The organism is Bacillus sp. JJ1122, from assembly GCF_036964885.1.
GTDB lineage: Bacteria > Bacillota > Bacilli > Bacillales > Cytobacillaceae > Mesobacillus.
The window spans coordinates 67,300-124,970 of record NZ_JBALQL010000023.1; the positions used below are offsets into that span (position 1 = coordinate 67,300).

The 57,671-nt window shown below is 44.1% G+C and carries 53 protein-coding genes and 1 pseudogene (1 of these 54 running past the window's edge); 45 read left to right on the top strand and 9 right to left on the bottom strand.

The features are described from left to right. Nucleotides 1–316 precede the first annotated feature (316 nt). The 3 genes from V7201_RS13475 (at nt 317) to V7201_RS13485 (ending at nt 2,868) form a co-directional block, all read left to right on the top strand. Nucleotides 317–1,633 (top strand): HD domain-containing protein, encoded by a 1,317-nt coding sequence (locus tag V7201_RS13475; RefSeq protein ID WP_335377261.1) that lies wholly within the window; start codon nt 317–319, stop codon nt 1,631–1,633. An 18-nt stretch (nt 1,634–1,651) separates the two neighbouring features. Continuing rightward, nucleotides 1,652–2,164, top strand: a complete 513-nt coding sequence (locus V7201_RS13480) for a YwgA family protein (protein WP_335377262.1) — start codon at nt 1,652–1,654, stop codon at nt 2,162–2,164. A gap of 221 nt (nt 2,165–2,385) precedes the next feature. After that, nucleotides 2,386–2,868, top strand: a complete 483-nt coding sequence (locus V7201_RS13485) for an NUDIX hydrolase (RefSeq protein ID WP_335377263.1) — start codon at nt 2,386–2,388, stop codon at nt 2,866–2,868. Nucleotides 2,869–2,916: 48 nt separating this feature from the next. Here the strand turns inward: V7201_RS13485 and V7201_RS13490 are convergent, their stop codons facing one another. Further along, nucleotides 2,917–3,102 (bottom strand): 2-hydroxymuconate tautomerase, encoded by a 186-nt coding sequence (locus V7201_RS13490; protein ID WP_335377264.1) that lies wholly within the window; start codon nt 3,100–3,102, stop codon nt 2,917–2,919. A gap of 154 nt (nt 3,103–3,256) precedes the next feature. Here V7201_RS13490 and V7201_RS13495 point away from each other — a divergent pair, with 154 nt between their 5' ends. Beyond that, nucleotides 3,257–3,895: a site-2 protease family protein gene (locus V7201_RS13495; protein WP_335377265.1), complete on the top strand. Its 639-nt coding sequence runs from the start codon at nt 3,257–3,259 to the stop codon at nt 3,893–3,895. A gap of 136 nt (nt 3,896–4,031) precedes the next feature. Beyond that, the gene (locus V7201_RS13500; RefSeq protein WP_335377266.1) at nt 4,032–4,544 is read left to right on the top strand and encodes a YwhD family protein; all 513 of its coding nucleotides are present in this window, start codon (nt 4,032–4,034) and stop codon (nt 4,542–4,544) included. Nucleotides 4,545–4,802: 258 nt separating this feature from the next. Here the strand turns inward: V7201_RS13500 and V7201_RS13505 are convergent, their stop codons facing one another. After that, nucleotides 4,803–6,866, bottom strand: coding sequence for a transglycosylase domain-containing protein (locus tag V7201_RS13505; protein WP_335377267.1), 2,064 nt, complete (start codon nt 6,864–6,866; stop codon nt 4,803–4,805). A 294-nt stretch (nt 6,867–7,160) separates the two neighbouring features. On the opposite strand from V7201_RS13505, the gene speE reads away from it, so the two are divergent. From speE to V7201_RS13520, 3 genes are all read left to right on the top strand, one after another. After that, entirely contained in the window at nt 7,161–7,988 is an 828-nt protein-coding gene (speE, locus tag V7201_RS13510; protein WP_335377268.1) for a spermidine synthase, read from the top strand. A 121-nt stretch (nt 7,989–8,109) separates the two neighbouring features. Beyond that, a complete protein-coding gene (gene speB, locus V7201_RS13515) occupies nt 8,110–8,982 on the top strand; it encodes an agmatinase (RefSeq protein WP_335377269.1) in 873 nt (290 codons plus the stop codon). A 266-nt stretch (nt 8,983–9,248) separates the two neighbouring features. Then, entirely contained in the window at nt 9,249–10,568 is a 1,320-nt protein-coding gene (locus V7201_RS13520; protein WP_335377270.1) for a short-chain fatty acid transporter, read from the top strand. A gap of 441 nt (nt 10,569–11,009) precedes the next feature. Here the strand turns inward: V7201_RS13520 and V7201_RS13525 are convergent, their stop codons facing one another. Continuing rightward, nucleotides 11,010–11,162, bottom strand: a complete 153-nt coding sequence (locus V7201_RS13525) for a DUF1540 domain-containing protein (protein WP_335377271.1) — start codon at nt 11,160–11,162, stop codon at nt 11,010–11,012. Nucleotides 11,163–11,357: 195 nt separating this feature from the next. On the opposite strand from V7201_RS13525, the gene V7201_RS13530 reads away from it, so the two are divergent. Beyond that, a complete protein-coding gene (locus tag V7201_RS13530; RefSeq protein ID WP_335377272.1) occupies nt 11,358–11,801 on the top strand; it encodes a DUF1934 domain-containing protein in 444 nt (147 codons plus the stop codon). Beyond that, entirely contained in the window at nt 11,798–13,468 is a 1,671-nt protein-coding gene (argS, locus tag V7201_RS13535) for an arginine--tRNA ligase (RefSeq protein WP_335377273.1), read from the top strand. The genes V7201_RS13530 and argS overlap by 4 nt, the downstream gene beginning before the upstream one ends. A 100-nt stretch (nt 13,469–13,568) precedes the next feature. Here the strand turns inward: argS and V7201_RS13540 are convergent, their stop codons facing one another. The 3 genes from V7201_RS13540 to cls form a co-directional block, all read right to left on the bottom strand. Beyond that, complete coding sequence (locus V7201_RS13540) at nt 13,569–14,345, bottom strand: CPBP family intramembrane glutamic endopeptidase (protein ID WP_335377274.1); 777 nt, start codon at nt 14,343–14,345, stop codon at nt 13,569–13,571. Between the two features lie 255 nt (nt 14,346–14,600). Continuing rightward, nucleotides 14,601–15,557, bottom strand: a complete 957-nt coding sequence (gene uvsE, locus V7201_RS13545) for a UV DNA damage repair endonuclease UvsE (RefSeq protein WP_335377275.1) — start codon at nt 15,555–15,557, stop codon at nt 14,601–14,603. 115 nt (nt 15,558–15,672) lie between these two features. Continuing rightward, nucleotides 15,673–16,872: a cardiolipin synthase gene (gene cls / locus V7201_RS13550; protein ID WP_335377276.1), complete on the bottom strand. Its 1,200-nt coding sequence runs from the start codon at nt 16,870–16,872 to the stop codon at nt 15,673–15,675. A gap of 225 nt (nt 16,873–17,097) precedes the next feature. Here cls and V7201_RS13555 point away from each other — a divergent pair, with 225 nt between their 5' ends. The 10 genes from V7201_RS13555 to V7201_RS13600 all read left to right on the top strand — a co-directional run bounded on the left by V7201_RS13555 (nt 17,098) and on the right by V7201_RS13600 (nt 31,256). After that, nucleotides 17,098–19,209, top strand: coding sequence for a (Fe-S)-binding protein (locus V7201_RS13555; protein ID WP_335377277.1), 2,112 nt, complete (start codon nt 17,098–17,100; stop codon nt 19,207–19,209). 311 nt (nt 19,210–19,520) lie between these two features. Next, on the top strand, nt 19,521–20,708 hold the full coding sequence (locus V7201_RS13560) for an acetyl-CoA C-acetyltransferase (RefSeq protein ID WP_335377278.1): 1,188 nt from the start codon (nt 19,521–19,523) through the stop codon (nt 20,706–20,708). 99 nt (nt 20,709–20,807) lie between these two features. Further along, entirely contained in the window at nt 20,808–21,659 is an 852-nt protein-coding gene (locus tag V7201_RS13565; RefSeq protein ID WP_335377279.1) for a 3-hydroxybutyryl-CoA dehydrogenase, read from the top strand. 109 nt (nt 21,660–21,768) lie between these two features. Next, nucleotides 21,769–22,899, top strand: a complete 1,131-nt coding sequence (locus tag V7201_RS13570) for an acyl-CoA dehydrogenase (protein ID WP_335377280.1) — start codon at nt 21,769–21,771, stop codon at nt 22,897–22,899. 214 nt (nt 22,900–23,113) lie between these two features. Then, nucleotides 23,114–24,253, top strand: a complete 1,140-nt coding sequence (locus V7201_RS13575; protein ID WP_335377281.1) for an acyl-CoA dehydrogenase — start codon at nt 23,114–23,116, stop codon at nt 24,251–24,253. Between the two features lie 39 nt (nt 24,254–24,292). Continuing rightward, a complete protein-coding gene (locus tag V7201_RS13580) occupies nt 24,293–24,946 on the top strand; it encodes a TetR/AcrR family transcriptional regulator (RefSeq protein ID WP_335377392.1) in 654 nt (217 codons plus the stop codon). Between the two features lie 2 nt (nt 24,947–24,948). After that, complete coding sequence (gene icmF, locus V7201_RS13585; RefSeq protein ID WP_335377393.1) at nt 24,949–28,209, top strand: fused isobutyryl-CoA mutase/GTPase IcmF; 3,261 nt, start codon at nt 24,949–24,951, stop codon at nt 28,207–28,209. Nucleotides 28,210–28,500: 291 nt separating this feature from the next. Then, nucleotides 28,501–28,722 (top strand): hypothetical protein, encoded by a 222-nt coding sequence (locus V7201_RS13590; protein WP_335377282.1) that lies wholly within the window; start codon nt 28,501–28,503, stop codon nt 28,720–28,722. Nucleotides 28,723–28,833: 111 nt separating this feature from the next. Next, nucleotides 28,834–29,400 carry a DNA-directed RNA polymerase subunit delta gene (gene rpoE / locus V7201_RS13595; protein ID WP_335377283.1) on the top strand — a complete coding sequence of 189 codons (567 nt, stop codon included), beginning with the start codon at nt 28,834–28,836 and terminating at the stop codon, nt 29,398–29,400. Nucleotides 29,401–29,654: 254 nt separating this feature from the next. Beyond that, nucleotides 29,655–31,256 (top strand): CTP synthase, encoded by a 1,602-nt coding sequence (locus V7201_RS13600; protein WP_335377284.1) that lies wholly within the window; start codon nt 29,655–29,657, stop codon nt 31,254–31,256. A 278-nt stretch (nt 31,257–31,534) separates the two neighbouring features. Here the strand turns inward: V7201_RS13600 and V7201_RS13605 are convergent, their stop codons facing one another. Beyond that, entirely contained in the window at nt 31,535–32,056 is a 522-nt protein-coding gene (locus V7201_RS13605) for a DUF2529 domain-containing protein (RefSeq protein ID WP_335377285.1), read from the bottom strand. Between the two features lie 257 nt (nt 32,057–32,313). On the opposite strand from V7201_RS13605, the gene V7201_RS13610 reads away from it, so the two are divergent. The 12 genes from V7201_RS13610 (at nt 32,314) to spoIIR (ending at nt 44,239) form a co-directional block, all read left to right on the top strand. After that, complete coding sequence (locus V7201_RS13610; protein ID WP_207501374.1) at nt 32,314–32,682, top strand: response regulator; 369 nt, start codon at nt 32,314–32,316, stop codon at nt 32,680–32,682. 427 nt (nt 32,683–33,109) lie between these two features. After that, on the top strand, nt 33,110–33,967 hold the full coding sequence (locus V7201_RS13615; protein ID WP_335377286.1) for a class II fructose-bisphosphate aldolase: 858 nt from the start codon (nt 33,110–33,112) through the stop codon (nt 33,965–33,967). 99 nt (nt 33,968–34,066) lie between these two features. Then, entirely contained in the window at nt 34,067–34,711 is a 645-nt protein-coding gene (gene fsa, locus V7201_RS13620) for a fructose-6-phosphate aldolase (protein WP_335377287.1), read from the top strand. A 312-nt stretch (nt 34,712–35,023) separates the two neighbouring features. Continuing rightward, the gene (locus V7201_RS13625; protein ID WP_335377288.1) at nt 35,024–36,310 is read left to right on the top strand and encodes a UDP-N-acetylglucosamine 1-carboxyvinyltransferase; all 1,287 of its coding nucleotides are present in this window, start codon (nt 35,024–35,026) and stop codon (nt 36,308–36,310) included. Between the two features lie 262 nt (nt 36,311–36,572). Next, nucleotides 36,573–37,535, top strand: coding sequence for a class II fructose-bisphosphatase (gene glpX / locus V7201_RS13630; RefSeq protein ID WP_335377289.1), 963 nt, complete (start codon nt 36,573–36,575; stop codon nt 37,533–37,535). 363 nt (nt 37,536–37,898) lie between these two features. Next, nucleotides 37,899–39,173 (top strand): transcription termination factor Rho, encoded by a 1,275-nt coding sequence (gene rho, locus V7201_RS13635; protein WP_335377394.1) that lies wholly within the window; start codon nt 37,899–37,901, stop codon nt 39,171–39,173. A 232-nt stretch (nt 39,174–39,405) separates the two neighbouring features. Then, a complete protein-coding gene (rpmE, locus tag V7201_RS13640) occupies nt 39,406–39,621 on the top strand; it encodes a 50S ribosomal protein L31 (RefSeq protein ID WP_335377290.1) in 216 nt (71 codons plus the stop codon). A gap of 253 nt (nt 39,622–39,874) precedes the next feature. Beyond that, nucleotides 39,875–40,495 carry a thymidine kinase gene (locus V7201_RS13645; RefSeq protein ID WP_335377291.1) on the top strand — a complete coding sequence of 207 codons (621 nt, stop codon included), beginning with the start codon at nt 39,875–39,877 and terminating at the stop codon, nt 40,493–40,495. 170 nt (nt 40,496–40,665) lie between these two features. Continuing rightward, nucleotides 40,666–41,115, top strand: coding sequence for a hypothetical protein (locus tag V7201_RS13650; RefSeq protein ID WP_335377292.1), 450 nt, complete (start codon nt 40,666–40,668; stop codon nt 41,113–41,115). A gap of 337 nt (nt 41,116–41,452) precedes the next feature. Next, entirely contained in the window at nt 41,453–42,526 is a 1,074-nt protein-coding gene (prfA, locus tag V7201_RS13655; RefSeq protein WP_335377293.1) for a peptide chain release factor 1, read from the top strand. Continuing rightward, the gene (gene prmC / locus V7201_RS13660) at nt 42,519–43,385 is read left to right on the top strand and encodes a peptide chain release factor N(5)-glutamine methyltransferase (RefSeq protein WP_335377294.1); all 867 of its coding nucleotides are present in this window, start codon (nt 42,519–42,521) and stop codon (nt 43,383–43,385) included. The genes prfA and prmC overlap by 8 nt, the downstream gene beginning before the upstream one ends. A gap of 110 nt (nt 43,386–43,495) precedes the next feature. Further along, on the top strand, nt 43,496–44,239 hold the full coding sequence (spoIIR, locus tag V7201_RS13665; protein WP_335377295.1) for a stage II sporulation protein R: 744 nt from the start codon (nt 43,496–43,498) through the stop codon (nt 44,237–44,239). An 85-nt stretch (nt 44,240–44,324) separates the two neighbouring features. Here the strand turns inward: spoIIR and V7201_RS13670 are convergent, their stop codons facing one another. Then, nucleotides 44,325–44,666: a cupin domain-containing protein gene (locus V7201_RS13670; RefSeq protein WP_335377296.1), complete on the bottom strand. Its 342-nt coding sequence runs from the start codon at nt 44,664–44,666 to the stop codon at nt 44,325–44,327. Between the two features lie 62 nt (nt 44,667–44,728). After that, the gene (locus V7201_RS13675; RefSeq protein ID WP_335377297.1) at nt 44,729–45,106 is read right to left on the bottom strand and encodes a globin; all 378 of its coding nucleotides are present in this window, start codon (nt 45,104–45,106) and stop codon (nt 44,729–44,731) included. A gap of 318 nt (nt 45,107–45,424) precedes the next feature. On the opposite strand from V7201_RS13675, the gene V7201_RS13680 reads away from it, so the two are divergent. From V7201_RS13680 to V7201_RS13735, 13 genes and pseudogenes are all read left to right on the top strand, one after another. Further along, nucleotides 45,425–45,823, top strand: coding sequence for a KGG domain-containing protein (locus V7201_RS13680; RefSeq protein ID WP_335377298.1), 399 nt, complete (start codon nt 45,425–45,427; stop codon nt 45,821–45,823). A gap of 269 nt (nt 45,824–46,092) precedes the next feature. Beyond that, nucleotides 46,093–46,536, top strand: coding sequence for a GNAT family N-acetyltransferase (locus V7201_RS13685; protein WP_335377299.1), 444 nt, complete (start codon nt 46,093–46,095; stop codon nt 46,534–46,536). Nucleotides 46,537–46,713: 177 nt separating this feature from the next. Continuing rightward, nucleotides 46,714–47,757 carry an L-threonylcarbamoyladenylate synthase gene (locus V7201_RS13690; protein WP_335377300.1) on the top strand — a complete coding sequence of 348 codons (1,044 nt, stop codon included), beginning with the start codon at nt 46,714–46,716 and terminating at the stop codon, nt 47,755–47,757. 159 nt (nt 47,758–47,916) lie between these two features. Next, entirely contained in the window at nt 47,917–48,471 is a 555-nt protein-coding gene (locus V7201_RS13695) for a manganese efflux pump MntP (RefSeq protein ID WP_335377301.1), read from the top strand. A 158-nt stretch (nt 48,472–48,629) separates the two neighbouring features. Next, nucleotides 48,630–49,067 (top strand): low molecular weight protein arginine phosphatase, encoded by a 438-nt coding sequence (locus V7201_RS13700; RefSeq protein ID WP_335377302.1) that lies wholly within the window; start codon nt 48,630–48,632, stop codon nt 49,065–49,067. Nucleotides 49,068–49,304: 237 nt separating this feature from the next. Continuing rightward, nucleotides 49,305–49,466, top strand: a pseudogene (locus tag V7201_RS23225) (HAMP domain-containing protein); the annotation flags it as partial. Nucleotides 49,467–49,478: 12 nt separating this feature from the next. After that, on the top strand, nt 49,479–50,405 hold the full coding sequence (locus tag V7201_RS13705; RefSeq protein ID WP_438825052.1) for a methyl-accepting chemotaxis protein: 927 nt from the start codon (nt 49,479–49,481) through the stop codon (nt 50,403–50,405). A gap of 172 nt (nt 50,406–50,577) precedes the next feature. Further along, complete coding sequence (gene rpiB, locus V7201_RS13710) at nt 50,578–51,027, top strand: ribose 5-phosphate isomerase B (RefSeq protein ID WP_335377304.1); 450 nt, start codon at nt 50,578–50,580, stop codon at nt 51,025–51,027. Between the two features lie 74 nt (nt 51,028–51,101). Next, the gene (locus V7201_RS13715) at nt 51,102–51,674 is read left to right on the top strand and encodes a TIGR01440 family protein (RefSeq protein ID WP_335377305.1); all 573 of its coding nucleotides are present in this window, start codon (nt 51,102–51,104) and stop codon (nt 51,672–51,674) included. Between the two features lie 134 nt (nt 51,675–51,808). Beyond that, on the top strand, nt 51,809–53,050 hold the full coding sequence (gene glyA / locus V7201_RS13720; RefSeq protein ID WP_335377306.1) for a serine hydroxymethyltransferase: 1,242 nt from the start codon (nt 51,809–51,811) through the stop codon (nt 53,048–53,050). Between the two features lie 269 nt (nt 53,051–53,319). Next, nucleotides 53,320–53,949, top strand: a complete 630-nt coding sequence (gene upp / locus V7201_RS13725) for a uracil phosphoribosyltransferase (RefSeq protein ID WP_335377307.1) — start codon at nt 53,320–53,322, stop codon at nt 53,947–53,949. 33 nt (nt 53,950–53,982) lie between these two features. Next, nucleotides 53,983–55,104: a non-hydrolyzing UDP-N-acetylglucosamine 2-epimerase gene (wecB, locus tag V7201_RS13730; protein WP_423410823.1), complete on the top strand. Its 1,122-nt coding sequence runs from the start codon at nt 53,983–53,985 to the stop codon at nt 55,102–55,104. A 297-nt stretch (nt 55,105–55,401) separates the two neighbouring features. Beyond that, nucleotides 55,402–57,671 carry the 5' portion of a S8 family serine peptidase gene (locus V7201_RS13735; RefSeq protein WP_438825053.1) on the top strand. 40 nt of this gene lie beyond the right edge of the window, so the window shows 2,270 of its 2,310 coding nt (coding positions 1–2,270); it begins with the start codon at nt 55,402–55,404; the stop codon falls past the right edge of the window.

Sequence of the window (57,671 nt, forward strand, 5' to 3'; positions counted from 1 at the left end):
GAAGAAGACACAAGCGAATGGTCATAATAGAGGTTCTAACGACCACTCATGAGATAGAAAAACTAACGGATGGTCATTATATTTAACAAACCTTTTTCTTTTAAAAAGGAACTTGTTTACGGAATGCCGAAGAATGGAAAGAAGATAGTATGGTAAATTTTTTTATAGATTTTACTAAATCACCATGAACCCTGAAGAACTCTCATTTTGTTTAAATGAGGATGCAAAATTTGTAAAAATTTGCAGAAAATCGAGGTGATTTGGCGAATGAAACAAGCTATAATAATTAACAAGATGAACAGGAAGAAGGGGAACGATGGGATATTCGGAAGAAAAGCTATTTGAAGAAAAAGTTTTCAAAGATCCAGTACACCGGTATGTCCATGTCCGTGACCGGGTGATCTGGGATTTGATAGGAACGAAGGAGTTCCAGCGCCTTAGAAGGATCAAGCAGCTCGGCACGACGTACTTAACCTTCCACGGAGCTGAACACAGCAGGTTTAACCATTCGCTGGGCGTTTATGAAATTGTGCGCCGGATTGTCGACGATGCCTTTGCTTCCCGCCCTGAATGGGATCAGGGAGAGCGTCTCCTGTCGATGTGTGCTGCACTGCTTCATGATCTTGGCCATGGTCCGTTCTCACATTCGTTCGAGAAGGTATTCGACCTGGATCATGAGGAGTTTACAAGGGAAATCATCCTTGGGGATACCGAGGTAAATGAAGTGCTCACAAGAGTGGCGCCTGATTTTCCAAAGAAGGTCGCTGAAGTGATTGAAAAAACGTATGAAAATAAGCTTGTCATCAGCTTGATTTCAAGCCAAATTGATGCCGATCGGATGGACTATCTGCAAAGGGATGCCTATTTTACAGGAGTCAGCTACGGACACTTTGATATGGAACGGATTTTGCGCGTCATGCGCCCGAAGGAAGACCAGGTTGTCATCAAGCAAAGCGGGATGCATGCTGTCGAGGACTACATAATGAGCCGCTATCAGATGTACTGGCAGGTTTATTTCCATCCAGTCACACGAAGTGCCGAGGTCATTTTAACGAAAATCCTGCACCGTGCTAAACATCTTCATGAGCAAAATTACACCTTCAAACATAAACCGCTACATTTTTACTCAATTTTTGAGGACCGCTTGACGCTGCACGACTATTTAAAATTGGATGAAGCTGTGTTTCTCTACTATTTTCAAATTTGGGAAGAGGAAGAGGACGCGATCCTGAGTGATCTGTGCATTCGTTTCAATAACCGCAATCTATTTAAATATGTCGAGTTCGACCCTGCCAAAGAATACAAAAAGCTGGCGAAGCTTTCTGTATTGTTCGAACAAGCAGGACTTGACCCTGAATATTACCTGGTCGTCGACTCATCTTCAGATTTGCCATACGATTTTTACCGTCCGGGCGAAGAGGAAGAACGCCTTCCAATCCACCTGCTGAAGAAAAACGGGGAAATCCGCGAGCTTTCAAGAGAATCTGAGATTGTGGATGCCATATCGGGTAAAAGGCGGACAGACCATAAACTTTATTATCCTGCTGATTTTCTGGAAAAAGAAAAAGGACGTCCTGAAATTGAGCAGATCGTACAGATTCTTGAGCTGAACTTAGACAATGGGACCAATTGATACAGGAGTTGACGCGTTTTGTTAAAAGACCACGCTAAAATCATACATGCCATTTCAGTTTCTGGAGAGGTCATCGGCAGGAAGAAGCTTCAGAAAATGATTTATATCGCGAAGAAAATGGAGTTTCCGTTCCAGGAAAGGTTCCAGTTCCATTTCTATGGCCCTTATTCAGAAGAACTTACCTTAAGGGTTGAAGAGCTATGCAACATGGGCTTCTTGAATGAAGTGAAGGAAAAGAAGGGCGGCTACTACCAGTACCGCTATACATTGACAGAAGCCGGTCAGGAGTTTCTTGGTGAGAACAGCATCGAGATGCCTTACCTGGGCGACTGCCTGACTGACATCAACGACCAGAATGCGAGATTCCTTGAACTCGTATCCACTGTTTTGTATTTTGATAACTTGCCAGAGGACGAGGTTAAGGAAAAAGTGCAGACGGTGAAGAAGAGCCAGAAGTTTACTGATGAAGAGATTGCGGAAGCATATGCGTATATTGCAAGCTTGAAGCAAAAATCCAGACAGTTGATATAAGATAAATCGAGTATGAAGCCTTTATTGGTTTTATACTCTTTTTTTTGTTTTTGAAGACAAGTTAGAAGCCATTGGTGCCTAGTTGAAAGTATATCGGATGAGGGACCGCAAAAAGAGAGCTCAAGATCAATGCATCAAAAAAATTTGAATTGGAAGGAAAATACAGATGGGTGTGGCGAATGAATAGATAGCAGCAAAATGATTTTATGGGAGTGGGTTACATGCAGATGCCAACACATATCGTTGCGGTTGGTGGGATTGTCGAGAATGAAGAAGGAAAGATCCTTCTTGTTAAAACTCAGCATGGGGGTTGGGTTTTTCCAGGTGGGCAGGTAGAGGTTGGAGAAAATCTTCTGGATGCTCTCCGCAGGGAAGTGAAAGAGGAAAGTGGTATTGATATAGAGATTAATAACTTAATTGGAGTATATTCTAATACGGCAATACATAAGTGGTATGACGGGATCACCGATGTACCGACAAAATTGATGCTGGATTATGCTTGTAAGAATATTGGTGGGGAATTAAGTACTTCTGAGGAGACGACGGATTGTCGCTGGATCCATAGAGGGAAAGTGCTCGAATTAATTACTGGACCAGCTTACCGAACAAGATTCGAGGCTTATTTGAATTTTAACGGCTCTGTCACTTACATGGAATATGTAACCCACCCTCAGTTTGAACAAAAGCTAAGCACGCACATTTAAATTTAAAAAAGCTCAGAACTCGCTGTTCTGAGCTTTTAAAATATCTTTCTATTCGTCACTCAAACGCTTGCCGGCAACAGCATAATGATTCTTCGTCATTTCCTCGATGAACACAACGACTTTTTCTTTTGGTGCGCCAGTTGTTTCGCTGACTGCATCGGTTACTTTTTCAGCTAGAGCTTTCTTCTGCTCTTCAGAGCGGCCTTCAAGCATTTTTACAGTTACGTATGGCATGTGTTTTGCCTCCTTGAATGTGTGGATATGTAAATCTATTTTCAGTTTTTCATAATTCGCCAAAATGTGCAAGCAGGGCGGAAAGATTCACGTTTTCACATTCATTCAATAATAAGTTATACTTTAGAGAAAAGACAAAAAAGGGGAATGGCATGTGTTTTTACCCTATTCGTTAACTGAAATTCCTTATGTTGCTGTCGCGCTGATGATAGCCTTTACGGTGCATGAATTCGCGCATGCCTGGGTAGCGTATAAGTTTGGCGACACGACTGCGCAAAAGCAGGGAAGGCTGACGCTGAATCCAATTCAGCATTTGGATCCACTTGGAACGATTCTGATTTTCATTGCTGGTTTTGGCTGGGCGAGACCTGTCCCCGTGAATCGATTTATGTTCAAAAATCCTCGGCTTGCGGGAGTACTCGTTTCTGTTGCCGGTCCAATCAGCAACCTGCTACTAGTATTCCTTGCTTTCGCGATATGGTACATATACAGCGCCCTTGGATTGGCTGCTGGAGTACCACAATTTTTCCTTGATTTTCTCAATATATTCATAGGGCTTAACGCAATGCTGTTCGTCTTTAACCTCTTGCCGTTCCCACCGCTTGATGGCTACCGCATCATCGAGGACCTGGCACCGGCGAATATCAGGGCGAAGCTTACCCAGTACGAATCGTACGGATCGGTTATTTTCTTGATCCTGGTCATCACCCCACTTGACCAATATACAATCCAGCCGATTTTCCATTATGCGATACCAGCATTGCTGGATGGTATTCAGGGTTTGTTTAGTTAGGCTATTGAAACATTGGAAAAGCGAAAATTGCGAGTAGAGTGTTCCAATAAGGTCTATTGGAACATTGCGTAAGAGAAAATCGTGATTAGAATGTTCTAATAAAGTTCGAAAAGCGTTTTAAGGAGGTAATTTTCACATGGAAGAGAAAAAAGGCAAAAATATTGGTTTCAATATTATTAAAAATGATCCGATGGATGGACATAAGGGCTTCGGAAAGGGCGTTCTTACTTTAGATAATGTTTCTCCGGTCATCGTTGATGTTGATGCGGGTGAGGCTACAGTTGATGTGGGAGCGATGCACGCGAGGAGTGTTGTCGAAAAGGGCATCAAGTTTCTCCCGGACCGCAATGAAGTTCCAGATGCGAAGCTGTATTGGGTTGTTTGGGTGACGATTGACAGGAAGGAAGAGGGTCCGTACTATGCTGGGGTTACAGCGTGCGAAATGACCGTCAACCGAGAAATTCGCCGCGGCTATAAATTGCTGCCTGAGCATGTGAACCGTCTTGATAAGTCAATCAAGCGTCATATCATCGTTGAACATATGGATGACAAATCCAAAAAAATCCTTGCCGATTATTTGAAAAACCACGATCCGGGAATGTGGGAGAGATCCGAGGAGAAATTGAAGGCAGGTTTATCCGCAGAGTAAAAGGCTTCTTTTAACCAAATTATATAAGTTTCACTGTTTGGATAAATATCCCTTAAATTTGTCGAAATTGTGACATTTTTTCTAGTTAACAATATCTGGCTTGCTCACTTTGAATAAAAAAAGTAAACTTATAACAGCGTAAAAACACATTTTATGCTAGGACGAGAAAAACCCCGGGAGCATGCTTCCGGGGTTTTTCTTTGATTTAGGGCCTTTTTTGGCGATTTTTGTCGTTGACAAGGTATGTTAACCAGATGTTTAGTTTCCGAATAGCCGTTTATACCAAGGTTTCTTTTCTTTTTTCTTTTCTGTTTTTTCTTCTTTAGGCTTTATGTCATCGAGATGGTCTGTGCAATATTCTGTTGGCTCGGTGCCGGCCTGGAAGTAAGTGAGTCGTTTAACTGGGCAGCCATCGGCAGCGAGCTTTCCGTTGGCAGGGTCGACATACACAGCGACTGTGCCTTTTGCGGCTTTGAATTTCTTCGCAGGCTCATTGTCGAGTGATTTTTCCATGAAATCAAGCCAAATATTCTTTGCGTATGATTTTTCTGCTGGCAGCTCGATTGGCTTGCCTTTGTCGTACCCCGTCCATACTGCAGAGACGAGCTGGGGAGTGTAGCCAATCATCCAGCTGTCTGTTTCGGTCGTTCCTGATTTTGCCGCATATGGGCGTGTCATTTTCTTGATCAGCGTACTGCCAGTAACGGAAGCGTATCCGTTCAGCTTTTTATCAAAAATTCCAGTCAGCATCTGGGTCATGACCGATGCTACTGCAGGCTTCAATACCTCGGCATCTTCAGGCTGGTATTCATAGATAATATCCCCTCTATGGTTCTCAACCCTTGTGATCAAAACGGGCTCCACTTTTTTGCCGCCATTGGCCAGCATACTGTAGGCATTGGCCATTTCAATTACCCTCACCCCTGATGTACCAAGAGCAAGTGATGGAACTTTTGCCATTTTCGTTGTGAGGCCAAATCGTTTGGCAGTTTCAATTAAGGTTTCCTCACCAAGGAATAGATGTGTTTTCACTGCATAGACGTTATCAGATAGTGCTAAAGCCTGGGCCATCGTGATATCAGCGTTTGCATATTTGTTGTTAAAATTGTGCGGTGTATATTCAGAGCGATCGTCATCAAACTTGAATGTAGTCAGCTGGCTCTTCATGGTCGTTGATGGTGTGAAGCCATTTTCCAGGGCGGCATAATAGAGCAGCGGCTTCATTGTAGAGCCTGGCTGTCTGACGGCCTGGACGGCCCGGTTAAATGGACTTTCCTCGTAATTTCTTCCGCCAACAAGTGCCTTGACATACCCGTTTTTGGGGTTCATGGCGACAAGCCCGGCCTGGATATCTGAGTCAGATGAAATCATGTTGCTGATTGTTTTTTCTGCGATCTCCTGCTGATCCAGATTAAGAGTCGTATATACCTTCAAACCACCCAGGGAAATCGTGCGGTCATCGAAATTCAATGAATTTTTCAGCGCATTCCTGACTGCATCCTGGAAATACGGTGCCGATCCAAGTTGGTCATTCTGATGTTTGCCGACAAGCTGCAGTTTCTCTATTTTGGCTTTTTCTGCCGTCAGCTCATCTATGAACCCATTTGCCTTCATGGTGTAAAGAACCGTCTGCTGACGCTGCTTTGCTTTTTCCATGGAAGCAAAAGGGGAATAAATGTTAGGGCCTTTCGGGATTCCTGCCAGCATGGAAGCTTCCGCCAGGGATAAATCCTTCGCGTCCTTGCCAAAATAATAACGGCTTGCAGCCTGGACACCATATGCACCATTGCCATAGTAAATGGTATTTAAATAACCTTCGAGGATCTCATCCTTCGAATAATTCATTTCAAGCCTTAATGTATAAAACGCTTCAACCGCTTTTCGCTTCCATGTTTTTTCATGGGCCAGGTAAAGATTCCTTGCGTATTGCTGGGTAATCGTGCTGGCTCCCTGAACCTTTGACATCGCCTTTACGTCAGCGAGTGCAGCCCCGGCAATCCGTTTATAATCAAAGCCGTTATGAGCAAAAAAGCTTTTATCTTCTATAGATACCGTGGCATCAATCAGATGCGGTGAGATATCTTTTAACGAAACCCAATAACGCTTCTGTCCAGAATTGCTCTCGCCGATGACAGTGCCATCGTCAGAAAAATATAAGGTCGATTGGGGCACCGCGAGTGGCGGAGGTCCCTGCAGTTTGGCGTAACCAATCAGAGAAAAGTAAAGGACGGTGGCTAAGGCCAAGCCTGCAAGCCCAAAAAAGATGAGTGCCCGCAAATATTTAATTGTTTTGCGAAACCGCTGGTCGGTCATCAGCTCCATGCTGCTTTCCCCCTCAAAAAGATAGATACTATCAGTATGAAAGAAAATCGCAAGTTTTAAACATTTAAGAAGCTGAGAATGAAATTTTACTTGCAATTTTGCTAGATTCAACTATACTTTTTCTGATGTTTGTATTTGTGATGTTGGGGAAGTATAAAACTAAATGTGCAAGCGATTCATTTTGAAAATAGATAATACGGGGCGTAAGGTCTTGCAGTGTTTCAGGCTTTGTCCATGCATGTAAAATTTCGCCGCATCATAACGGAAATTTTTTTGCCGAAAGGAAGGATATTAATGGGTCTTTGGTTTACAGAAAAGCAGACAGAAAACTTTGGTATCACAATGAAAGTGAACAAGACGTTACATACAGAGCAAACGGAATTCCAGAAGCTTGATATGGTGGAAACAGAAGAGTGGGGCAATATGCTATTGCTCGACGACATGGTTATGACATCTGTAAAGGATGAGTTCGTCTACCACGAAATGGTTGCGCATATTCCATTGTTCACACACCCTAACCCTGAACAAGTTTTGGTTGTAGGCGGCGGTGACGGCGGCGTAATCCGTGAAGTCCTTAAGCACCCTAGCGTGAAAAAAGCAACTTTGGTTGATATCGATGGAAAAGTAATCGAGTATTCTAAAAAGTACCTGCCTGAAATCGCTGGAAAGCTTGATGATCCACGTGTTGATGTTCAGGTTGGTGACGGCTTCATGCATATTGCAGAAAGCGAAAACCAGTATGATGTCATCATGGTTGATTCTACTGAACCCGTTGGACCAGCAGTGAACCTGTTCACAAAAGGCTTTTACGCTGGAATTTCCAAGGCGTTGAAGGAAGACGGCATCTTTGTTGCACAGTCTGATAACCCTTGGTTCAAGGCTGACCTGATCCGCAATGTTCAAAAGGACGTGAAGGAAATCTTCCCGATCACTCGCCTGTATGTTGCGAACATCCCAACATACCCAAGCGGAATGTGGGCATTCACTCTAGGTTCAAAGAAGCATGATCCGCTTGAAGTAAGCGAAGACCGCTTCCACGAAATCGAAACAAAATACTACACGAAAGAGCTTCACAAAGCAGCTTTCGTCTTGCCTAAATTTGTTGGCGATCTTTTAAAATAAGATTTGAATAGTGGGCTCCGGCGTTGCTGCATGCTTCTGCCGGGTTCGCCCAGTTTAAGGCTTCCCGGTTATTCGGGGGCCATTTTAATGTGGACTAACAATAGTGAAAGAGGTGTTTGGAATGCGTTTTGATGAAGCATATTCTGGTAATGTATTTATCGGGAGCCATTCAAATTATATGGAAAGCAAGGCAGTTCTTTATGGTATGCCAATGGACTGGACTGTCAGCTACCGCCCGGGTTCCCGTTTTGGCCCTACCCGTATCCGCGAGGTATCCATCGGGCTAGAAGAATACAGCCCGTATCTTGACCGTGAAATAGCAGACCTTAATTATTTCGATGCAGGCGATATCCCGCTTCCTTTCGGGAATGCACAAAAAAGCCTTGATATGATTGAAGAATTCGTCGATAAGCTTTTAGCGGCTGAAAAATTCCCGCTTGGAATGGGTGGAGAGCACCTTGTTTCATGGCCGGTTATGAAAGCTGTAGCGAAAAAATATGAGAATCTGGCAATCATCCATTTTGATGCACACACAGATTTGCGCGAGCATTATGAAGGGGAGCCTTTATCTCATTCAACGCCTATCCGCAAAATTGCTGAGCACATTGGACCTAAAAATGTGTATTCTTTCGGAATCCGTTCAGGCATGAAGGAAGAATTCGAGTGGGCGAAGGAAGTCGGCATGCACATTTCAAAGTTTGAGGTTCTTGAGCCTTTAAAAGAAATTCTGCCTACGCTTGCTGGCCGTCCGGTTTATGTCACAATCGATATCGATGTCCTTGATCCAGCGCATGCGCCTGGAACAGGCACAGTCGATGCTGGCGGCATCACTTCAAAGGAATTGCTTGCATCCATCCATGCAATCGCAAACTCAGAAGTGAACGTAGTAGGTGCTGATTTAGTAGAAGTAGCACCAATTTATGATACATCCGAAATGACATCAAACACTGCAAGCAAAATCATCCGTGAAATGATGCTTGGGTTTGTGAAGTAAATATGAGAAATGAAGCTGCTTCCTTTTTATAAGGGGCAGCTTTTCTAATTTGGCTGAGTTAAAGCCAATGATAATTTTTAGCAACTGTTGATTGGAAGAATTCAAAAGCTAAGCCGATTTATTTGATTTCTATGGTCAAAACAACCGGAATAAAAGTCGCCAAACTTAAACAAAATGTAAAATCGCTTACTTTTAGAAGGAATATTCAAAATTATCGAGAAAATATAATGCTTATGAGTGTTACTACATAAAAGGAGGTAAAAAGAATGAAAATGTTGGTTTCATTTTTCAATCGCTTAATGCAGCGTTATCTGCCTGACCCATTTCTGTTTGTCATCATATTAACTTTCGTTGTATTCGGGTTAGGTCTTATTTTTACAGATAACGGTCCGTACCAGATGGTGCAGCATTGGGGCAATGGGTTCTGGGGTCTATTGGTTTTCACCATGCAGATGGTTCTCGTTCTTGTAACGGGCCATGTGCTTGCCAGCAGCCCGATTTTTAAAAAGGGATTAGGTGCACTAGCATCACTTGCGAAATCTCCTGGTCAGGCAATTATCATCGTCACATTCGTTTCGATGATTGCAAGCTTAATCAACTGGGGATTCGGGTTGGTGATTGGAGCACTATTCGCAAAGGAATTAGCGAAAAAAGTTAAAAATGTCGATTACAGACTTTTAATTGCAAGCGCTTACTCTGGTTTTGTCGTCTGGCATGGAGGAATCTCAGGTTCCATTCCGCTTACGATCGCAACAGAGGGCCATTTTACCGAGAAGATGATTGGAATTATTCCAACTGAACAGACGATTTTTTCGGGTTTCAATCTATTCATTGTCATTGCATTGCTGATCATTTTGCCAATCGTAACAAGAATGATGATGCCATCTAAAGAAGAAACGGTAACGGTGGATCCACTGATTTTGGAAAATGATGTTCAGGCTGCAGCGATCGAGCAGGGAGTCATGACTCCTGCAGAGCGTCTAGAAAATAGCCGCATCGCGTCTCTATTGATTGGGGTCTTTGGACTTGTATTCTTATTTTATTATTTCGCGAACAACGGTTTTAAATTGAATCTTGATATTGTTAATTTCCTGTTTTTATTCCTGGGGATTTTGTTCCATGGGACTCCAAAGCAGTTCCTTGACGCCGTATTGAATGCGGTAAAAGGAGCAAGCGGAATCATTGTCCAGTTCCCTTTTTACGCCGGTATCATGGGAATGATGACAACATCGGGCCTTGCTGCCGTCATCTCAGAAGGCTTCGTCTCAATTTCAAATGAATTTACCTTCCCGCTGTTCACCTTCCTGAGCGCTGGATTGGTTAATATATTTGTCCCATCAGGCGGAGGGCAATGGGCTGTCCAGGCTCCTATTATGCTGGAGGCCGCTCAAACGATGGGTGTTTCCATCCCGAAAACGGCGATGGCTGTAGCCTGGGGTGACGCATGGACCAACCTGATCCAGCCATTCTGGGCACTGCCTGCATTGGCAATCGCGGGGTTAAAAGCGAAGGACATCATGGGGTATTGCGTCATTACGCTGATTGTCAGCGGTATTGTCATTTCTGTAGGGATGTTGTTTTTCTAGATTTGTATTTTTTAAAAAGGGGATATGTGTCTAGATAAGAGGAGAAGCGAGATGCTTCTCCTTTTAAAGTTGGAAAAAAACAGAGGTTTTTTCCAGTTCGCGGGATTTCGACAAGGATTTGCGGAATCGAGGAGGTAACTTGCGGGATTTCGACAAAAAGTTGCGTAATCAAAAGGGTTCCTTGCGGGATTTCAATAAAAAGCTGCGGAATCAAAAGCGTTCCTTGCGGGATTTCAATAAAAAGCTGCGGAATCAAAGGGTTCCGTGTGGGACTTCGACAAAAAGCTGCGGAATCAAAAAGCGTTCTTGCAGGAACTCCACAAAATCATGTGGAATAACATATTTCTTCTTAAAATGCAGCCACGTATATGGCCGACTCTCCACCTATATTTTCAACAAACGAAAAAACTGGATAGCAATAAGCCATCCAGTTTACTAAAATTACATTTTTTCAAAAGTATCACAAATTGTTTCGCGCTCGTTAGCTGCTTGTCTGCCAGTATTGGCGATCACTTTAATAGAATCAGCCACACATTGGTCGCCTTCTGCCCAGTATTTACAGTTTTCTACTTCGCATTTAACTTCGATTTTCATGTAGGCCACCTCCTTAAAAGGTTTTAATAATTTATACCCGGGTTGGAGGCTCTATAATCCTATACACCTATTCCTAATTTTGGTTGGTTTAAAAGTAGGAAATATGCAGAGAGATTCCCTGCGAACCTTGCACTTTCAAAGGAGAATATTTATACTTATAAAGTTATAATAAGAGTTGAAAAGGGCGTGTGATCGATGTCGATTGAACCCGCTGATCAAATACCTGTTAGGGTGACGGTTAAGACGGCTATTTATAGTGGCAGTGAGAAGGAGACTTTTGAATTGACCACTTTTGGCCGATACTATAAAAAAGCGAGCAGCTCGTACCTCCAGTATGATGAAGTGATGGAGGAAGGGGATGTTCATACGACTGTGAAAATATCGGGAAATGAAGTACTGATTTTGCGGAGCGGTGCGATTAAGATGAGGCTTCATTTTCTGCTGAATAAAAAGACTCCTGGCAATTATAAGACGCCGTATGGTGTGCTGGAAACCTCGGCGCTCACAAAACGGCTTGATACTGATTTTAATGAAGAAAAGCTGGAGGGCCATGTGGATTTGCTGTATGATTTGGCCATTCAGGGCTCGAATGCAGGTACATACCATATGACGATTAATTATAAGGAGGAAGCCAAATGAATATAGTTGAACAGGTTCAATTGAAGCTGAAGGAAGAAATCAAGCAGGCTGCCATCAAGGCTAATCTTGCGGAGGAAGCGCAAATTCCTTCTGTCGTGCTTGAAACACCAAAGGAAAAGGCACATGGGGATTACTCTACGAATATGGCGATGCAGCTTGCGCGTGTTGCAAAGAAGGCACCTCGTCAGATTGCAGAACTGTTGATCGAGAATTTTGATAAAAGCAAGGCATCCATTGAAAAAATTGAAATCGCGGGGCCAGGCTTCATCAATTTTTACATGGATAACAGTTATTTGACCGATTTGATTCCGGCGATCCTTGAAGCTGGCGACAACTACGGGGAATCCAAGGTTGGCAATGGCCAGAAAATCCAGGTCGAGTTCGTTTCAGCTAACCCGACTGGTGACCTGCATCTTGGACATGCACGCGGCGCTGCAGTAGGCGACTCATTGTGCAATGTGCTTTCAAAAGCTGGTTACGATGTTTCACGCGAGTATTACATCAACGATGCCGGCAATCAGATCAACAATCTTGCGTTGTCTGTTGAAGCTCGTTACTTCCAGGCGCTTGGCATGGATAAGCCTATGCCTGAGGATGGCTATCACGGTGAGGACATTATTGGAATCGGCAAGAAGCTTGCTGAGGAATTTGGCGACAAGTATGTCAATGTTCCTGACCAGGAGCGTTTTGATACATTCCGTGAATACGGCCTGAAATATGAAATGGCAAAACTGAAGCAGGACCTTGAGAACTTCCGCGTGAAATTTGATGTGTGGTATTCAGAAACTTCGCTTTACCATGATGGAAAAATAGATGTAGCATTGGATGCTCTTCGTGTCAATGGCCATATTTATGAGGAGGACGGTGCAACATGGTTCCGTTCGACTGAGCTTGGCGATGACAAGGACCGCGTGCTGATCAAGCAGGATGGCTCTTACACATACTTGACTCCTGATATTGCTTACCATAAGAACAAGCTTGAACGCGGCTTTGAAAAATTGATCAACATCTGGGGAGCAGACCACCACGGCTATATCCCTCGTATGAAGGCGGCAATCCAGGCGCTTGGTTACGAGCGCGATACGCTTGAAGTTGAAATCATCCAGCTTGTTCACCTTTATAAAAACGGCGAGAAAATGAAGATGAGCAAGCGTACTGGTAAGGCTGTTACGATGCGTGATCTGATTGAAGAGGTAGGTCTTGATGCAGTTCGTTACTTCTTCGCGATGAGAAGTGCGGATACGCATATGGACTTTGACCTTGATCTGGCCGTTTCCCAGTCGAATGAAAACCCAGTATTCTACGCGCAGTATGCACACGCACGTATTTCAAGCATCCTGCGTTCAGCTGAAGAACAGGGCTTCACAGTCGGAAAAGATGCAGATTTCAAATTGATTGAAGCCGAGAAGGAAATGGACCTGCTGAAAAAGATTGGCGAATTCCCTCTTGCGGTTGCAGAGGCAGCTCAAAAACGCATGCCGCACCGCATCAGCAACTATATTTTCGAACTTGCATCAGTGTTCCACAGCTTCTACAATGCTGAAAAAGTATTGGATATGGACAACAAAGAAAGAACACAGGCTCGCCTGTCCCTGATCAAGAGTGCCCAAATCACGTTGAAAAATGCACTGGCTTTGATTGGTGTATCTGCACCTGAAAAAATGTAAAATCTCATCTTTACTCATAAAAAACGCGCGAGTTCCCAGCTGGACTCGCGCATTTTTATAACCAAATTGTTTAGTGATATATCATGATAAGGAATTTAAATTATAGTTCAATTCCCTTTTTTAATCCCGAGTCTGCATTATTATCAGCAGCTGGCTTTAAGACTAACTTTGAATAGATAGATACAAATATGAGGAAAATCGCCATCGTTAAAATGTAAGTCCAGTCAGTTGTATGGTCAATAATAATTAAATCACTCATATTTCCAATTTGACTTTTGAAAAGTGAAATTGTGTTCCAACCCCAGTGACATCCTATTGTAAACCAAAGGGAGCCAGTTACTGCAAAAGGAATCGCGTAGGTTAACCCCATTAATAAAAGCATGATCCATTGAGTATAGCCATCATCGATTCTCCAAATGTGATTAAGCACATAAATAACGGATGAGATTCCCACTAATGTTGCGGATGAAAGTTTTCTTGGAAGGTACTTAAAAACATAACCACGCGTTAAGATATCTTCACTTGCAGAGGAAAGAAAGGTAAGTAGAATTATTCCTAGTAAAGGAAGGATCATTTGTTTGATGGAGAAAAAGCCATCAAAATAAATTTTGCCTGAAATTACAGATACAATAACGCTTCCTCCATAAAATAATACGCCTAATAAATAACCTGTAATCAAATACCTAGAAGCATTTTTATTTCTTTGCAGACCAAAGGCAGATATTCCTTTTTCCCCAAGTGATTTTGCAACTATTTGTGCGACTATAAAAAATAATAGAAAACTACACAAGATAAAAATAGGATTAGTGCCTATTATTTCTGAGGTGTGATATGCAGCAAATAAAATAATAAAGCCCAGAAATGTTTTGAGTTTCATAAAAATACCCACTTTATTGAATTTTAATTTTTTTTATTTACCTGTTGATTTAGGCTGCAGGCTTTCAGCGGGATACTGCCCCTGCAGCAGACTAAGTAAATAATTGTAATTTTAGCATATTCTTCCTGTCGACGCGTGAAAAAGCAGTGCGATTTCGTATTTATATACGAATCACACTGCTTATATAGTTGTTTTTATTCACTTTTGATTTTGCTGCTATAAAAAAGAAACAGTTTTGGTTAGCAGTCATTTAGATTATTTCCACTCCAAAACAGCCCCGCCAATCCGCTTCACACCGCGGATTTTTGCCAAATCCTCAACCAAAGCGAGCGCAGCCTTATCCTTCGTTTTCGCTTCAATCATGAAATCGACGTCCTGGCCGATGCTGCGCAAAATAGCAATCAAAGGCAGGATGAAATCAGGATCAACGTAATCCGCATGTGAACGGTACGCTTTCTCCGATTTAGGAGAGGAGATATGGATTTTTGGCTTCAAGCCTGTCCGAGACCATGTCTCAAAGCCAACAGGCAGAATATTCTCGAGAGTTTCTTCACAGAGGTTCGCCATATGATGGTGATAATCAAACATGAACGGCACATCTTCCTTCACGCAGGCGGCGAGTGTTTCTTCTGCATTATACGTTTTGTCGTCATTCTCCAGTGTGGTGATTTTCTTTATATGAGCAGGGAGCTTCGCGAAGTTTTCATGGAACCGCAAAATGGTTTCTTCCTTGTTCCCATAGGCTCCGCCAATATGGATATTGATGATTGCCTCGTTTTCCAGTCCCATCGCTTTTAGCATTCCATAATGATATTCCATGTCCAGAACTGCATTTGCTGTCACTTCCTCCCGAGGCGAGGTGAAAAGCGTGAACTGATTCGGATGGAAGCTTGTCCTTATTCCGTGCTTTTTCACAAGGTCTCCGATTTCCAGCCACTTATCGCGGAAAGGCGTAACATAATCCCAGTTCACTTCTGGATGCGTCGCCAGCGGGGCAATCGAGCTTGAGAACCGGTAAAGCGGGATATCGTGAGCGATATTGTAATGGATCATTCTTTCTGTGTTTAACAGGTTTTGGTACGTCACGGAAAGCAGCTTGTCATGACGCTCCTCCTTGGCCAGCTGTCCGTAACGCGCAAACGTCAATGCCTTCGACGGGGAAGCATCCCATAAACTGATGGCAGTAGAGACATATCCAAGCCGAATAATCATAATGAAACTCCTTCATTGACCGCAGCAACAACGTTTGGCTTCGGTTATTTTTTGAATTGCTTAAAAAGGCTGTTTTTAAATGAATAGTTGGAAAGCCAAATAAACGAAAACAGCCTTATAAAAAGTAAGAAATCGTCCGTGCAGCCTTTTCCTTCACGGAAAGGAGCATGTTAACCCGATTCAGTTCCTGAAGTGTCGCCTTTTGGGAATTTAAAATATCCTCTGTAATGATATGATTCATTTTTTTAATAAAAACGGGATCATGAATCAAACAGTTCAATTCATAATTAAGGAACATGCTTCTTTTATCAAAATTTGCCGTTCCTGCGTCACAAACTTGATCATCGATAATAATGACTTTTGCATGGTAAAAGCCTTTTAAATATTGGTATACATCTGCTCCTTCCTTGATTAGCGTCCTTAAATAAGGAAGGGAGGCTTCTTTTACTAGAATATGATCTGCTTTGTGAGGGACGAGAATCGTGACAGCGACACCTTTTTTTAGTGCATCCAGTAAAAGATTAAAAATTCTCTTACTTGGAATGAAATAAGGGGTGCCAATGAAAATCGATTTTTCAGACTCGGTGATCAGATTTGCAATAAGTTCCTCGAGCAGAATTCCTTCAGTAGGCACCAGCCGTTGACGGATTGACCCTTTTTCCAAAGGCGGAAAATAAGCCTTGTCATGCAGGAGATTTACCTTAGCAGCTGCGCGCCAATCCTCGAGAAATTCTTTTTGCAGGTCCATGACTCCTTCGCCAGTCATTTTTAAATGGTAGTCCCGCCATGGTGACAGCTTTGGATCCTGATCATAATATTCCTTGCCGATATTAAAGCCCCCAAGATAACTGAGACGTCCGTCAATGACAGTAATTTTACGATGGTTCCGCACTTGCGTAGAGTAAAAAAGGAATGGGAATTTCGGTGTTTGCGAAAAAGCGAATTCTACACCAGCATCCTTCAAGGATTGGATCGATTTACGCTTCAATCCGCTGCCAACCCAGTCGACTAGCAGGCGGACTTCAACTCCTTCTTTAGCTTTTTCTTTTAAAATTGAAAGAAACTCCTGGCTTATTTTATCATCCTGAACAATGTAAAACAGAATATGAATGTGCTGTTTTGCTTTTTTTATTTCTGCAAAAAGGTCATGGAACAATTCAGGACCTTTTGCAAAAATAGCGAGATCACTATTCCTCATAGGTAAAACTTTTTTATTTACGTTCGACAGATGCTTTTTTCTTCCGAGCATGAAGTCTGCATACAACCACAAGGCAAGCCCTGCTACTATCCCGAGTACAATCCATCCAATTTCCATAGCGATCCGGCTCCCTTTACAGTATTTATTTTATCTTTGCCGAAATCGCATGTTATATGTTATGTTCCTGTAAAAGAGGGAGAATAAACAATTTTCAGAAATGAAAGGAAATAAGTTGACTGAATGCTCATTCATTATATAATGGTATTAAAGATAAATTCAGAAAATTGGTTTGTTTAGAAATTTTCATCCAACAAAATAGCATCGAAAGGGGTAAACGATTTTATGAACGGTCTGCTTTGGATCAATCTTATCGCGTTCTTGCTTGTAACCGCTTACGCAGTCAGTTTGTTCGTTTATGTGGTCAAAACGAGAATTGAATACATCAAGCTCGGCAAAAAGTCGGAGTTTGATGATGATGTAAAAGAACGTGTAAGAAGAATCTGGGTACATGTATTTGGCCAGAAAAGACTTTTGAAAGACAAAAAAAGCGGTATTATCCACGTTATGTTTTTTTATGGATTCATTCTTGTCCAGTTCGGGGCAATTGATTTTATTTGGAAGGGCTTGAACCCAGGCTCTCATCTGCCGCTTGGACCTCTGTATCCAGGCTTCACGTTTTTCCAGGAAATCGTGACATTGACGATCCTTGTTGCAGTCGTATGGGCATTTTACCGCCGTTATGTTGAAAAGCTTGTCCGTTTGAAGCGCGGCTTTAAAAACGGTCTTGTTCTATTGTTTATCGGCGGATTGATGCTTTCTGTGCTTCTTGGCAATGGGATGGGCATGATCTGGCATGGGCATGAAGGCACATGGACAGAGCCAGTTGCTTCACTGATTGCAACCGCATTCAGGGGAATTCCTGAGGCGGCAGCCATCACGGTTTTCTATATCGCATGGTGGATTCACTTGCTGTTCCTGCTAGCATTCCTCGTGTACGTGCCGCAATCGAAGCACGCGCACTTACTCGCAGGTCCTGCCAATGTGTATTTGACTAAGGTCGATTCTCCAGGAAAGATTAAAAAGATTGATTTTGAAGACGAGACTCAGGAAACTTTCGGTGCCGGTAAAATCACCGATTTCAATTATGAACAAATGATCGATTTCTATGCCTGCGTTGAATGCGGCCGCTGTACGAATATGTGTCCGGCAACTGGCACAGGCAAAATGCTGTCACCAATGGATTTGATCGTCAAGCTCCGTGACCATTTAACACTGCACGGTGCTGCTGTCACTTCCAAGCAGCCATGGGTGCCAACTTTTGCTTTTTCAAACACCAAGGGCAATCAGATTGCATTGGCAGCTGCTGGCCAGGGGGCAAATGAAGCTGCTGCAGGTCTTGCCTACAGCCCAAGCATGATTGGGGATGTCATCACAGAAGAGGAAATCTGGGCTTGTACGACATGCCGTAACTGTGAAGACCAATGTCCAGTTATGAATGAGCATGTTGACAAGATCATCGACCTTCGTCGTTACCTTGTATTAACAGAAGGCAAAATGGATGGTGACGCACAGCGTGCAATGACGAATATCGAGCGCCAGGGCAACCCTTGGGGCTTGAACCGCAAGGAAAAAGAAGACTGGCGCGAGCTTCGCGACGATGTCGTTGTTCCAACGGTAAAAGAATTGAAAAAAGCGGACGAAGAGTTTGAATACTTATTCTGGGTTGGCGCGATGGGTTCCTATGACAATCGCAGCCAAAAGATCGCCCTATCATTCGCTAAGCTTCTGAACGAAGCAGGCGTTAAGTTTGCGATCCTTGGAAACAAGGAAAAGAACTCCGGCGATACACCGCGCCGCCTTGGCAATGAGTTCTTATTCCAGGAGCTTGCGACAAAAAATATCGAAGAATTTGAAAAAAATGAAGTGAAGAAAATCGTTACGATTGACCCTCACGCATACAATATCTTTAAGAATGAATATCCTGACTTCGGGCTTGAGGCGGAAGTTTATCATCATACAGAACTTCTTGCACAGTTAGTGAAGGAAGGAAGACTTGTTCCGAAGCATGCATTGAATGAGACCATTACTTTCCATGATTCTTGCTACCTTGGAAGATACAATGAGGTCTATGACGCACCTCGTGATATTTTAAAGGCAATTCCTGGGGTAACTTTGAAGGAAATGGAACGAAACCGCGATACTGCAATGTGCTGCGGCGCCGGTGGCGGCTTGATGTGGATGGAAGAAGAAACAGGGCACAGGATCAACGTTGCCCGTACAGAACAGGCATTATCAGTGAATCCTTCCGTCATCAGCTCCGGATGTCCATACTGCTTAACGATGCTTTCAGATGGAACGAAGGCAAAGGAAGTAGAAGAAAACGTCGATACTTTGGACGTAGCAGAGCTGCTTGAAAAATCAGTTTTTGGAGAACTAAAACCACTCGTATCATAAGATGAATCAATACTAACACCTAAATAGTAGAAGTTGACTCACATGAAAAATTCGATGAATCTGTTTGAATTTTTAGCAAAGTGTTTCAATTTCTACTATTTTTAAAGTAAAATGAATAGTATGATAAAGCGCTTACATCTTTGGATGCCGAATCGGCAAATCAACCTCTTAGAAATTCTTCAATTTTTACATTTCATTTAAAAGTTTATTTTTTTAGCTAGTTATCGAGCGAGCGTTCAGTCATCATCAAGCTTCGTGGATATGGACTTACTTTTTTCACTAATTAATAGATTAGCAGGGGAGAGATGATCATGGGTAAAACAGTCATTTTAGCAGGGGCAAGAACACCTTTCGGCAAGCTTGGGGGAGCGCTGAGCGGTTTTACTGCAGGCCAGCTTGGCGGTATCGCAGTAAAAGAAGCGCTGGCACGCGCAGGTGTTACTCCTGAGGAAGTAGGCGAGGTCATTCTTGGAACTGTGCTTCAGGGAGGGCAGGGGCAGCTTCCTTCACGACAGGCAGCGAGAGAAGCAGGTCTCCCTTGGGAAGTGAAGACGGAAACGGTCAATAAGGTATGTGCTTCTGGTATGCGCAGCTTGACGATTGGCGACCAGATCATCCGTGCAGGAGACGAGGAAGTCATTGTCGCAGGCGGAATGGAATCGATGAGCAACGCACCGTACCTTCTGCCAAAGGCGCGCTGGGGATTAAGAATGGGCGATGGCCAGGTGAAGGACTTGATGATTCACGATGGCTTGACTTGCAGCTTCAAAGGCGTGCATATGGGCACATACGGTAACGAAGTCGCAAAAGAATTGGAAATCAGCCGCGAGGAGCAGGACGAGTGGGCATACCGCAGCCATCAAAGGGCAATTGAAGCAATTGAAGCAGGAAAGTTTGCTGAAGAAATTGTTCCTGTTGAAGTGCCACAGCGAAAAGGCAATCCGGTTCTTGTCGAGCATGATGAATCGCCAAGGAAGGATACTTCACTGGAAAAGCTTGCGAAGCTGGGATCCGTATTCAATTCGGATGGTACGATCACGGCCGGCAATGCACCAGGAGTCAATGACGGTGCGGCGGCCCTCGTGCTGATGAGTGAAGAGCGTGCCCAGCGTGAAGGCAAAACACCACAGGCAGTCATTCTTGGTCATGCAGCGATTGCGACTGAAGCGAAGGATTTCCCGAAGACTCCTGGATTGGTGATTAACGAGCTGTTGAAAAAAACAGGGAAATCCCTTGAGGAAATTGATCTTTTTGAAATCAATGAAGCCTTTGCAGCGGTTGCTTTAACGAGCGGACGCATCGCGAACCTTGATCCTGAGAAGGTCAATGTGAACGGTGGTGCGGTTGCGCTTGGACACCCGATTGGAGCGAGTGGGGCGCGCATCATCCTTACCTTGATGCATGAACTGAAGCGCCGCGGTGGCGGGGTCGGCATTGCGGCGATCTGCAGCGGTGGTGGCCAGGGAGACGCGGTGATGATCGAGGTTCCTAATCAATAGGCTTCTGGATTAATAATTGGATTTGGAATGGTGATTGGGAGGGCAGTTTGATACTGTCCTCCGTTGATATGAATTTTATCTGAAGCAGGGGGAGAAACGATGAGTGTTCAAACAATTATGGTAATCGGTGCAGGCCAAATGGGTTCAGGGATTGCCCAGGTATGCGCGCAGGCAGGATACAGCGTGTTATTGAATGATCTTAAAGCTGAATTCGTCGAACGAGGATTGACTGGAATCAAGAAGAACCTTAACCGCCAGGTCGAGAAAGGCCGGATGACTGGTGACCAACTGGATGAGATTGTTGGCAGAATTACTTCTTCACATGACTTACAGGATGCTGGAAAAGTCGACCTTGTCATTGAAGCGGCAGTGGAAAACATGGACATCAAGGCAAAGATATTCGCCCAGCTGGATGAAATTGCTCCAGCACATGCGATTCTTGCTTCTAATACTTCATCCTTGCCGATTACGGAAATCGCCGCGGCTACTAAACGTCCGGAGAAAGTGATCGGCATGCACTTCATGAACCCGGTTCCGGTGATGAAGCTGGTTGAAATCATCCGTGGACTTGCAACTGCTGATGAAGTCTATCAAACAATCGAGGACATTACGAAAACGTTGGAAAAGGTGCCTGTAGAGGTAAATGATTTTCCTGGCTTCGTATCAAACCGCATCCTGATGCCGATGATCAATGAAGCAATCTACACGTTGTATGAAGGCGTTGCAACGAAGGAAGCGATCGATGAAGTCATGAAGCTCGGCATGAACCATCCAATGGGCCCGCTGACGCTGGCAGATTTCATCGGCCTCGACACATGCCTCTACATCATGGAAACACTGCACGAAGGCTTCGGCGACGACAAGTACCGCCCATGCCCGCTGCTAAGAAAATACGTAAAAGCAGGCTGGCTAGGAAAAAAATCAGGGCGCGGCTTCTACACATACCAATAAATCACATTAACACATTAAAGCACTGGGGGTCAGACCCCCGATGCGGTGATGCGGTGAAGTGCTGGGGGTCAGACCCCCGGGGCTTTAAAGCGCTAAAGGAGGTTGGAGTATGAATCTTAGGTTTACGGAAGAGCAGGATATGATGCGGAAGATGGTGCGTGATTTTGCTCAGAGTGAGATTGCGCCGTTTGTTGAGAAGATGGAGGAAGGCGAGTTCCCTAAGGAGATCTTAAAGAAGATGGGCGAACTTGGATTGATGGGGATTCCGGTTCCTGAGCAGTACAGCGGCTCGGAGATGGACTTTATCTCATATATCATCGCCATCCATGAAATTTCGAAGGTGAGCGCGACGGTTGGTGTCATCCTGTCTGTCCATACATCAGTAGGCACGAACCCGATTTTATATTTTGGAACAGAAGAGCAAAAGCAGAAATACGTACCAAAGCTAGCTGCTGGTGAATACCTTGGGGCATTCTGCCTCACAGAACCGAGCGCTGGTTCGGATGCGGCAAGCCTGAAAACGCGAGCGATAAAGAAGGATGGCCATTATGTATTGAACGGCTCGAAGGTGTTCATTACGAATGGCGGCGAAGCAGATGTTTATATTGTCTTTGCTAACACAAATCCGGAAGCAGGTACAAAGGGTGTGTCGGCTTTTATCGTTGAAAAGGACACTCCGGGCTTCATCGTCGGCAAAGACGAGCACAAAATGGGGCTCTACGGTTCACGTACTGTCCAGCTTACATTTGAAGACATGATGGTACCTGAAGAAAACCTGCTTGGCCAGGAAGGTGAAGGCTTTAAAATCGCGATGAGTAACCTCGATTCCGGCCGGATCGGCATTGCTGCACAGGCGCTGGGAATTGCGGAAGCGGCATTAGAGGCAGCAACGGAATATGCAAAGGATAGACAGCAGTTCGGAAAACCAATCGCTGCTCAGCAGGGCATCGGCTTCAAGCTTGCCGATAGGGCTACATCCGTTGAAGCTGCAAAACTATTAATCTATCGCGCAGCCCAGCTTCGTTCAGAAGGGCAAAAATGTGGCCTGGAAGCATCGATGGCAAAGCTTTTTGCTTCGAGGACAGCTGTAGAAGTAGCAACAGAAGCGATCCAGGTATTCGGCGGCTATGGCTATACGAAAGAATATCCGGTTGAACGCTTTTTCCGTGACGCAAAAGTCACTGAAATTTACGAGGGCACGAGCGAAATCCAGAAAATTGTTATTAGCAAGCAGTTGTAATCGAAATGCTTAATTAAATATCTTATAGATTTATTTTCTTTTAAAAAAAGCTCTGTTAAAGCTGAATGTTGATTTTTAAACCTTGTTGATTGTAGTGGAAGGCGCGAAGACTCGCGCCAGCCACGCGGAAAGCGAAGCGCCTGGAACGAAAATCAACAGCCGTGTTTAACAAACCCCAAAAAATAGAGAAGATATCGAAACGGAGGAGTAACAAATGAACTTTAGATTATCCGAAGAACATGACATGATCAGAAAAATGGTCCGTGATTTTGCGAAGAATGAAGTGGCACCGACAGCTGCTGAGCGTGACGAGGAAGAACGCTTTGACCGTGAGATTTTTGACAAAATGGCTGAGCTTGGCCTTACTGGGATTCCTTGGCCTGAAGAGTACGGCGGAATTGGCAGTGACTATCTTGCTTACTGCATCGCTGTGGAAGAATTGTCCCGCGTGTGTGCATCTACAGGCGTAATGCTTTCAGCGCACACTTCACTTGCAGGCTGGCCGATTTTTAAATTCGGCAATGAAGAACAAAAGCAAAAATACTTGAGACCAATGGCGGAAGGCAAAAGCATTGGTGCCTACGGCCTTACTGAACCAGGAAGCGGTTCAGATGCAGGTGCAATGAGAACGACTGCTAAAGAAGACGGCGATCACTATGTGCTGAACGGATCTAAAATCTTCATCACAAACGGCGGCGTAGCTGACATTTATGTCGTTTTCGCTTTAACAGATCCATCAAGCAAGCATAAAGGAACAACTGCGTTCATCGTAGAAAGCAGTTTCCCAGGCTTCTCCGTCGGCAAGAAGGAGAAAAAGCTAGGAATTCGTTCATCTCCAACAACTGAGATCATTTTTGAAGACTGCCGCGTTCCAAAAGAAAACATCCTTGGTGAAGTCGGTGATGGCTTCAAAGTCGCGATGATGACACTTGATGGCGGACGTAACGGGATTGCAGCGCAGGCAGTTGGTATTGCGCAGGGCGCGCTTGATGCAGCGGTTGATTATGCAAAAGAGCGTCAGCAATTCGGCAAGCCTATTGCTGCTAACCAGGGAATCGGCTTCAAGCTCGCGGACATGGCTACATCCGTTGAAGCTGCAAGACTATTAACATACCAGGCTGCATGGCTGGAGTCTGAAGGTCTTCCATACGGCAAGGAATCTGCCATGTCCAAATTGTTTGCCGGCGACACTGCGATGAAGGTAACTACTGAAGCTGTCCAGGTATTCGGCGGTTATGGCTATACAAAGGATTATCCAGTGGAACGTTTTATGCGCGACGCGAAAATCACGCAGATTTACGAAGGAACACAGGAAATCCAGCGCCTGGTTATTTCACGTATGCTGACAAAATAAGGCCTTTGGAAAAATCGGAACAAGGCGGGTAGAGAAGTGATGAAAAAGCGAGAAGTGCAGGCATCGGTAAAAGATGAGCGCCTTGTGAAAAAGAGGCGCGACCAGATGATCAAAGGGGCCGTTACCCTTTTCAAGCAGAAGGGCTTTCACCGTACGACGACCAGGGAGATTGCCCGGGCTTCAGGCTTTAGCATCGGTACCCTTTATGAATATATCCGCACGAAGGAAGATGTCCTTTATCTAGTCTGCGACAGCATCTACGACGAGGTTCGTGACAGGCTTCAGGAAAACCTGGATACGAACCAGGGAACGCTTGAAAGTCTGAAGGTGGGAATCGCCAACTACTTCAAGGTAATGGATGACTTGCAGGACGAAGTGCTCGTCATGTACCAGGAAGTAAAATCGCTGACAAAGGATGCACTTCCGTATGTGCTGAAAAAAGAAATTGAAATGGTGGCCATGTTTGAAGACGTCATCCAGCGCTGCGTCGAAAATGGCGAGCTGGTTTTGGATGAAAAGCAGGTCAAAATCATTGCGCACGATATTTTTGTCCAGGGGCAAATGTGGGGATTCCGCCGCTGGGCACTGCAGAGGCTGTATACGCTTGAAGAATACACAGAACTGCAAACTGAACTGCTTTTCAGGGGGATAAAGGGATCGGAAATGAAATTAAGAACAGGGGGAGCAGAATGATTATGCCGGAAACGTATAAGCCAAAAAATCATATTCGCTTTGTGACAGCTTCAAGTTTATTTGACGGCCATGATGCCTCAATCAATATCATGAGAAGGATTCTTCAATCACTCGGTGCTGAGGTCATCCACCTCGGGCATAACCGTTCCGTAGAAGAGGTTGTGAATGCCGCTATCCAGGAGGATGCACAAGGGATTGCGATTTCTTCCTACCAGGGCGGGCACGTGGAATATTTTAAATACATGTATGATCTTTTAAAGGAAAAAGGTGCTGGCCACATCAGAATTTATGGCGGTGGCGGCGGTGTCATCATTCCTCGGGAAATAAAAGAGCTGCATGAATACGGGATCGCACGCATTTTTTCTCCGGAAGATGGCAGGAAGTATGGCCTTAATGGCATGATTGAGCAAATGATCAAAGAATGCGATTTCCCGACAGTGACTGCAGAAGGTGTCGAGGAAATCGAAAAGCTTGAGTCAGGTGACCCGAATGCTGTTGCGAAGCTGATTACGCTTGCAGAGCAGCAGGTAGGCACTGAAAAAGAAACAGCTGCGGCAGTGGAAAGCTTAATGGAAAAAGTGAAGACGATGACGAAATCCGTTCCTGTAGTTGGGATCACAGGTACTGGCGGCGCGGGAAAAAGCTCGTTGACAGATGAATTGATCAGACGCTTCATCAATGAAATTCCTGAAAAACGCGTAGCGATTTTATCCGTAGATCCGACAAAGCAAAAGACAGGCGGGGCGCTGCTTGGCGACCGAATCCGTATGAACGCGATTTTCTCTCCACGCGTTTATATGCGAAGCCTTGCGACAAGGAAATCAAAATCCGAGCTATCGCTTGCGATTAAAGATGCAATCGATGTTGTAAAAGCTGCGGGCTTTGACCTCGTTATCGTTGAAACAAGCGGCATCGGTCAGGGAGACGCAGAAATCACAGAAGTGTGTGATGTTTCAATGTATATCATGACAAGTGAATTCGGCGCACCTTCACAGCTTGAGAAAATCGATATGATCGATTACGCTGACTTAATTGTCATCAACAAATTCGAGCGCAAGGGCTCTGAGGATGCGAAGCGTCAGGTGCAGAAGCAGTACCAGCGCAGCCATCTGCTATGGGAAAAAGACCTGGATGAAATGCCTGTATACGGCACCATTGCAAGCCAGTTTAACGATCCAGGCACAAATGCTTTGTTTGCTAACCTTATCAATAAAATTAATGAAAAAGCGGGCACGAACTGGACGACAACTTTTTCAAAAAATGCAAAGGTTGAAAAGCAAAACATCATTATTCCAAACGACCGCCGTTATTACTTGAGAGAGATTTCTGAGACGGTCCGCGGCTACCATAAGCATGCTGCTGAACAGGCTGAGCTTGCACGCAGATTGTTCCAGATCGAAGGAACAATGGAAGCGGTAAAAGAAAGCGGGACATTCAGCGAAGTCCTTCAATCCCTTGAAGTATTGAAAGAAGAGCTTGTGAAAAAGCTGACTCCTGTATCAAAAAATATCATCGAAAACTGGGAAGCATTGAAGGAAAAGTATAGTGCTGATAAATTCGTGACGAAAATCCGTGACAAGGAAATAGTCACTGAATTGAAGACGAAGAGCCTGTCTGGCCTGATGATTCCAAAGGTAGCATTGCCAAAATACAAGGATTATGGCGAGATTTTACGCTGGGTATATCTTGAGAATGTACCGGGCAGCTTCCCTTATACAGCAGGAGTGTTCCCGTTCAAGCGAGAAGGCGAGGATCCAAAGCGCCAGTTCGCTGGGGAAGGAACGCCGGAAAGAACGAACCGCCGTTTTCATTACTTGTCCAAAGATGACAATGCAAAGCGCTTAAGCACAGCCTTTGATTCCGTAACCCTGTACGGGGAAGATCCGGATTACCGACCTGATATTTACGGTAAGGTTGGCGAGAGCGGCGTTAGCGTATGTACGCTTGATGACATGAAGAAGCTGTATGCAGGCTTTGACCTTTGCCATCCATCCACATCCGTTTCGATGACAATCAACGGTCCTGCTCCGATCATTTTAGCAATGTTCATGAACACTGCGATTGAACAGCAGGTTGAAAAGAAGGCAGCCGAGCTTGGCCGCACGCTTAATGATGAAGAGTTTGGCCAGATTAAGGAAATGACGCTGCAAACGGTCCGCGGCACGGTGCAGGCTGATATTTTAAAAGAAGACCAGGGACAAAACACGTGCATATTCTCCACTGAATTCGCATTGCGGATGATGGGCGATATCCAGCAGTATTTTATCGATGAGAAGGTGCGCAACTACTATTCTGTTTCGATTTCTGGCTACCATATAGCAGAAGCAGGGGCGAACCCGATTTCCCAGTTGGCATTCACGCTGTCGAATGGCTTCACATATGTTGAGTACTATTTGAGCAGAGGAATGAAGATCGATGACTTTGCACCAAACTTGAGCTTCTTCTTCTCGAATGGCCTTGACCCAGAGTATTCTGTGATTGGCCGTGTTGCCCGACGCATTTGGGCAACTGTTATGAAAAATAAGTACGGTGCAAATGAACGCAGCCAAAAGCTGAAGTACCATATCCAGACTTCAGGCCGTTCGCTGCACGCACAGGAGATCGACTTCAACGATATCCGGACAACGCTTCAGGCATTGATGGCGCTGCATGATAACTGCAACTCGCTTCATACAAATGCGTATGACGAGGCAATCACGACACCTACAGAGGAATCAGTGCGCAGAGCGATGGCGATCCAAATGATTATCACAAAGGAGCATGGATTGACGAAAAACGAAAATCCACTGCAGGGTGCATTCGTCATTGAAGAGTTAACTGATTTGGTAGAGGAAGCAGTGCTTCAGGAGTTCGAACGGATCAATGACCGCGGCGGCGTGCTTGGCGCAATGGAAACACAGTACCAGCGCGGAAAAATCCAGGATGAATCCATGCATTATGAAATGAAGAAGCATTCTGGAGAACTGCCGATTATCGGTGTGAACACTTACCTGAATCCGAATCCTCCATCTGAGGAAGAAGTCGACAACATGGAGCTTGCAAGAGCGACGACTGAAGAAAAAGAAACACAGATCCGCAATCTTGAAGCATTCAAGGGTATGAACAAGGATCATTCAGAAGAAGCACTTAAACGCCTGAAGGAAGCGGCAGTAAGCGGAGGCAATATTTTTGCTGAGCTGATGGAGACGGTGAAATTTGCAAGTCTTGGCCAAATCACAAGAGCACTCTATGAAGTAGGCGGCCAGTTCCGCAGGAATATGTAAAAATTTAAAACGCATTCAATGTTTAAAAAAAGGGCAGTTTGTGAATAAAGGTAGGACACAACTAGAAAAATATGACACAATTACAGGATGGCTTGTAGGCTTACTATAAGCCATTCCTGCATTTCTATATGTTACGTCGATTGCAGAAAAACGATTTTATAAAACTTTTACATACATTTTTCCATCATATCTTATATAATCTAACTATAGGCTCATTTCGAAGACGAAATCAGAGCAAAAAGCAACTCAACTAGAGTTGGTACATACGACCTAGTGCAGGATGTGAATGAATTGAGATTGGTATTGCTTACAGCAGGAGCAGCTACAGCAGCTGCAGCCACATACTATCTATATCAGCGTCAGCTCGGTGCCATACCTTTTTTTCTTCTCTCAATCTTTTTCTTTTACCTGGCTTATACCCAGCTATTGAAAAAAAAGAAGAACCAGCGTACCCTTCATCAAGAGGCTGGGATAGAAAGCGAAAAAAGCGATAGAAACGACAGATTAAACTAGCATAAAGGTTTGTAATTTGTTTATAATGTAGAATATGCATTCTGGGATAATTTCCTTGTTATCGGACGCAAGGCCGGGTAAGGCCTGGAATAGAGAAAGGAAGTGCGAAGGTTGAGTCTAAAACAATACTCAAAAGAAGAGCTTCAAGAAATGTCTTTGATTGAAGCTGCATTCGAATTATTAAAAGAGAAGAAGCAAGCCGTTACATTCAAAGAATTAATGGATGAAATTACTAAGGTACTTGAACTGAGCGAAGCAGATGTTACTGAAAAAATGGTTCAGTTCTATACAGATTTAAACATAGATGGCCGATTCATGTCACAGGGAGAATCCCGTTGGGGACTGCGTGTTTGGTACCCTGTTGACCAAATGGAAGAGGACAATGTCACTACAGTTAAGCCTAAGAAGAAGAAGTCGAAGAAAGCAGTTGATGAGGATGATCTCGACGACTTCGACGAAATCGATGAGGAAGAACTTGACTACGATGATGTCGACGAATTCGATGACGAAGATGAAGACGATGATTTACTTGACGACGATGATGATGATGACGACATTGACGATGAAATCGAAGACACTGAAGACTTCGACGATGACGATGAATTACTGGACGACGAAGAAGAAGAAGAAGATCTTCCTCTTGAAGATGAAGATTTAGAGGATGACGAAGATCTGTAATTCACGGCTTGACTTTTAGTATGACCGGCTGTAGAATACTTTTTGGGCTCCTTAAAAAAGGACGATTATTTAAAACAGCGACAAAACGCTCCCCATACTTTGTATGCGGGGCGTTTTTTTTATTTTCCCCGGAGAATAGGCTCATGGACGGAAAATAGCATTAAATGAGCCACATCGTAAGAGTAAAAAATTTATTAATAAATCAATTAAACAGGTGCATATTGTACAAACTGTTTGATGAGGGGGATTACATTATGGCAAAGTATATTTTTGTTACAGGCGGCGTAGTTTCGTCACTTGGAAAAGGAATCACAGCAGCATCCCTTGGCAGATTGCTGAAAAATAGGGGCATGAACGTGACAATCCAGAAATTCGATCCATACATTAACGTGGATCCAGGGACAATGAGCCCTTATCAGCATGGTGAAGTATTCGTTACAGACGATGGTGCTGAAACGGATTTGGACCTTGGCCACTATGAGCGTTTCATTGATATCAATCTGAATAAATATTCCAACGTAACAACTGGAAAAATTTACTCAACGGTTCTTAAAAAGGAACGCCGCGGCGATTACCTTGGCGGAACAGTTCAGGTTATTCCGCACATCACAAATGAAATCAAGGACCGCGTTTTCCGCGCCGGTAAAGAAACAGGTGCAGATGTGGTTATCACAGAAATTGGCGGTACTGTAGGGGACATCGAATCATTGCCGTTCCTTGAAGCAATCCGCCAGATTAAAAATGATGTTGGCCGCGACAATGTCATGTACGTCCACTGTACATTGGTACCTTACATCAAGGCTGCCGGCGAAATGAAAACAAAACCGACTCAGCACAGCGTAAAAGAATTGCGCAGTCTTGGCATTCAGCCAAACATCATCGTTCTTCGTACAGAAATGCCGATTTCACAGGATATGAAAGATAAGATCGCTCTTTTCTGTGACATCGATAAGGACGCTGTTATTGAAGCAGCTGATGCGGATACTCTTTACTCTATCCCATTGGCACTGCAGGAACAGAAGATGGACCAGCTTGTATGCGACCACTTCAAGCTTGATTGCGGTCAAGCCGATATGACAGAGTGGAACGCGCTTGTTGAGAAAGTGACAAACCTTTCTGGTAAAACAAGAATCGCTCTTGTAGGTAAATATGTTGAGCTTCAAGATGCGTACATTTCTGTTGTTGAATCATTAAAGCATGCTGGCTATGCATTTGACAGCGATATTGAAATCAAATGGGTTAACTCTGAAGAAGTAACAGCTGAAAATGTCGTTGAACTGCTTAACGATGTGGACGGAATCCTTGTCCCTGGCGGCTTCGGCGATCGCGGGATCGAAGGAAAAATCCTTGCTACGCAATACGCACGCGAGAACAAAGTTCCATTCTTCGGAATCTGCCTTGGCATGCAGCTAGCATCAGTTGAATTTGCCCGTAATGTTCTTGGGCTTAAGGATGCTCACTCTGCAGAAATCATGCCAAGCACGCCATATCCAATCATCGACCTTCTTCCTGAGCAGAAGGATATCGAAGACCTTGGCGGAACACTACGCCTTGGATTATATCCATGTAAGCTTGATGAAGATACAAAGGCATACGCTGCTTACCAGGATGAAGTCATTTATGAGCGCCACCGCCATCGTTACGAGTTCAACAATGAATATCGTCAGGCAATGGAAAAAGCAGGCTTCCTATTCTCTGGTACAAGCCCAGACGGCCGCCTCGTTGAGATCATCGAGTTAAAAGATCACCCATGGTTCCTGGCGTCCCAATTCCACCCGGAATTCACATCAAGACCAACACGCCCGCAGCCATTATTCAGAGACTTTATTGAAGCTTCAATCAAATCTCGTCGATAAAATTCAAAAGCCGGTACAATATTCCTCAATGTGAGGGAACTGTACCGGCTTTTTTTGTTGCATTCGTTATACGAGGTAGTATGTCTGAATTCTTGTTGAAACCATTTCGATTTTGAGCTGAAAAGGCTAAAATCGGTTTTAATACCAGTTGCGGTGATGATAATACAAGTTGGTTTTAATTTAATACAAGTTGATCGATTTATCACCGGTTGGACATAGTTTTTCACCAGTTGAAACAATTATTTCACCAGTTGAACCCTTCACCAATAAAAAAGTAACTAGTACTCCTCCAATATCTCCTCAATCGTGAACTTCAAGCCGAAATAGACAAATAGTGCTGCAATGGAAGTAGGGTAGCCAACTCTATTGCCAGTATCATCCGGCAGCAAACCCTTTGTCATCCGCAAATCGATATGGACGTCTGCCAAGGTATCAAGCCCTTCTCCATCCGTTTCTCCGCGAACGGTGGAAATTGCCACAAACGGGATTCCTTTTTCCTGCAAATTGCGGGCGATCCCCAACGCTTCTGCATCATTCGCATAACGGCTTACGAGCAAGACGCGGTCTGCTGCTTCCAATTCAATTTCATTTGTTAAAATAGCGGCAGTTTGCAACGGTTCCTCTCCGTAAACCGCCTCAAGCCCGATCGCCTGCATTTCACGTGTTCCGTAAAGATAAATTTTACCCTGACCTGCAGCAGCCTGTGCCAGCAGGCGTGCGCCATCTTCAATGGAATACTCTTCTTTTTCCTGCAGTCTTTTAAATAATCCAGTTAACTGTGTCGAAAACATTTTTAACATAAAAGCACCTCCGTCTTTGCCAATATTGATTATATAGGACTACAATGAGAAGGTAAAAGGTCCTGTCGAAAAATAACTTTAAATATATGGCAGGAATTTCAATTATCTTAACGAAATATGTAATTGGGGATGAACCGAAGAGCGTTTCCTGGACCAACATCTAAAATAAAGACTATTTTCGCCAGCATTTTGCACAAGGCAATATTCGCAAACGAGTTGAAATTTGTCTAAAAGACTTATTAGGGGGAAAAGGCGGCATGAAAGAAAAAATACTTATTGTTGACGACCAGTTTGGCATCAGAATTCTACTTAATGAAGTGCTGCAAAAAGAAGGTTATCAAACATATCAGGCTGCAAATGGCGTCCAGGCTCTGGATATCGTTAAAAAGCATCCACCAGATCTTGTCCTATTGGATATGAAGATTCCTGGGATGGATGGAATTGAAATACTTAAGAGAATGAAGGTCATCGAGCCGGACATCCGTGTCATCATCATGACGGCATATGGGGAACTGGATATGATCCAGGAAGCAATGGACCTCGGAGCACTCACTCATTTTGCAAAGCCTTTTGATATCGATGATATCCGCGCAGCTGTGAAAAAATACTCGCAAACAGTTTCATAATAAATATCGGTCATTTGTGTAAGAGAAAAAACTTGCATTTATACATAGTGAAGTCCCTCTTGAATCTATCAAGATGGACTTTTTTATTTCATGGCTCAGTTAAAGCGATGCGCCTGGAACGACATCAACAGGCTTGTCTACAGATCTTATTTCATAAAAATGGAATTTTTCGATTTGAAACAATAGTTAACAGATTAATCAAATTATTGGCAGCGTTTGCTTTATAGCATTTTTATGACACTTGCAAAAACAAGGGTTGAACAATGGCATTTCTGCATTTCTTTTGGTATGATACATATGAATTCCACAGGATCAGATTCGTTTTGGCGAAACCTTTCTCGGGTACATAAACAATTGCAGAGAAGGAAAACCTTTAAAATGGTAGCAAAGTCAAAATGAAGATGATCATATCGAAGGAGGAAAAACAATGCCATTAGTTTCAATGACTGAAATGCTGAAAAAAGCGAATGCGGAAGGCTACGCTGTCGGGCAATTCAACTTAAATAACCTTGAGTTTACTCAAGCGATTCTTCAAGCTGCAGAAGCTGAGAAATCACCAGTTATCCTTGGTGTTTCCGAAGGTGCTGCACGTTACATGGGTGGCTTCAAAACGGTTGTGAAAATGGTAGAGGGTTTACTTGAGGACTATAAAGTCACAGTTCCTGTCGCAATTCACCTAGACCACGGTTCAAGCTTCGATAAATGTAAAGAAGCAATTGACGCTGGATTCACTTCTGTTATGATCGACGCTTCTCACGGTCCTTTCGAAGAGAACGTTGAAATTACATCAAAGGTTGTAGAATACGCTCACTCAAAAGGAGTTTCTGTTGAAGCTGAACTTGGAGTTGTTGGCGGTCAGGAAGATGACGTAGTTGCGGCTGGCGTTATCTATGCTGACCCTAAAGAGTGTGAAGAGCTAGTGAAGCGTACAGGCATTGATTGCCTTGCTCCTGCACTTGGTTCTGTTCACGGTCCTTACAAAGGTGAACCAAATCTTGGTTTCAAAGAAATGGAAGAAATCAACAAAACGGCTGGTGTACCATTAGTATTGCACGGCGGAACTGGAATTCCTACTAAAGATATCCAGAAGTCCATCTCTTTTGGAACAGCTAAAATCAACGTTAACACTGAAAACCAAATCGCTTCTGCTAAAGCAGTCCGTGAAACTCTTGCTGCTAAGCCGGAAGAGTACGATCCACGTAAATACCTTGGACCTGCTCGCGACGCGATCAAAGAAACGGTTATCGGCAAAATGCGCGAATTCGGTTCTTCTAACAAAGCGTAAAAGCAATAAATTCTGTTATAATTAAAACCGCCTTACTATAAGGCGGTTTTATTCCATTTTAATGTGATTGAAAATTTTGTCGACTGGAGGCGTTTACAAATGAAGTTTTTTATCGATACTGCCAATATGGAAGAAATTCGCGAGGCCTATGCACTGGGAATTCTATCAGGTGTAACCACGAATCCTTCCCTTGTAGCAAAGGAAAAGAATGTTACTTTTGAAGACCGCTTGAAGGAAATCACTGAGCTTGTGCCTGGTTCTGTAAGTGCAGAAGTAATCGCGCTTGATGCAGAAGGAATGATCAAAGAGGGCAAGGAGCTTGCAGCAATCGCTCCAAACATTACAGTTAAGGTCCCTATGACTTCAGAAGGCCTGAAGGCAGTTTCTGTTTTCTCAAAAGAGGGAATCAAAACAAACGTAACACTCGTTTTTAGTGCGAACCAAGCATTGCTTGCAGCAAGAGCAGGAGCTACATACGTTTCCCCATTCCTCGGAAGATTGGATGACATCGGCCACAATGGTCTTGACTTGATTTCAACGATCGCCGATATCTTCACAATCCACGGAATCGAAACGGAAATCATTGCCGCTTCCATCCGCCATCCACAGCACGTCACGGATGCAGCATTGCGAGGAGCGCACATCTCAACCGTTCCTTACAAAGTCATCCAGCAAATGTTCAATCACCCGCTAACAGACAAAGGAATCGAAGCCTTCTTAAAAGACTGGAATTCCCGAGGATAAGCCACCACTTTATCGCACTACCGCATCGGGGGTCAGACCCCCGATGGTTTAAAGCGTTAAAGGGTTTGATTCATGGTTTAGGAACTTTTACCCAATTTGAAGTTTTTTGCATTTTATTACATGATTTTGGGAATATCGTGTAAACTAGAGGAATAGAAAACTGCCGGAATCTGACTATATTTGTTGGAAAAATGTACCTCATAACTCCGGAGTAAATTTTAATTATAGACGAGCCTAAATCGGTCTTAGCTGACACATTGTTTGCTTCTCCAGCTTGACCTTGACATATCACGGCTTAGAAGGGAGTCAAAAATGGAAAAGCTTAAGATTGCAGGCGGTTATCCATTGAAAGGAACTGTTCGGATCAGCGGTGCCAAGAATAGTGCAGTAGCCTTGATCCCCGCGACGATTTTAGCAGAATCACCGGTTACCATTGAAGGTTTGCCGGATATTTCCGATGTTCATATGCTAAAAGATTTGATGGAGGAAATCGGCGGTTCAGTTGAGTTCGCGAACAATGAAATGACGGTTGACCCGTCTTCCATGATTTCCATGCCTTTGCCGAATGGAAAAGTGAAAAAGCTGCGAGCATCGTATTACCTGATGGGAGCAATGCTTGGTCGTTTCAAAAAGGCTGTCATTGGCCTTCCTGGCGGATGTCATTTGGGACCTAGGCCGATTGATCAGCATATAAAAGGTTTCGAAGCCCTTGGAGCAAGTGTCACGAATGAGCAGGGTGCCATTTACCTGCGAGCGGACGAGCTTCGTGGTGCAAGGATTTATTTAGATGTTGTCAGCGTAGGGGCAACAATCAATATCATGCTTGCAGCTGTACGTGCAAAGGGCCGTACCGTCATTGAAAATGCGGCGAAAGAGCCGGAAATTATTGATGTAGCGACATTGCTCACGAATATGGGAGCAAAGATCAAAGGTGCAGGTACAGATGTCATCCGTATCGATGGCGTAGACGAGCTGCATGGCTGCCGCCACACGATCATTCCTGACCGGATCGAGGCGGGCACATACCTGATTCTTGGTGCGGCTATCGGTGAAGGGGTGCTGATCGACAATGTCATTCCTCAGCACATTGAATCTCTCGTTGCGAAGCTGAAGGAAATGGGAGTTCAGATTGAGGCTAGTGATGAGCAAATTTTTGTTGGTCCAGCCGATAAATATAAACCAGTAGATATTAAGACCCTTGTTTATCCAGGTTTCCCCACCGATCTGCAACAGCCTTTTACTTCTTTGCTGACAAGAGCGGAGGGTTCGAGTGTTGTGACCGATACAATCTACGGTGCTCGCTTCAAGCATATCGATGAGCTTAGAAGAATGAACGCCAACATAAAAGTAGAGGGCAGATCGGCCATCATCAGTGGACCTGTTAAGCTTCAGGGAGCAAAGGTGAAAGCCAGCGACCTTCGCGCCGGCGCAGCCCTGGTCATTGCCGGTTTGATGGCTGAAGGTGTTACGGAAATCACTGGAGTCGACCATATCGACCGTGGCTATAGCCATATCGTAGAAAAGCTGAATGGCCTGGGTGCCACAATTTGGCGTGAAGATATGACGTCTGAAGAGCAAGAAGAGATAAAAAAATCATAAAAAGTATAGTACAATGGAGTTGTACAATACAAAAAGTAGTACTAATGCCTATCGAAAAGTGAAAAAGTATAGCATATTTGGCAGCTGTCGATCTCGCCACGTCCCGTGGTGAGATCGACGTCAGCTCTTCCGGTGCAAGTCCGGCAGGCTTAAGACGGGTCCTGATGAATTGACGGAGTCGTCTTTGTACCTGAGGACCCAGGTGCTGGAGCTAGACATTTTCAAGTGGGTATTAGCGCTTTTATGATTAGGGGAGGATCCGATGGAACGTAGCTTAACAATGGAGCTGGTCCGCGTAACCGAAGCAGCGGCGCTTGCTTCAGCCCGCTGGATGGGCCGTGGTAAAAAAGACGAGGCTGATGATGCTGCCACTTCAGCAATGAGAGATGTTTTTGATACGATTCCGATGAAAGGCACGGTCGTAATCGGAGAAGGGGAAATGGACGAAGCACCGATGCTGTATATCGGTGAAAAACTTGGGACAGGCTATGGCCCGCGTGTGGATGTAGCAGTTGATCCGCTGGAAGGAACGAATATTGTCGCATCAGGCGGCTGGAATGCACTGGCTGTATTAGCGGTAGCAGATAACGGCAACTTGCTGCACGCACCGGACATGTATATGGATAAGCTTGCGGTTGGACCCGAAGCAGTAGGAATGGTTGATATCAATGCTTCCGTTCTTGATAACCTGAAGGCAGTCGCAAAAGCGAAAAATAAAGACATTGAAGATGTCGTGGCAACTGTGTTAAATCGTCCTCGCCATGAGCATATCATTGCACAGTTACGCGAAGCAGGTGCAAGGATCAAGCTGATTAATGATGGCGATGTTGCCGGCGCGATTAATACGGCGTTTGATGCTACAGGCGTTGACATCCTTTTTGGTTCAGGCGGCGCACCTGAAGGCGTTATTGCTGCAGTAGCACTGAAAAGCCTCGGCGGAGAAATCCAGGGGAAATTGCTTCCTCAAAATGATGCAGAATTAGAACGCTGCAAAAAGATGGGCATCGATGTGAATAAAATTCTTCTCATGGAAGACTTTGTTCGCGGAGATGACGCAATTTTCGCAGCAACTGGCGTTACAGACGGTGAATTACTGAAGGGCGTTCAATTCAAAGGCTCTTACGGTTCAACACATTCCGTAGTAATGCGTGCAAAATCAGGTACGGTTCGTTTTATTGAAGGCCAGCACAGCCTGAAACATAAGCCGCATTTTGTGATGAAATAGTCATTTTTTGTCCATGATTGCAAACCCTTTCAATCTAGCTCCATTAATCTCACTCTATGATTAATGGAGCTAGTTTAAAAATATATTGATTATTTTTCCTGATTAAGGGTAAAATGAAAATTGTTTTTACTTCGAAAAACTGCTTGCATCCAGGCTCTTTTCGTAAAAAAACGGACAAAGTTCGAGGAAATAAACAATAACTTAACGTCAAGAGCACATCTTTATTCAAAAGAAAGTCTTCATTAATTCCTTCTTACATCCTTCAAGGGAAACTCATTTCTTCTTTTTCCATCCATATCTTTTAAAATCTAAATTCTTTTTATTTTTTATGGAGGAAAACGAAATATTTTAAGGCGTGGTGACATTATGGAAGTTAATATTTCAAGCTTAGAAAATATGAAATTAAAAGAGCTGTATGAACTTGCAAAGGAATATAAAGTTTCTTACTACAGCAAATTGTCAAAAAAAGAACTGATTTTTGCGATCCTAAAAGCACGTGCCGAGCAGCAGGGTTATTTCTTCATGGAAGGCGTTCTGGAGATCATCCAATCGGAAGGCTTCGGTTTCTTGCGTCCGATCAACTATTCGCCAAGCTCCGAGGATATTTATATTTCAGCTTCCCAGATCCGTCGCTTTGATTTAAGAAACGGCGATAAAGTATCCGGAAAAGTACGTCCTCCTAAGGAAAATGAACGCTATTTTGGCTTGCTTCAGGTAGAAGCAGTGAATGGCGATGACCCGGAATCTGCAAAGGAAAGGGTACACTTCCCTGGACTCACGCCTCTATATCCTGACCGCCAGATGAAACTCGAGACGACCCATAATAAGGTCTCTACAAGAATCATGGATGTCCTCGCGCCGGTCGGGTTCGGACAGCGCGGTTTGATCGTTGCCCCACCAAAGGCTGGTAAAACGATGCTGATAAAAGAAATTGCCAACAGCATCACAACGAACCATCCTGAAGCAGAACTGATTGTTCTGTTGATTGATGAGCGTCCTGAAGAGGTAACTGACATAGAGAGATCGGTAGCAGGCGATGTTGTCAGCTCGACTTTCGATGAGGTTCCTGAAAACCACATCAAGGTTGCAGAACTTGTCCTTGAAAGAGCGATGCGTCTCGTTGAACACAAGCGTGATGTTATCATCCTGATGGACAGCATCACACGCCTTGCGCGTGCGTATAACCTTGTCATCCCGCCAAGCGGGCGTACCCTTTCAGGTGGTATTGACCCGGCAGCGTTCCACCGTCCAAAGCGCTTTTTCGGTGCCGCGCGTAATATCGAAGAAGGCGGCAGCTTGACGATCCTTGCAACGGCGCTTGTCGATACAGGCTCACGCATGGACGATGTCATTTATGAAGAGTTCAAAGGAACAGGTAACATGGAGCTCCATCTTGACCGTTCACTTGCAGAAAGAAGGATCTTCCCGGCAATTGATATCCGCAGGTCTGGAACTCGTAAGGAAGAACTGCTTATTCCGAAGGATCACCTTGATAAGCTATGGGCAATCCGCAAGTCGATGTCAGATTCTCCTGACTTCGCGGAAAAATTCCTGCGTAAATTAAGACAGTCAAAATCGAATGAAGATTTCTTCGCTGTCCTTGGCGAGGAAATGAAGGGGAATACAAAGCGTCAGTAATGTAATTTTGGCTGTAATGAAGGACGTATCGAGTGTTAGCGCCTGGAACGAAAATCAACAGCCTAATTTTTATTACATCTCCCTTTTTATGGAAAGTAAAACAAACTTGAAAAAAATAAACGTACTTGTTATACTGAGTACAGTGTGTTTTTACAAAAACAGCAAGTACTATATTTGCTGTCATTTATAACTCTGTTTCGGATATGATTCAGGGCGGAAGGAGATGAAAAGAATGAAATCAGGAATTCATCCAAATTACAAGACAGTTAAGGTGACTTGCGCATGTGGAAACGAATTTGAAACTGGTTCTGTAAAGAACGAGATTCGCGTTGAAACTTGCTCTGAGTGCCATCCTTTCTATACTGGACGTCAAAAGTTTGCTGAAGCTGGCGGACGTGTTGACCGCTTCAACAAGAAGTACGGCCTTAAGAACGACCAACAACAGTAATATTCTAATTCAAAAAACAGGCAAGAAGCTTTGTGACTTGCCTGTTTTTTATTGTCTTAATTTAGATGTACTCGGGTACATAACAAATAGATTTTATAAAAATTTTAATTTAATGAACTTCTTTTTTCAGTCTGGATTTGGCACTTTTTTTTGTTATAATGGAAAAAGCTGAAAAAAGGTTAGCCTTTTAAATACATGAATATCTAAACGAATAAATGCAGAAATTGAACCAGCGAGGAAGGAGAGGCCGACCATGTACGTAATGAAACAAAGCGGTTGGATCGAATTGATTTGCGGCAGCATGTTTTCTGGGAAATCGGAAGAGTTGATCCGCCGTGTGCGCAGAACACAGTTTGCCAAGCAGAATATTGCCGTTTTTAAGCCGAAAATCGATAACCGCTACAGCGAAGAATCGGTGGTATCGCACAACGGGACTGCTGTTACAGCAATGCCTATAGCCAACTCTACAGATATTTTCCAGCATATCAACCCTGATATTGATGTGATTGCTATTGACGAAGTACAGTTCTTTGACAATGAAGTCGTTCAGGTTGTCCAGCATCTTGCGGACAGCGGATATCGAGTGATCGTTGCAGGCCTTGACCAGGATTTCCGCGGCGAGCCATTTGGCCAGATGCCAGCGTTAATGGCTGTTTCCGAAAATGTGACCAAGCTTCAGGCTGTATGTGCCGTTTGCGGTTCACCAGCAAGCCGTACACAGCGTCTGATCAACGACAAGCCAGCCTCTTATGATGATCCCATCATTCTCGTTGGGGCATCCGAAGCATATGAACCGCGCTGCAGGCACCATCATGAAGTGCCAAAATCGCCAAACGAGCTGAAAGTTGAAAAAATAACAGAAAGCTTATCATAATTTGTTATTTATAAGTCCGCCCTGGAGAGTTGGGTGGGCTTTTTTTGTGTTAATAGCCGTTAATGGCTGGAAACTTGATTCAATTTCTAATTCTCAAGCATCTTAATTTTCTACTTTCAAAGCATCTTCCTCCTTCTTTTGGGCAACATAACGATGGGAGGTGCCATAATATGAAAAAAATATTGATGATGCTTATTTTTGGAGTGGTAATCGTTTCGGGCTGCGGCCAGGATAACACAGAATCGACATACGACAAAAACCAGGATACCGCTGGACAAGACCTCACAACGAATGATAATGGCGTTCGGGGCGGAGATGGGCCGAATTTTACAAAAGATCAAGACAATGACATGACAATGGGCGACCAAAATCCGAACCTGCCAAATACCGATAATCAGAACCGCCATAATTTTTCCCAGGATGTCCAAAAAGCAAAAGAAGTGATTTCTGCTCAAGGCTTTGAGCCTGGGTCTATTTGGATCAATGGTGGAACCATGAATGTGACAGCCCACCCTGATAATCGGCTATCCAAAAAGGAACTGGCGAGTGCTGAAAACTCGCTTCAAAAGAACCTGACGAAAGCCTTGCCGCGTTATGAAATCAATGTGGATATTGAGTAAAATTGGCTTAAGCATGCTCCATTCAGGGCATGCTTTTTACATATACATAAGATCGATATCTTTAAAATAATGGTGCTTAATATGCAAGTATGTACAGGTTAAATCACTTCATAAAAGTCCATATCCAGCAGAATGGCTTTGACTGAGGTTTTCACCTATACTATAATTAGAATGTTATGAGCTCTTTTCGTAACTTGGTGGTTTCTAATTTTTGATCTGGTGCTAAAGAAAAGAGCATTTACGAAAGAAAATAATATAAAAAGCGACAATAGGTGCGAAATAAGCTTAATGAAGTCGATAGATCCTAATCAGGATATTAAAATAGAGGTGAATGACCGTGTTTGATCGTCTACAAGCAGTTGAGGATCGTTATGAAAGATTAAATGAGCTATTAAGTGACCCGGAAATCGTCAATGATTCCAAGAAACTACGCGAGTTTTCAAAGGAACAGTCTGATATCCAGGAAACTGTCATGGCTTACCGTGAATATAAAGAAGTTAAAGAACAATTGACTGACGCTAAAGCAATGCTAGAGGAAAAGCTTGATGCTGAAATGCGTGACATGGTAAAGGAAGAAATCTCTGAGCTTGAACCGCGTATTGAAGAGCTTGAGGCCCGCATTAAACTCCTTCTTATTCCTAAGGACCCTAATGATGACAAGAACGTTATCATGGAAATCCGCGGTGCTGCCGGCGGTGACGAGGCTGCTCTATTTGCAGGTGACCTTTACAGGATGTACAGCCGTTTTGCTGAAACGCAAGGCTGGAAAACAGAAGTTATCGATGCCAGCACAACTGGGGTTGGCGGCTTCAAGGAAATCATCTTCATGATTAATGGAAATGGCGCTTATTCAAAATTGAAGTTCGAAAATGGTGCGCACCGAGTTCAGCGTGTTCCGGAAACGGAATCTGGCGGCCGAATCCATACTTCCACAGCTACGGTGGCATGCCTTCCGGAAGCTGAAGAAGTTGAAATTGAACTGCATGATAAAGATATCCGTTTCGATGCGTTCGCATCCAGCGGTGCAGGCGGACAGTCTGTTAACACGACGATGTCAGCTGTTCGTTTGACACATATTCCAACAGGAATCGTTGTATCATGTCAGGATGAAAAATCACAGCATAAAAACAAAGACAAGGCGATGAAGGTTCTTCGTGCCCGTGTCTATGACAAGTTCCAGCAGGAAGCACAGGCTGAATACGACCAGGTTCGTAAATCAGCAGTTGGTACAGGAGACCGTTCTGAGCGTATCCGTACTTACAACTTCCCGCAAAACCGTGTTACCGATCACCGCATAGGCTTGACGATCCAAAAGCTTGACCAGATCCTTCAAGGGAAGCTTGATGAAATTATCGAAGCATTGATCATGGAAGATCAGTCTCAAAGGCTTGAGAGTGCAAACAATGAGTAATCACAGCGTTAAAATATTTGAAGCCCTCAATTGGGCTTCTTCTTTTTTAAAAGAACACAAACGGGAAGAGCATGCAGGAGAACTTTTGCTGCGCCATTTTTCAGGAATCAGCCGTACCTCGATGCTGGCCATGCTACGGGAAGAACTTGATGTACAAGTATGGTCCGTTTTTCAGGAGGCTGTTAAACAACATGCAGAAGGTGAACCAATTCAGTATATCATCGGTTCAGAAGAGTTTTACGGCCGACGCTTTGTAGTCAATGAGCATGTCCTCATTCCGCGTCCGGAAACAGAAGAGCTTGTATATGGGACTTTGAAGCGTCTTGAAAAGCTATTTCCAGAGGGTCTTGTTGAACTCGTTGATGTCGGGACAGGCAGCGGAGCGATTTCGGTTACCTTGAAGCTTGAAAAACCATTCCTTAAGGTGACGGCCATCGATCTCTCAGAAGATGCATTAGGAGTGGCGCGGAAAAATGCAGCTGCATTAGGTGCGGAAATTGATTTTATCCACGGAGACCTGCTTCAGCCGCTTCTTTTACAAGGTGAAAAAGTGGATGCTGTCATTTCAAATCCTCCTTACATTCCGATTGCTGATCAGGAATGGATGTCCGACATTGTAACGGAGCACGAGCCCCATATGGCGCTGTTTGCCGGTGAAGATGGATTGGATCTTTATCGCAGATTTATGGACGAGCTGCCCCTTGTTTTAAAAGAAAGGGCGCTGGTCGGATTCGAAATTGGCGCAGGGCAGGGTGAAGCAGTCGCCGCTCTTTTAAAAAATACATTTCCACACTCGAACGTTGAAATCGTTTTTGATATCAATGGCAAGGACCGGATGGTGTTTGCTGAAATGTTATAGAACAAGATTCCCGTCTTTGAATAAAAAAGACGGGAATTTTTTTCAAAATTACTAGTTTAAGAATCTATCAATCTGTCCACACTGTGACTAGTGAAGGGGCGGTGCGAAAGATGATAATAAAAAAATCAGCAGCAATCTTATACATTCTCTTATTATGTGCAGGAACAATTATAAGTTTATATAGTCCGAAAAATGAAGTGACAGCGCAGGAAGCAATGGTCATTCCGAACGAGGCGATCAGGCTGAGGATTCTTGCTGACAGCGACTCAGACAAGGACCAGGCAATCAAAAGGCTTGTAAGAGATGAGGTCAATAAAGAGATTACAAAGTGGGTTAAGGACTTAACATCTTTGAATGATGCAAGGAATGTGATCAAGTCGAAGCTGCCTGAAATCCAGGCGATTGCTGTAAATGTAGTGAAATCAGAAGGGTCAACACAGTCTGTAAAAACTGAATTTGATAAAGTCCAGTTCCCAACAAAGCTTTACGGTCAGTTCCTCTATCCAGCAGGAGAGTATGAAGCAATCCTGATTACCCTTGGAGAAGGTGAAGGAGCAAACTGGTGGTGCGTCCTATATCCGCCGCTATGCTTTCTTGATTTTTCAAACGGAGAAGCAACAAGTGAAGGATTCGATGGGAAAGATAAAAAAGGTGATGTTAAGCTAGACAGCGAAGAAGAGAAGTCACAAGCTGAGGATAATAAGAAGTCTAAGAAGGAAGCAAAAGCTGAAGGTGGAAAGAAGATTGATAAGGTAGAAAAAGAAGACATGAAGCCAGTTTACGAAGATGGCGAGGAAGAAGAAGTAGAAGTGACATTCTTCCTGGTCGAGATTTGGAACAGGATTTTTGGATAAAATGGTTCACCCTGCTGCTGCGGGGTGGATTTTTTATTTTTAAGAAATAAAAACGCCTGGAGAATCATATCCCCAGACGTTCACTTTAGATATTTTGCGCAAATCGCTTATCAGGAATTTTGTTCAGCATGACATAGAGAGTGACTGGCTCAGATCCGGTATTTTTGTAGGAGAGCTCTTCGGATCCTGTAACATGGACCGTGTCGTTGGTGGCTGCTTTCATTTCGGACCCGTCAAGGGTGAATGTTCCTTCTCCCTGCATTGTTAAAATAAATACTTCCGTGCCGGGATGCGTGTGTTTCGGCAGTTCTTGGCCTGGCATAAAATTCAACAGGAAAACGGTGCTTTCACCTTTTTTGAATACGATTCTTTTTGTAAATCGTTCCTCGCTGAATTCCTGGTAATCTGTTAATGATAGTTTTTCCATCGTTAATCCCTCCGGTTTGGATGTGTATGGAGAATTTTTTGATTCCATTGGGCCGTATCACATTACTGACTGTTGACCATAATCGGTGCGATATGGCCTAAGCGTTCAAACAGAGCCTTGCCGCCGTCCGTTTCAATCAAACCTGTTTCGGTCAGTGTTTCGTGCATGAGCATTAACCACGCCTGAGCGCGAACAGGGGTGATTTCAAATGGCATATGCCTTGCTCTCATATTTGGCGGTCCAAATTCCTCGCTGTATAATGCGCCGCCGCCAGTCAATTGAGTTAGGAACATCCACTGCTTTCTTTTAATTTCATTGATATCCCCTTCAAACAAAGGACTTAGCAAATCGTTTTCGTACACTTTTGGATAAAACGTGTCAACGATTTTGCGGATTGATTCCTCTCCGCCTATCTGATCATAAATTGTTTTGATTTCCATACCGTACCTCCAATCAACCCTTCATTGAATTATGAGAAGGGTTTACATTTATGTAAGCTTATTATAACCAATCACTCATTATGGAAGAGTGACCTAAATCACTCACTTATGAATTTTTCACTATGGGAAGCTAGGTAACTATATCCATCTTCTAGAAGAAATAGATGGAAGATGAGGAAAAAACCCTGAGTAAATTCCCAAAAATATTACATCTCGTAAACAAGCTCATTACATTCCTTTGTCAGTGGTTTTAGAGGAGGCTTAAGCGGATATTCAAGGAGTGTAACAACAAAACAGATTTCAAGGAGGATGAGTAAAATGGCTAGAAACAATAACAACAATGATAATGGTAAAATGTCACGTGAAGAACGAGGACGCATGGGCGGCGAAGCGACAAGCCAGAACCATGGCAGCGACTTCTATCAGGAAATCGGCCGTAAAGGTGGAGAAGCAACTTCCAATAATCACGATAAAGACTTCTATCAGGAAATTGGCCGCAAAGGCGGCGAGGCTACTGCTGAAAGCCATGACAGCGACTTCTACCAGGAAATCGGCCGCAAAGGCGGAGAAGCAACATCTGAAAATCACGACAAGGACTTCTACCAGGAGATTGGCCGCAAGGGTGGCGAAGCAACTTCTGAAAATCATGGAGAAGACTTCTACAAAGAAATTGGCGAAAAAGGCGGAAACTCCCGTTCACGTAACAACAACGATTAATCATCCGGTTTAAAAAGACCACAATTTGATGAAGACTTAATAATAAAACCAAGACTAAAACCAAGACCTCAAAGGCATGGCAGCTTTCATTCAAAATGATGGCTGCCATGTTTTTTTATAAGTTAAATTTTCCGCGTAAATGACCAATTTTCTCAAGACTATACAATGCGTTTGCGCTTTTAAAATCATCCTATCATCTTTAAAAGGTTCTACTTTTTTCAAATCTCTCATAATCATTAACTAGAATCTTAATTTTTGAGGTGAAGGAAATGACATGGCAAATCAGAAGTGCAAATAAAGAGGATCTCCCTAGATTGGAAGCATTTTTAACAGAAGCAGGTGTAAGTGCGGAAGGATTGAATGAGTCTATAGAAAATTTTTCGCTGATGGAGAATATGGAGGGGGAACTGAAGGCGTGTCTAGGAGTAGAGCCGGTTGAAAGGGCAGGCTTGCTTCGGTCATTTGTCGTTTCTCCGAAAATCGCTCAGCCTGATTTGATGCTTCTTTTTAAGAGAGCGTTCCTTACAGCAAAAAAACAGGAACTTGAAGCCCTTTATCTTGTAACAAATAAAATGAGTGCGGTTTCTTTCTTTGGCAGCTTAGGTTTTGAAATGGTCAATAAATCAGAGCTGCCGGAAGCCCTTTTGGAAAAAAGTCATTTAAAACAGGCCTTAACTGTGGATAACTCAGCAATTATGAAAATTATTCTGTAAATTGTGGATATATCCACAAAGTTATCCACTGAATCCTTAATTTTATACACAATTTGTGGATAAAAACTTGTGTTCGTCTTCTTCTTCTTTTATACTTTCATAGAAATATGGTTAACTAGTAAGGATTAATGGACTAGTATAAGGGAAAGAAGACCCAGAAGCAAAAGGTGGATGTACATGGAAACAAAGAAGTGGACAGTGGATAAGAATGTGGATAATTTAAAAACATATCCACAAATCATAGAAGCAGCACAAAAACTTAGGTTAAATGAAGTTGTCGCTTTTCCGACTGAAACGGTTTACGGTTTAGGCGGCAATGCCAAAAGTGATGATGCAGTACTAAAAATATTTGAAGCAAAAGGAAGGCCTGGGGATAACCCGCTGATTATTCATATATCCGACAGGGAACAAGTTCATTCCTTTATAAAGGCTGTACCTGAAAAAGCGAAGTCGTTGATGGATGCCTTTTGGCCAGGACCGCTGACTATCATTTTAGAACAGAAATCGGGAGCGCTGTCTGAAAAAGCGACAGCAGGTCTTCAGACGGTAGCGGTCAGAATGCCTGACCATCCAGTTGCTCTTGCATTGATAGAAGCATCAGGTTTGCCTCTGGCTGCTCCGAGCGCAAACTTATCAGGGAAGCCAAGTCCTACAACAGCTGCCCATGTTTCGGATGATCTAACTGGAAGGATAGCAGGAATCGTAGATGGCGGCGCTACAGGGGTAGGAGTCGAGTCAACGGTCGTCGACTGTACGGCAGAGATTCCGGTCATTTTAAGGCCAGGCGGTGTGACAAGGGAACAATTGGAGGAAGTAATCGGTAAGGTAAGTGTCGATCCTGCGCTAAAGGATGCGGATCAGGCTCCGAAAGCTCCAGGCATGAAATATCGCCACTATGCGCCGAACGCTCCTTTTTACCTTGTAAATGGAACAAGCGCACAAATCCAGCAGTTCGTTCAGGAGAAACGGAACGAAGGCTTGAAGGTTGGAGTTATGACGACTCTAGAAAACAAAGATTTCTATGATGCGAATGTAGTCCTTGCCTGCGGTGAACGAAGCAAGCTGGAAACAGTAGCGGGCGCACTGTATGATACGTTGCGTGCTTTTAACCGCGAAGATCTTGATATCATTTATGGTGAAGTCTTTCCAGAGCATGGCGTTGGCCAGGCGGTCATGAACAGGCTTTCCAAAGCATCAGGATTGCCGATTATAGATAAATAGAATATACATGTGAGGCGCTCTGTCTATACGGAGCGTCTTTTTTATTTTTACCGCAGTGCCCTTTGCAAAGGAGTAACCGAATTCTAATTCCATAAACCATGCTTCTAAAACCATTTGGACGTGCATATGCTGAATTAGCAAGTCCGAGGGGGCGAAAACATGGCAGCAATAGCTGGAGAATTATTCACACTGATATTAATGGCATTTGCATTGGGAATGGATGCTTTTTCGGTAGGTCTCGGAATGGGCATGTTCAGACTCACAAAAAGGCATATCTTTAAAATTGGCGTCACCATCGGATTTTTCCATGTGTGGATGCCGTTGCTGGGAATGGTTGCGGGCAGGTTTTTATCCGATCAGTTCGGGGCGATTGCTGGTTACATCGGCGGTTTTCTGTTGATTTTGCTAGGAGTGCAGATGATTTGGTCAAGCTTTAAAGAGGATGAGGTAAGTTTAATCTCTCCGGTGGGGAAAGGCCTATTTATTTTTGCCTTAAGCGTCAGCCTTGATAGCTTCTCTGTCGGACTTACGCTTGGCATTTATGGCGCAAGAACAGCGCTGGTGCTTGTGTGCTTTGGTGTAGCGGCAATGGTACTGACATGGGCGGGCTTGCTGGTTGGGCGGAAAGTGCAGGGCTGGCTTGGTACATATAGTGTAGCGCTTGGCGGCAGCATCTTGCTGGCGTTTGGAATCAAATTGCTTTTGCCAATTTAAAGTAACCTTTTTGCACCTGGTGAGCGGGTGCCTTTTTTTATGGTGAAATGGAATTGTTGATAAAACCTCAATTACACGTTATCCACAAAATGAAATCTGTGAATAATTATCATATAATGAAGAAAAGTTGTTAACAGTACATCACAGGAGGGAAAAGCATGGCGCACGTCTTATTTGTCTGTACCGGAAATACATGCCGAAGCCCGATGGCGGAAGCGATATTAAAAAGCAAGCAGCTTCCAGGGGTAGAGGTGAAATCCGCGGGAGTATATGCTGCTAATGATGCTGAGGCATCTGTGAATGCGAAAGTAGTGCTGCAGGAAAATAACATCAGTCATGATCATCGTTCCACCACCTTAACATGGGATGAGATTGAATGGGCGACCTTGATTTTAACGATGACACAAAGCCATAAGACGATGATTCTGAGCCAATATCCGGATGCCTGGGATAAAACTTTTACCTTGAAGGAATTTGCCGAAGACGATCTAAATCCTGATGTAGCAGACCCTTTTGGCGGGAATGAACAAATTTATCGCGAAGCTTTTCTAGAAATTAAAGAAAGTATAGAAAAAATCGTAAAAAAACTCCGATAATAACCTTGAAGGCTATTTCATTACATATCAGGGGGATTATCAGTGGCGGCTAAAAAGAGCTATAAATTTGGGTTGAGGAAGAAAATGGTCTGGCTGACAACAGTCTTGGCGATCATTACTTATTCAACGAGTGCATTCTTTATCTATTTTCTATATCCTTATATTCAAAAATTCACGGAGATTAATTCAATAGCTTATACGGCAACTGTACTTGGGATGGGGATCTTTTGGTCAGGTATGCTGGCTTATGTGGCTGCTGGATTTATTATTAAGCCGCTTCAAAAGCTGGAGCAATCAGCGATGAAGGCTGCAGCTGGCGAAATCAGTGTTGATGCTGAACTGTCAAAATCGGATGACGAAATCCGTTCACTTGGACTGGCTTTCAATAATATGCTCGCGAATCTCCGTGAGATGGTCAGCCAGATTGATACGAATTTTAAAGAAACGAATGAAAAGGTCATCGTCATTTCTGGACAGTCAGCAGCAGCGTCTGAACAGGCTTCGCTCATCTCGACGACGATTAAGGAGATTGCAGCCGGTGCTGACTCGTCTGCTTTATCAACACAAACGACCGCAGAATCGGTAGATCAAGTCATTAGGATCGCAGAAGAAGTTCAGGAGAAAGCAAGGGCGTCCGAAACGATTTCAATCGAGATGGTAAAAGACCTGCAGGAATCCAAGAACGCGATTCATTCCTTGATTTCCGGAATCGAAAGGCTTGCCAACGATAACCGTGAATCGCTTGGAACAGTGAAAAGATTGGAAGAGAACGCGGTGAAGGTTGAGCAGATCATCCAGCTTGTCGGTGACATTGCTGCCCAGACAAATTTGCTGGCCTTGAATGCATCGATTGAAGCGGCGAGGGCAGGCGAACATGGAAAAGGATTTGCTGTGGTTGCCGAGGAAGTCAGGAAGCTCGCCGATCAAAGTGCGGATGCGGTTCAGGGCATTTCTGAATTGATCCAGAACATCCAGTCTGAAGTCCAGAACGTAGTTGGCCAGATTAGCAGACAGGTTGAAACGGCCAATGGCGAAGCGAAAAAAGGGGAAAGAACCAATCTCGTCATTGACGAAATGACAGGGACGATCAATGAGATGGCCGAAGTCATCCATACGATTACTGGATTAGTCGAAACTCAAATGGAGACAATCCAGCATACTTCAACACAGTCACAGGAAATGGCCGCGATTGCGGAGGAAACGTCAGCCGGCGCTTTAAGCGTCGCATCTGCAGCCGAACAGCAGGCGGAAGTAATCGAGAATGTCGAGCAGCTTGCAGTCGAATTGAAAAACCAGGCAGATAAATTAAAAGGGACGATTACGAAGTTTGTATTGTAGATTAAGCCACAATTTATATAATTTGCCGCAGCCTTAGTGCTGCGGCTTTTCTTTTTTAAAATTGCAAGATGGAGCAAACTGACCCGATTTCTTTATAAAATTGCATTAATATGAGAAAATAACGGTAGAATTTATTGCCCCGCAAGCAGGGAAACAATAGGAGGATTTTACAATGAAAGTTGCAATTGCTTCAGACCATGGCGGAGTGAATATCCGTGAAGAAATTAAGGGCTTGATGGACGAAATGAATATTCAATATGAAGATTTCGGCTGTGAATGTGGTACATCCGTAGACTATCCTGACTATGCGCTTCCTGTTGCTGAAAAGGTGGCAAATGGAGAATTTGATAAGGGAATTTTAATCTGCGGGACAGGAATCGGCATGAGCATTGCCGCGAACAAGGTAAAAGGGATTCGCTGTGCCTTGGTGCACGATGTTTTCAGCGCGAAAGCAACACGCCAGCATAATGACAGTAACATCCTTGCGATGGGTGAACGTGTCATCGGGGCAGGACTTGCCCGGGAAATAGCGTCAGTATGGCTAACTACCGAATTCGAGGGCGGACGCCATGAAAACCGCGTTGGAAAAATTAAAGACTATGAAAACGAGAACGGGAAATAAACTCATTAGGAGTTGAAATCATAAGTGGCTGGCATGGGTTTTCCGCCCGTGCCCAGTAAAATGCAAAGGGGGCGATGACACTGGCGATCGAACAATGGGAAACAGAACTGAAATCAATCCTCACTGATTTTAATGAACAGGCTCAACTTAAGAAGGGGCAAGTGCTGATAGTAGGCTGTAGCACAAGCGAGATTATCGGGCAAAAAATTGGCACAGCGGGTACGGAAGAGGTCGCGGAAATGGTCTTCAGGCAGCTTCGCGATTTTCAGTCCGAGACAGGAGTGCAGCTTGCGTTCCAATGTTGTGAGCACTTGAACCGCGCAATCGTAGTCGAGCGCGAAACGGCTGAACAAAAACAGCTGGACGAAGTAACGGTGATTCCGGTCAGGACTGCTGGTGGGGCGATGGCTTCCTTTGCCTTTCAGAAAATGGGGGATGCCGTGGTTGTTGAATTCATAAAGGGTGATGCCGGGATCGATATTGGTGACACGCTGATTGGAATGCAGCTGAAGCATGTGGCGGTTCCAGTGCGCGTTCCGCAAAAAAGCATTGGCCATGCCCATGTCACTTTGGCCAAAACAAGACCGAAGCTTATTGGCGGAGCACGGGCAGTGTACGAGCGGACAAAGGAAAATGAATCTTGCTAAATTGGATAGGGATGTGGCTCTATTTTTACGAATAAAAAAGAGTCATCCTTTCCTTTCATTATAATATCAGCTAAAATAAGAATGAATTTTCAAATAACGAATCAATACATACAGTAAATAAAGGGGGAGCTAAAGTGAAGCACTTGTCACAGCAGGATAGCCAGGTATACGCATCGATTCAGGATGAGCTGAAGAGGCAGCGTACAAAAATCGAATTGATCGCATCAGAAAACTTTGTCAGTGAGGCAGTTATGGAAGCACAGGGTTCTGTGCTGACTAATAAATATGCAGAAGGATATCCAGGCCGCCGCTATTATGGCGGATGTGAACACGTCGATGTTACTGAGAATATTGCCCGTGATCGCGCAAAGGAAATTTTCGGTGCTGAGCATGTGAACGTCCAGCCGCATTCAGGCGCACAGGCGAATATGGCTGTTTACTTCACTGTCCTTGAACAGGGCGACACAGTCCTTGGCATGAACTTATCGCATGGCGGACATCTTACGCACGGCAGTCCGGTTAACTTCAGTGGAATCCAGTACAACTTCGTTGAATATGGTGTGGATGAGAAAACACATTTAATCAATTACGATGATGTTCTTGAAAAAGCGCGCGAGCATAAGCCGAAGATGATTGTGGCAGGTGCGAGTGCTTACCCTAGAGCGATTGACTTCAAGCGTTTCCGTGAAATTGCTGATGAAGTCGGAGCTTATTTAATGGTTGATATGGCTCACATTGCCGGGTTGGTTGCAGCGGGTCTTCACCAGAATCCAGTTCCTTATGCTGATTTTGTGACGACTACAACTCATAAAACGCTTCGCGGACCGCGCGGCGGCATGATTCTTTGTAAAGAAGAGTTCGCAAAGAAGATCGATAAATCGATTTTCCCTGGAATCCAGGGCGGGCCGCTTATGCATGTAATCGCTGCGAAGGCTGTTGCTTTTGGTGAAGCATTGCAGGAAGATTTCAAAGTATACGCGCAAAATATCATTTCGAATGCAAACCGCTTAGCTGAAGGTTTGAAGAAGGAAGGAATCAGTCTTGTTTCTGACGGCACAGATAACCATCTTCTGCTTGTAGACCTTCGTTCACTTGGATTGACAGGTAAAGTAGCTGAGAAGGTGCTTGATGAGGTCGGAATCACGGTTAATAAAAACACGATTCCTTTCGATCCAGAAAGCCCATTCGTTACAAGCGGTATTCGTATCGGCACAGCAGCAGTAACAAGCCGCGGCTTCGGACATGAAGAAATGGATGAAATTGCATCATTGATTGCCTTCACATTAAAAAATCACGAAGACGAAGCAAAACTAGAAGAAGCAAAAACACGCGTCGAACAACTAACAAGCAAATTCGAACTTTACCCAGAACGATAACATTCCGAGCTTTAACACATTAACGCGCCGGGGGTCTGACCCCCGGCGCGGTGATGCGTTAAAGTGTCCACATTGTTTAAGGCAGCCTTTGTGAATGAGGGCTGCTTTTTTGCGGTAAAATGACTATGATTACTAAAATAATACATTAGGCGGCAATGGTTGCTTACGGGAATGTTTTTCTGTAAAATTAGACGAAGTGTGATTCAGCAGATCTTACATATAACAGACAGGTGTTCACAACTCATTTACCCTGAAAAGGAGAGATACACATGGCAAAGGTATACGTATTTGACCATCCATTGATCCAGCATAAACTTACTTATATTCGCGATAAGAGCACAGGCACGAAGGAATTCCGCGAGCTTGTGGATGAAGTCGCAACGCTTATGGCGTTCGAAATCACTCGTGACATGCCGCTTGAAGAAATTGAAATTGAAACACCAGTCAACAAGACGAAATCGAAAGTTCTTTCTGGTAAAAAGCTTGGAATCATCCCAATCTTACGTGCTGGAATTGGCATGGTTGACGGTATCCTGAAATTGATCCCGGCTGCAAAGGTTGGTCATATTGGTCTTTACCGTGATCCGCAAACATTGATGCCGGTTGAATACTATGTCAAGCTTCCTTCTGATGTCGAGGAGCGCGATTTTATCGTCGTTGACCCAATGCTAGCTACAGGCGGTTCTGCGATTGAAGCGATCAACTCTCTTAAAAAGCGTGGCGCGAAGCACATCAAGTTTATGTGTTTGATTGCGGCTCCTGAAGGGGTAGATGCAGTGAAAGAAGCACATCCAGATGTAGACATCTATATTGCTGCACTAGATGAAAAGCTAAATGACCACGGATATATTGTTCCAGGACTGGGCGACGCAGGCGACCGTTTATTTGGAACTAAATAAGGAGTGTTTGATTTGAATCAGCCGATTAAAGTCATGACGATATTTGGGACTCGCCCTGAAGCGATCAAGATGGCGCCGCTTGTCCTTGAATTGCAGAAGCACCCGGAGCATTTTGAATCGATCGTAACAGTTACTGCCCAGCACCGCCAAATGCTGGACCAGGTTCTTGATATTTTCAATATCAAGCCGGACCATGACCTGAACATCATGAAGGATCGCCAGACACTGATTGATGTAACAACAAGAGGTCTTGAAGGCTTAGATAAAGTAATGAAAGAAGTTAAGCCTGATATCGTCCTTGTGCATGGCGATACGACAACGACATTTGTTGCCAGCCTTGCTGCGTACTACAATCAAATTGTTGTCGGCCATGTTGAAGCAGGTTTGAGAACGTGGAATAAGTACTCTCCGTTCCCTGAAGAAATGAACCGCCAGCTGACAGGCGTTATGGCAGATCTTCATTTTGCGCCTACAACAAAATCTGCAGCTAATCTTCTGCAGGAAAACAAGCAAGAAGAAAACATCTTTATTACCGGAAATACAGCGATCGATGCGCTGAAAACAACGGTTAAAGAAACGTATCAGCATGAAGTGCTTGATAAGCTAGGCAATGACCGCTTGATCTTAATGACTGCCCACCGCCGTGAAAACCTTGGTGAGCCGATGCGCAATATGTTCCGTGCAATCAAGAGGATTGTTGATGAGCAGCCTGATGTACAGGTTGTCTATCCTGTTCACTTGAATCCGGTTGTCCGCGAGCTTGCTGATGAAGTGCTTGGAAATGACCCTCGCATCCATCTGATTGAACCGCTGGATGTTATCGATTTCCATAACTTCGCATCCCGCGCACACTTGATCCTTACTGACTCAGGCGGAGTGCAAGAGGAAGCACCTTCTCTAGGTGTTCCGGTTCTTGTATTGCGTGATACGACTGAGCGTCCTGAAGGGATCGAGGCAGGTACACTAAAGCTTGCTGGAAACGAAGAGCAGCCAATCTATGACATGGCTACCGAACTTCTGACAGACAGCGCAGCTTATGAAAAAATGGCAAAGGCCTCTAATCCATATGGTGACGGCCGTGCATCAGAACGTATTTGCGAAGCAATCCGTTACTATTTCAAACAAACTGACAAGCGTCCTGGTCAGTATCAATAAGAAAATCGATGATGAGCACCTCTTTTATAAGAGGTGCTTTTTTAATGTGTATAGCTAACTTAGAATCCTGCTAGAACACGTAATAATATAGGTTATCCGTCTTTTTAAGGCTTGATATAACCATTCGAATGAAAGCAGGATAATTTCGCGAGGTAATCCTACATGACAGTAAAATAGAAGCAGAATTCATCTCCACCTGCATACAAAACCTCCCTAAAACAAAATCTATTAAAAAAAGGGAGGGCAAACAGCTTGAAAAAGTGGAGTATTCTATTCGTTTTACTGGCCATCGTCCTAATGGCTGGCTTCAAACCAGTTAAGCTTGTGCATCCGCCAATTCCAGCAGAAAATCCTTCCACGGAAAAAGTAGCGATTGTCCTGACAAAGCATCCATTGACTGAAAAAGAAATCAGCGGTCAGCTGCATAAGTTCAAAAATATAAAGCTTCGCCGCATTTTTAAGCATGCGATTAGCGGATATTCAGTGCAAGGTCCTATTTCAGAGCTAAAATTGCTAGAAGGTGGGAATGAAATACAGCTAGTATCTGAAGTAAGCACCTATCAGGTTGAGAATGCTCCGTATTTGTCGATTGGTTTCCAGAAAAGCACCTCGATATCAGATATCAAAAAAATAGAGATAAACCCAAATCATCATCCAGAACCGTACCGTTCAAGTGAAAGTTTTACAAATAATTTTGAATTGATTGGTTCAGAAGCTGTCCGCGGCATTTTGGATAAGAATGGGGAGCGGCTGACGGGCAGGGGTGTAACAATAGGCGTGATTGATACTGGGATCGATTATGATCATCCCGACCTTAGAAGGAATTATGCCGGGGGTCATGACCTGGTAGATGGTGATGAGGATCCGATGGAAACGAAAGGCGTTGGGATGAAAAGCACACTGCACGGTACCCATGTAGCTGGGATTATCGCAGCGAATGGAAGAATGAGAGGGATGGCACCGGAAGCTAAAATTATTGCCTATAGAGCGCTGGGACCTGGAGGGAGCGGTACAACTGAACAAGTCATCGCTGCAATCGACAAGGCGATTGCAGATAAGGTAGACATTCTCAATCTTTCTCTTGGCAATGATGTGAATGGCCCCGACCTGCCCATCAGCCTTGCGCTCAATAAAGCTGTAGATAGCGGGATTACAGCAGTTACTTCTTCTGGAAACTCAGGCCCGAACCGATGGACGGTAGGATCACCTGGAACAGCTTCCAAAGCCATAAGTGTTGGAGCCTCAACACCGCCTATGAAAGTTCCGTATGCTACGGGGTCTGTTTCAGCTGAGAAAATTCGGCTTGAGCCTTTGCAGGGGTCGGAACAATGGAATAACACTCAAAGTGAGAAACTCGTATTTGCTGGCATTGGCAGAAAAAATGAGATGAAAGATGTGAAAGACAAGCTAGTGATCGTTGAACGGGGCCAGCTTACTTTTACAGAAAAAGCGAAGAATGCCCTCAACGCAGGAGCTGCCGGAGTCATTATTTACAACAATTCAAAAGGAACGTTCTTTGGGAACCTTGAGGAAAGTCTGCCAATCCCAGTAGCAGCAATCAGCAAACAAGAAGGAGAATCCCTGAAAAAACAGCTTGCAAAAGGCCAGGCTCTACTGAGGATAGAATTAATAGAAGAAAGAGATATTCTTGCAGACTTCAGCTCGCGGGGACCGGTTACGTCCACTTGGGAAATCAAGCCGGATATTGTTGCTCCCGGAGTAGCCATAAACAGTACCATTCCAGGGGGGTATTTATCCCTGCAGGGCACAAGCATGGCGGCACCGCATGTCGCGGGTGCAGCTGCTTTGATCAAACAGGCGCACCCGGAATGGGGACCATACGAAATCAAGGCGGCAATCATGAACACGGCCAAGCAGATTGTGAATCGGGATGGGAAAATATATCGAACATATGAACAAGGAGCCGGCCGTATCCAGACAGAAGCGGCGATCAAAACCGAAACCCTCGTCAAGCCGGGATCGCTGCAATTCGGAAAGTTCCAGCTGGCAGATGATATGCACCGGCACAGTGCAAGGCTTGAAGTCAAGAATACAAGCACTTACCAGAAGCACTATTCTTTTTCGATGCCGAAATTGGAAACGGGGATTGAGTGGGAGATGCCTTTTTCCTTTTCCGTTGAGCCAAATGAAACGAAGATAGTCGAAATCGCCATGATTGCCAGTCCGGAGTTGCTAAAACAGAAAATTCATGACGGCAGCCTTATTCTTGATGATGGAAAAAATAAAATCAGAATTCCTTATTTGTATGTCCTTGAGGAACCGGATTATCCAAGAGTCATGGGTTTTGACTTCGCACCTGCTGACAATGCTGGTGCCTATAGATATGAAGTCTATTTGCCTGGAGGAGCTGAAGAGTTCGGTATCGCGCTTTTTGATCCGGATCAGTATCGCTTCATAGGGTTCCTTGATTGGGGAAGGAAAATCAAAAAAGGGATGAGGGAAAAAGAAATTCGTTTTGAAGACCTTCCGGAAGAAGGAGTATACTTGGCCAAGGTTTTTGCTAAAAAGGCAGGACAGGAAAGCACGATTGAAACCGTTATCTCAGT

Bases quoted from the DNA above. Each gene is read 5' to 3' on its own strand.
- V7201_RS13475 (WP_335377261.1), top strand. From the start codon at position 317: ATGGGATATTCGGAAGAAAAGCTATTTGAAGAAAAAGTTTTCAAAGAT.
- V7201_RS13485 (WP_335377263.1), top strand. From the start codon at position 2,386: ATGCAGATGCCAACACATATCGTTGCGGTTGGTGGGATTGTCGAGAAT.
- V7201_RS13490 (WP_335377264.1), bottom strand. From the start codon at position 3,102: ATGCCATACGTAACTGTAAAAATGCTTGAAGGCCGCTCTGAAGAGCAG.
- V7201_RS13500 (WP_335377266.1), top strand. From the start codon at position 4,032: ATGGAAGAGAAAAAAGGCAAAAATATTGGTTTCAATATTATTAAAAAT.
- V7201_RS13505 (WP_335377267.1), bottom strand. From the start codon at position 6,866: ATGGAGCTGATGACCGACCAGCGGTTTCGCAAAACAATTAAATATTTG.
- speE (WP_335377268.1), top strand. From the start codon at position 7,161: ATGGGTCTTTGGTTTACAGAAAAGCAGACAGAAAACTTTGGTATCACA.
- speB (WP_335377269.1), top strand. From the start codon at position 8,110: ATGCGTTTTGATGAAGCATATTCTGGTAATGTATTTATCGGGAGCCAT.
- V7201_RS13520 (WP_335377270.1), top strand. From the start codon at position 9,249: ATGAAAATGTTGGTTTCATTTTTCAATCGCTTAATGCAGCGTTATCTG.
- V7201_RS13525 (WP_335377271.1), bottom strand. From the start codon at position 11,162: ATGAAAATCGAAGTTAAATGCGAAGTAGAAAACTGTAAATACTGGGCA.
- V7201_RS13530 (WP_335377272.1), top strand. From the start codon at position 11,358: ATGTCGATTGAACCCGCTGATCAAATACCTGTTAGGGTGACGGTTAAG.
- argS (WP_335377273.1), top strand. From the start codon at position 11,798: ATGAATATAGTTGAACAGGTTCAATTGAAGCTGAAGGAAGAAATCAAG.
- V7201_RS13540 (WP_335377274.1), bottom strand. From the start codon at position 14,345: ATGAAACTCAAAACATTTCTGGGCTTTATTATTTTATTTGCTGCATAT.
- uvsE (WP_335377275.1), bottom strand. From the start codon at position 15,557: ATGATTATTCGGCTTGGATATGTCTCTACTGCCATCAGTTTATGGGAT.
- cls (WP_335377276.1), bottom strand. From the start codon at position 16,872: ATGGAAATTGGATGGATTGTACTCGGGATAGTAGCAGGGCTTGCCTTG.
- V7201_RS13555 (WP_335377277.1), top strand. From the start codon at position 17,098: ATGAACGGTCTGCTTTGGATCAATCTTATCGCGTTCTTGCTTGTAACC.
- V7201_RS13560 (WP_335377278.1), top strand. From the start codon at position 19,521: ATGGGTAAAACAGTCATTTTAGCAGGGGCAAGAACACCTTTCGGCAAG.
- V7201_RS13565 (WP_335377279.1), top strand. From the start codon at position 20,808: ATGAGTGTTCAAACAATTATGGTAATCGGTGCAGGCCAAATGGGTTCA.
- V7201_RS13570 (WP_335377280.1), top strand. From the start codon at position 21,769: ATGAATCTTAGGTTTACGGAAGAGCAGGATATGATGCGGAAGATGGTG.
- V7201_RS13575 (WP_335377281.1), top strand. From the start codon at position 23,114: ATGAACTTTAGATTATCCGAAGAACATGACATGATCAGAAAAATGGTC.
- V7201_RS13580 (WP_335377392.1), top strand. From the start codon at position 24,293: ATGAAAAAGCGAGAAGTGCAGGCATCGGTAAAAGATGAGCGCCTTGTG.
- icmF (WP_335377393.1), top strand. From the start codon at position 24,949: ATGCCGGAAACGTATAAGCCAAAAAATCATATTCGCTTTGTGACAGCT.
- V7201_RS13600 (WP_335377284.1), top strand. From the start codon at position 29,655: ATGGCAAAGTATATTTTTGTTACAGGCGGCGTAGTTTCGTCACTTGGA.
- V7201_RS13605 (WP_335377285.1), bottom strand. From the start codon at position 32,056: ATGTTAAAAATGTTTTCGACACAGTTAACTGGATTATTTAAAAGACTG.
- V7201_RS13610 (WP_207501374.1), top strand. From the start codon at position 32,314: ATGAAAGAAAAAATACTTATTGTTGACGACCAGTTTGGCATCAGAATT.
- V7201_RS13615 (WP_335377286.1), top strand. From the start codon at position 33,110: ATGCCATTAGTTTCAATGACTGAAATGCTGAAAAAAGCGAATGCGGAA.
- fsa (WP_335377287.1), top strand. From the start codon at position 34,067: ATGAAGTTTTTTATCGATACTGCCAATATGGAAGAAATTCGCGAGGCC.
- V7201_RS13625 (WP_335377288.1), top strand. From the start codon at position 35,024: ATGGAAAAGCTTAAGATTGCAGGCGGTTATCCATTGAAAGGAACTGTT.
- glpX (WP_335377289.1), top strand. From the start codon at position 36,573: ATGGAACGTAGCTTAACAATGGAGCTGGTCCGCGTAACCGAAGCAGCG.
- rpmE (WP_335377290.1), top strand. From the start codon at position 39,406: ATGAAATCAGGAATTCATCCAAATTACAAGACAGTTAAGGTGACTTGC.
- V7201_RS13645 (WP_335377291.1), top strand. From the start codon at position 39,875: ATGTACGTAATGAAACAAAGCGGTTGGATCGAATTGATTTGCGGCAGC.
- V7201_RS13650 (WP_335377292.1), top strand. From the start codon at position 40,666: ATGAAAAAAATATTGATGATGCTTATTTTTGGAGTGGTAATCGTTTCG.
- prmC (WP_335377294.1), top strand. From the start codon at position 42,519: ATGAGTAATCACAGCGTTAAAATATTTGAAGCCCTCAATTGGGCTTCT.
- spoIIR (WP_335377295.1), top strand. From the start codon at position 43,496: ATGATAATAAAAAAATCAGCAGCAATCTTATACATTCTCTTATTATGT.
- V7201_RS13670 (WP_335377296.1), bottom strand. From the start codon at position 44,666: ATGGAAAAACTATCATTAACAGATTACCAGGAATTCAGCGAGGAACGA.
- V7201_RS13675 (WP_335377297.1), bottom strand. From the start codon at position 45,106: ATGGAAATCAAAACAATTTATGATCAGATAGGCGGAGAGGAATCAATC.
- V7201_RS13680 (WP_335377298.1), top strand. From the start codon at position 45,425: ATGGCTAGAAACAATAACAACAATGATAATGGTAAAATGTCACGTGAA.
- V7201_RS13685 (WP_335377299.1), top strand. From the start codon at position 46,093: ATGACATGGCAAATCAGAAGTGCAAATAAAGAGGATCTCCCTAGATTG.
- V7201_RS13690 (WP_335377300.1), top strand. From the start codon at position 46,714: ATGGAAACAAAGAAGTGGACAGTGGATAAGAATGTGGATAATTTAAAA.
- V7201_RS13695 (WP_335377301.1), top strand. From the start codon at position 47,917: ATGGCAGCAATAGCTGGAGAATTATTCACACTGATATTAATGGCATTT.
- V7201_RS13700 (WP_335377302.1), top strand. From the start codon at position 48,630: ATGGCGCACGTCTTATTTGTCTGTACCGGAAATACATGCCGAAGCCCG.
- V7201_RS13705 (WP_438825052.1), top strand. From the start codon at position 49,479: ATGGTCAGCCAGATTGATACGAATTTTAAAGAAACGAATGAAAAGGTC.
- rpiB (WP_335377304.1), top strand. From the start codon at position 50,578: ATGAAAGTTGCAATTGCTTCAGACCATGGCGGAGTGAATATCCGTGAA.
- V7201_RS13715 (WP_335377305.1), top strand. From the start codon at position 51,102: ATGACACTGGCGATCGAACAATGGGAAACAGAACTGAAATCAATCCTC.
- upp (WP_335377307.1), top strand. From the start codon at position 53,320: ATGGCAAAGGTATACGTATTTGACCATCCATTGATCCAGCATAAACTT.
- wecB (WP_423410823.1), top strand. From the start codon at position 53,983: ATGACGATATTTGGGACTCGCCCTGAAGCGATCAAGATGGCGCCGCTT.